We start from the raw sequence: 42,177 nt of genomic DNA on the forward strand, positions 1-42,177 counted from the left end.
TTTGGGGACACAAGGCAAAGCCTTGCCAGGCTTAAAGGCGTCTAACCGGAAAAGCGCATAGAAATCAAAGGCACCCCCGTTCGTGATTCCGCACCCGCCGTCCGGCGGTCGCCGAATCACATGGCTCGAAATGGGGGAAGCCGCCGGACGGTGAGAGCGCTGCTGTCGCGCAGCGGTTCGCCCGGCGTAACCGGCTTATCGCTCGCTGACCTTCGCGCGCGGCAGCCATTCCGCCACGGCGCCTTGCGTACCCTTCAGATGGGCGGGAGTCGCGTCCTGAACGTGCGCGTCGAAGCGGCGTGCCGCCTCGGTGTCGAGATGCCGGCCGTCGAACGTCGACTGGCGACGGGAAATCATGTTGATGCGAAGACGTTTTGCCGCCATGGTCGGTATTCCTTGAAAAAACAGCCCTCGCCAACTGGCGAAGTGCCATAGATTTACGTGAGAAAGATGTCGCTGCGATGACGCGGTGCGCAACGCAAATCCCTCGCCCTCACCTCTTTCCTCCAGCAATCCCCGTCAAGCATCCACCCACATCCTCAACAGGTTGTGATACGCGCCGGTAAGCCGCAGAACCGACTTCCCGTCCACGCCCTGCTGAGTCAATCGCTGGGTCGAAGCAGCCCCTACTGCGGCCGCGCTTGTCGGCCACCGACTGCGCCGTGATAATTTCCTTTTCGCGCATAATGCGCTCAAGGAAAATACAGCAGTTTCCCACAGCGACACCGGATTCACGTTGACCGTGGACAAAAATAATTGAGGGCCTCGCCGATGCCGGATTCCACTGGTTTTGACCGCAATGCATTCAGGGAATATCCACTGGATGGCGCACTGCTGCGCTTTCACCCCGCGACGGGAACACACATCCGGATCGAGCATCCGGCGACCCGCCACTTGCGGCGCCTCGCCCCTCGAGTCGCCATGTTCGGGATTACGAACAAGTGCAATCTGTCTTGCGATTTTTGCTCGCGCGACGTGCGACGCGATAGCGCCTGGTCCGTCCAGTCGGCCGCCGACGTCCTTCGCGGCCTGAGCGCAGCGGGAACGCTGGAAGTCGCCTTTGGTGGCGGAGAGCCGTTCGCGTTCCGCGGATTCGCCGAGTTGATCGACATCCTCCATGACACCACGCCGCTTGCACTGAACGTCACGACCAACGGAACGCTGATCCGGCGCAACACATTTGCGCCCTACGCCGGCCGTTTCGGCCAGGTCCGCGTCTCGCTCTACGACGAGGTGCGCTGGCGCGACGCGGGCACGGTCCTGTCGGAATTCGGACAAAGATGGGGGGCCAACCTGATCGTCGACGACACCGTGCTGCCGGGGCTTCCCGCGCGGCTGGCCGAACTGGCCGCGCTGGGTTGCGAGGATGTCTCGTTGTTGTCTTACATCGGCCCCGATCCGCGCAGGCACCTTTCGCCACGGGGACGGGCGCAGCTCGCGGCGATCGTTCAGGACTCGCCGCTTGCGTGCCGACTGTCCGTGTGCTTTGGCGACGCGGTTCCGGTCCCAAGATTGTTCGATGGAGCCGATGGAAGCGGCGACTGCGGCGCCGGTCTGGACTTCGTTTCCATCACACCTGACCAACGCATGCAGGGCTGTTCGTTCCATGATGGCGGCCTGCCCGCGACCAGTGCGGAGGAAATCCTGCACGGGTGGCGGAATGAGCGTGCGCGCCTCGAGCAGCCAAGCGCACGGCGCGGTTGCGCACGTCGCAACGCAAGCGCCAGTCGAACCCGGTCCACGCCATCGGTCAGCGTGTGGCAGGGATTCTCCGGCAACAATAGCGGCGAATGCGTGATGGTCGCAAAGTTCGAGACCATCGCGGATGCGGACGCCTACCTCGCGCAACTGCTGCCGTCATGGGCACCCGATGCCGAGTACTCATCCGAGTGGAAGCGCCTGTTCAACGAAGAAGCGGTGGCGGGCCCGCAATTGTCCGGCGGAGGATCGCCTCGCGAGCTGGCGGCGATCGGTCGCTCGGTGATCGCGACGGGATACGACGCAGAAGACCTGTTTCCGGAGTTGCGCGCCCTGGCCTGGAAGAAAGGCGCATACGTGGTGCCTGACGGCGTCCACGCTCATCACGTATTCCTGCTGGCGGCGGTGCGTGCGTCAAGCGCAGATGACGCACGCACCCTGGCCAGCCTGACGCCCCATCCGGCCGCCAGGACCTGGCTGCATGGCGATGTCATCCTCGTCACGCTCGAATTGCAGGGGGATAGCGTGCCGGGTGAGCTTGTCGAGACTCGGCAATGGCTCACCGCCTTTGCGGCCGGCCGGCGGCTCGCCGCCGAGCTTGTGTTTGAGGACATGGATGATGCGGCCATGCTGTCCGTGTTGAAGCGGCTCGGTACGGAGATCGGCAAAACGCCACGGCTTGCGTTGCATTTCGGATGGCGTGATGAATCCGGCGAGCGAGCGGCTCGATTCGCGCAAATGATCGAAGACGGCCAGACCAACATCGCAGGCAAATGTGTCTTGGTATCGGGCCTCGAGCGGCGAAAGCGGCTCGCTGTGCTCGCCTATCGGCAGGGTGCGCATGTCTGCGCCATCGACGGATCGGAAGTGCGTGTCAGCGCCTATCTTTCCGTGCCTGATGTCAGGCCTCAACCGGGCCGGCGCGCAATACCCGGCGAGATTGATATTGGCCGGGTTCGCGAAGCACTCCGCCAACGGTTCCCGGGCGGTATACGCATTGATGTCAAGGCGGGATATCGCCGAGGCATGGCGTTCGTGGACATCGTCACCGCGGACCCTGCATACGCTTTCGCGCAACTCGAGCAGCTTGCCGCGTTGTTCGATGCCACGCTCTCCCTCTGGGTTCACGAGGTCGATCCGCTGGCATTTGCGGTTCGACGCGTGATCGCGGACGTCCGTGCCTGATCGGCCGCGCAACATGGCGGGTCGCCGGACCGATGTCCTGCAGATTGAGCATGTCCATGCGATGTCCCTGGCTAAACACCTTAACGATACGGCGAGGTCAAGAAGAACATGCATCCTGAATTCGCGCGCGAGATTGCCGACGCGGCGAGCGTGACCTATCGAGCGCTTCTTGCCGCACATCCGGACGAACATTTTTATGCGTTCGCCCTCTACACCGACAGTGGCGCAATGACCGTCGTACCGGCCGCCAATTCCGAGGAAGGATTGAAGCGGGTTCGCGAACGGATGGAGATCGGCGACGACGAGAAGGCGCCGGAGTTCACCTGGGCAACCGGCGAATGGGCGTATGAATCTGCCGAGGCTGATTCGTTCAATCCGCTCTGCGAGCGATTGGCCGATACGGTGCTGGGTCCGGAGATTCCCGAAGCGAAGTTCGGCGAGTTTTTCAGGGATCTTCAGCGCGACATGATCGAGGCGCTCCGGCTGCTCGACCAGGAAGGATTGTTCGGAACGGGTGCGGCGCGCGAGAAGATCACGCTGTTCGTCACGATCAGCGATGACAACGGAGCCGAGGCACTGGAGAACGAATCCGCCAAGATCCTGAACCCGCCCGCCGTCTTCGATCGTTTCATCAACCGGTACGCGTAGCGGCGAAAAAGCCGCCACCGAGCATTCGAGGCGCGGCATGCGCCGATGCCAAGGGTCGTTCACTGATCGGCAGACTGCGCGAGTTCGTCGATTTCACAGACGACATCTCGTCGACCACGTGGCGATGGCGCCGGCCGATCCACGGCACGCTGTGGCAAGTGCCCTACCCGCTTCAGCGGGCGCGCATGCTGCACTCACGCCCGCGTGGTCGTGGCCTGCTCGGCCAGCGCGGCCCGCTCGATCCAGCGGATGGCCGGCGCATCGTGCTCGCCCGGCACGGGCCTGCCGATCAGGAAGCCCTGCACTTCACGGCAGCCGGCATCCGTGATGCACGCCAGTTGCTCCTCCGTCTCGACGCCTTCCGCGACGGTCGTCACGCCGAGGCGCTTGCCGAGATCGGCCACCGCGCGCACGACGGCCGCGCAGTCCGGGCGCGTGACCGCATCGCGCACGAAGCTGCCGTCGATCTTGATCTTGTCGAACGGAAACGCGCGCAGATGCGCGAGCGACGAGAAGCCCGTGCCGAAGTCATCGAGGGCGACGCGCACGCCCATCGAACGCAGCGCACGCAGGTCCGCGATCGCCTTCCCCTCGTCGTGCAGCAGCGCGGTTTCCGTCACCTCGATTTCCAGCCGGTCGGGCGCGAGGCCCGCGCCGGCCAGCGCCGCCGCAAAGGCCGGCACGATCGTGCCGTGGCCGAGCTGCCCCGCCGACACGTTGACAGCAACGCGCGCGCCGTCCGGCCAGCGCGCCGCCTCCCGGCAGGCCTGGTCGAGCACGAATCGGCCGAGCCGGTCGATCAGGCCGCCGCGCTCGGCCACCGGAATGAAGCGGCCCGGCGAAATCCACCCGGCGTGCGGGTGATGCCAGCGCAGCAGCGCCTCGCGGGCGGTGATGCGGCGGGTCCGGGCATCGACGATCGGCTGGTAGAACACGTACAGCCCCTGGTTCTCGTCCAGCGCGAAACGCAGCTTCGATTCGAGCGCGACCCGCTCCTGCGCGCTCGTTTCCATGTCCGGCGAGAACATCCGGTACGTGCCCTTCCCGGCTTTCTTGGCCGCATAGAGCGCCATGTCCGCGCGTGACAGCAGCACGCCCGCATCGTTGCCGTGATGCGGCGCCAGCACGCAGCCGATCGACGCGCCGATGCGGAACTGCCGGTCGGGCGACGGCGCATAGGGGGCGGCGAGCGAGTCGACGAGCCGCGCGGCCGCGCCCATCGCGCCGTCCGCGTCAGTGTCGCGCAGCAGCACCGCGAATTCGTCGCCGCCGATGCGCCCGAGCAGCATCCCCGGCTCGGGGCACTGCCCGCGCAGGCGTTCCGCGACCTGGCGCAGCACCTCGTCGCCCGCCGAATGCCCGCGGGCGTCGTTGATCAACTTGAAGCCGTCGAGGTCGATGAAGAGCAGCCCGAGCACCTTGTCCGAGCGGCGCAGGCTGGCGTCGAATTCGGCCAGGAAGGTCGCACGGTTCGGCAGGCCGGTGAGCGAATCGTGATGCGCGAGCTGGTGGATGCGCGCCTCCGCTTCGGCCTGCTGCGTGACGATCGACCACGACAGCATCGGGCCGATGTAGCGCCCTTGGGCGTCGCGCACGGCCGAGACCTGGATGTCGAGCACTTCCGGCCCGAGCCCGATGCGGGCGCGATGCGGCAGGTTCGCCGGATCGGCAAGCAGGCGGCGCTGGTGCTGCGGGTGCGGGTGGAAGAAGTCGATCGGCGCGCCGAGCGCATCGTCCGCACTGATCGGCAGCAGGTGCTCGATCGAGCGCAGCAGGTTGCGCGACGTCGCGTTCAGGTAGTTGATGCGGAACGTCTCCGGGTCGGCCGTCATCACGGCCACTGGCATGTCGTCGATCATCCGCATCAGCCGCATCTGCGCCTGCTCGCGCATCCGCGATTCGGCCTGGGCATCGACGGTACGCAGGAAGCCCTGGTAGTTGACCGAGATCACGGCGATCAGCGCCGCCGACACGAAGGCCATGTTGACCGCGGTGGCGACGAGCGTCGGCTGGCGCGTCGAGAGGAAGAACGCGATGAACGCGACGTTGACGATCACGGCCACGCTCAGCGCGGCCGTGCGCAGATACATCAGGCTGAAGATGCAGCCGATCACCGTGATCGCCATGTAGAACGCGACCTGGGCCTTTTGCCACGCGTCGCCGTACGGGAACAGCAGCAGCGCCCAGGCGGTGAACGTCACCGCGATCGGGATCACCAGCCAGTTCGTCACCGTGAGCGCGCGCAGCACGGCGTCCGGCGTCGGTTCCAGCAGCCGGGCACGGCGCCAGTGCAGCAGCCGCGCGAGCGACGCGAGCGTCATCGCGGCCGGCATCGCGACCGACAGCCACCACGGCGTGCTGCCCAGGTGCGTGACGGCGAGGCTCCAGGTGCTCGAGATGAGGATCAGGTACATCACCGGAAGCTGGCCGGCGAATACCCGGAATTGCGCCGCGAGCAGGTCCGGGTTCCGGGCCGGCGTCGCGATGCTTGCCAGTCTTGCGATCCGCGCGTAGTGGATTTTCATGTGAGCCTGCATGCTGCAACCCGGGTTCGGGTTGTCCTGTCCGGCGGCGCCGGTTACCCGCACGGGTCCGGCTCCATATCGGCCTTGACGGCCGATTCAGCCGCGGCAACCGGCGCACCGGCGCGGTTGCCGCCAGTCAGCGCGAGCTGCCCACTGCCGACGATCTCATTGAGTGGCGCGGGCCTGCCGAGCAGGAAGCCCTGCGCTTCGTCGCAGCCTTCGTTCGCCAGCAACGCGAGCTGGTCGCGCGTTTCGATGCCTTCGGCCAGGATCGGAATGCCGAGGCTCTTGCCGAGCGCGAGCACGGCGCGGATGATCGCGCGATCCTGCGGTTTCGCCTCCGCGTCCGCGACGAACGACTGGTCGAGCTTGATGCGGTCGAACGGGAACGAGCGCAACGTGTCGAGCGACGAATAGCCGGTACCGAAATCGTCGAGCGCGATGCTCACGCCCAGCGCCTTGATCTGCCGCAGCGTGTCCAGCGCGCGCTCGCGGCCGGCGAAGATCGTCGATTCGGTCAGCTCCAGCTGCAGGCGCGACGCCGGCAGGCCGGTTTCTTCGAGCACGTTGGCCACGAGCGCCGTCAGGTCCGCGTGCATGAACTGAACGGCCGATACGTTCACCGCGACGGCATAGGGCGGCTCCCACGTGGCCGCTCGCGTGCATGCCTCGCGTAGCACCCATTCGCCGATGTCCAGGATCACGCCGTTCTCCTCGGCGAGCGGAATGAACTCGGCGGGCGGAATCGTGCCGAGCGTCGCGTGCTGCCAGCGCAGCAGCGCTTCGTAGCCGCGAATCTCGCCGGTCGTGAGCGAAGTCTGCACCTGATAGTGGATGCTCAGCTGGTTGTCGGCCACCGCGCGGCGCAGGTCGGCCGCGAGGCTGCGGCGCGCGCGGACGATCAGGTCCATCGCCGGCTCGTAGAAACAGACCGTTTGCGCGATGCTGCCCTTGGCGCGGTACATCGCGAGGTCCGCGTTGTTGATGAGGATGGCCTTGGTGGCGGCGTCGTCCGGGAAGATCGCGACGCCGAAGCTCGCGCCCGGCACGACCTCGTAGTCGTCCAGCCTGACCGGCTTGTAGAGCGCCGGTTCGAGCCGCTCGAGCAGATCCATCAGGCGCGTGCCGTCGTCCATCCGGCAAAGCGCCGCGAATTCGTCGCCGCCGATGCGCGCGACGAATTCGCCGTCGCGCAGCAGGTTCGTCATGCGCCGCGCGAGGATGCGCAGCACCTCGTCGCCGGCGTGGTGGCCGCGCAGATCGTTGATTTCCTTGAAGCGGTTCAGGTCGATGCCGATCAGCGCGAGCTTCGTGCCGTGTTCCTGCGCGAGCCCGATTTCGAGATCCAGCCGTTCGTTGAAGCTGGCCCGATTCGGCAGGCCGGTCAGCATGTCGCTCAGCGCCAGCCGGCGCAGGTGTTCGAGCGATTCGGCCCGCACGTTGCTGTCGATCACGTAGCTCACGAGCCCCGTGCAGACGATCACGAGCGACATGCCCGCGACCGCCAGCGCCAGCGGGCGCAGCGCGCTCATGTCGGTCCAGGTGCCGTCGAGCGTCAGCGGCGTGATGCGTAGCGCGGTCATCCCGGTGAAATGCAGCGCGAGGATCGCGAGCGACAGCACGCCTGCCATCTGGTTGACTGCGTGCGGCGAAGGCCGCATCGCGAGGTGCAGCGCGAGCGCCGCGAGGGTCATCGCCAGGAGCACCGACGCGATCAGGTAGCCGACGTCCCACGACACGATGCCCTCCACTCGCCACGCGAGCATGCCGGTGTAGTGCATCAGCACGATCGCCATGCCGACGATCGCGCCGCCGAGCGCGGGCGCAGCCTTGACGGTGCGACAGGTTGTCAGCGCGAAGCCGATCGTGCTGCCGCCGACCGCGATGAACAGCGACACGAGCGTAAGCGGCAGATTGAAGTGCACGGGCGCGCCGGCGTCGAAACCGAGCATCGCGATGAAGTGCGTGCACCAGATCGCCACGCCGGCCGAAATGGCCGTCAGCACCTGCCAGCCGAGCCGCTGCGTGCCGGACGTGTTCACCGTGCGCTGGAACAGGCGCGCGGTGACCCACGAGCCGGATCCGCACAACAGTGCGGCAAGCAATACCAGCCAGTGATTGTGCCGATAAACGATGCACCCCAAAACTGTCGCCAAAACCTTCCTTCCCCTATCCGTCGCATGGGCTGATGCTGTTCCCGGTCGAAGCCGCGAGGCGATGCCGCTTCGATCGGGCGCGCCTTCCAGATATCGGCATCTGATGAATAAACTGAACGCCGCGCGGCTGCGCGCAAACGATTTCCTGGAAGATATTTTTTTGTGGAAAAAGTGCCGGAACGCGGCGGGATGGGGCATCGACGGATCGGCTGAGGGCTTGCCGATCACCCTGGTGGTGTAGGTGATGGATCACATGCGGTGGAGTTCCGCCTGGGTTCACCGTCAGCTTTTTGGGGGGCATCGCGGATGACCGGGGAGCGCGGTGCGGATCTTGAAGAAGATGTGTTGCTCGTCGCGGCGCCAGCGCCCTGCTGCGTCTCTTCCGAACTTCTACGCCGAGTGACGGCAAATCAATGAAACATGCGACGTCTGAATCCCGGGATGAGATTGATGACGGCGGCGAATTTGGCATGCCCGTGCTTCGGCGCATCATCGGCCGATTTCGGATAAGCGCGATCGGTGATGGGCGCGCATCGGCGCGCAGATGGCTGCCGGCGCAACCGTGTCGGCATGCGGCGCCGATGAACGGGATAAGTGGCGGACGTAATGAAAGCAGCGTTCCAAAGGTCGACCGCCTGCAATCGCAGGCGGTCGATCAACATCTGCCCGTCATTCGCCTGAGCGTCGCGTGGCCTCGATCGGCACTCCTTGCTCCGACACGAAATACCACCACGCGATCGTCGGGCATTCAACGCCCTCACACCGACGCGATCAATTCACCCCGACCGCACTCCACGCGCGAGCGACCGTTGCGCTTTCGGCCGAGTTCGCGCCGTACAGGTCGTTCGCCGCCTGGATCGATGCACGACGTGCGTTCGGGTAGCTGGAGTTGGCATTCAGATACACGGTCAGCGTCCGGTACCAGATCTTGCCGGCCTTTTCGCGGCCCAGGCCGCTGAAGGTCGTGTCGCCGTTGCAGACCAGCTGCGCCTTCGTCAGACCGGTATCGGTCGACGGCACCGTCGGGCCTTCCGCCAGCAGGTAGAACAGGCGGTTGCCGACGCCCGACGTGAAATGCGGATCGTGGCGCGGATTCGACCACGAGAATCCGCCGGACGGGTAACAGCTGAACGACCGGCCATCGAGATCCTGCTTGTACATCTTGCGCAGGCCGCCGCTCACCACGCGCGCACCGATCACGTAGTTGCCGGGATCGTTCGGATTGTTGGCGTAGTACTTCACGAGCGTGCCGAAGATGTCCGACGTCGACTCGTTCAGGCCACCGGCGTCGCCCGAATAGTTCAGGTTGGCCGTGGCCTCGGTCACGCCGTGGCTCATCTCGTGCCCGGCGACGTCGACCGACACGACAGGTTTCGGCAGACTGGTGCCGGGTTGGCCGTCACCGTACACCATCACGTGCGAGGAGAGCCATGCCGCGTTCGCGCCGGTCGTGCCGCTGCCGGTATTGAATACAACGTGTGCATAGCTCTTCACGCCGCGGCCGTCGTTGAAGATGCCGTTGCGGTTGTGCGCCGTCTTGTAGTAGTCCCAAGTGAGCGCGAGCCCATAATCGATGTCGGCGGCGACCGTCTGCCGGTCGGTGGTCGTGTTGTTGCCCCACACGTTCGTGCTGCTCGTGAAGATCGGCAGGTCGGTCGCCTGCTCGACATCGTCCGAGGTCAGGCCGCGGCCGTCGTAGACCGAACCGGCGCCGCGACTCGGATCGAGCATCCGGTACGCGTTCATGCCCGTCTGGTCCGTGGTAAGCGTCAGGTCGCCGTAGTACAGCGAGCGGCCGGTGCCGGTCGCGGCGGCGGTCTTGATCAGGTCCTGTGCGTCGAGCACGGCGCCGGTGCGCGCGTCGACGTAGTACAGCACCGCATCGCCGTGCGCATCGGTTGCCTTGCCGTATACACGCACGGCGTAGGCCAACATCGGGTTGACGTCGCGTGCGAACACGACGAGCTCCGCGTCATCGACGCGGCGCACGTCCGAGTTGAACCGAGCGGCCGCGATGCGCTTGACCTTGGCCGCGCCAATGTCGGGTGCGTTGCGTACCACGGAGCGGCTTCCGACCTTGCCGATCGTGCCGGAGAGATTGATCGGCGCGAGCTGGGTCACGCTCGCCTGCTTCAACTGCCCCTTGCTCGAATGGACGACAACGTCGCCGCCGATTACCGGCAGCCCCGCGTAAAAGCGGTCGAAACGCACATGCTCGGTGCCGTCGGGATCGACGATCACGTCGCGTACCTGGAACTGATCGCCGTCCGTCGGCGCGCCGGCCTGTGGCCCCGCGAACTTCAACGTGCGGGCTGCGCCACCGACTGCGAGACTGAAGGCGGACGGGTTCTGCTGGATCAGTTGCAGTGCCTTGTCGACCGTGGCCGACTGGTCGCCGGCTTGGGCAAAAGCACTGAGACTCGCGACGGTAATCGCGGTGATGGACAGCAGACGAGACAGTTTCTTCATGTAATCCCCCGGGTTATAAGTGGGTGATGTTCGAGGAATGCATCAAGGTCAGACTTTCAAGACATGTCACGAACAGCAGAGGGATCCTAGAAGGTCATTTTTATAATTACAAGATATTTTCTGTTGGATTAATTTTTACCTTCACCGAAGTTAATCGAGTCATGTTTTGGTGATGAATTTGAAATGATCTCGTCGGCCGAGGTGGCGGAATCGGCGACGTTGCATTGGCTGGATTTGCGGGGCGAGCCCCGTGTTACCTAGGGGAGGCAGCGTGTGACGCGAGTCGAGCAGGACGGACGATGTAAAACCGGAGTAAAGCGGCAGATGCTAATTGCTTTATTAAATATTGATTTTGATTGTTGCCATTCCGGGCGCGTCGGTGCGATTTTTCACGGCGATACGATTCTCGCTTTTGATGACGATGCCTTTTAATTCGTAGCGAAAGCCATACGAATGACGCACGAGACGATGCTTTCTACGAATCTCCCGCTTGAGCGGCGCGGCGCAACCCATCGCATGTACGCGTCACCCCTTCTCCTGCATCGGAAGGCCCGCGCTGCGACACCGGCTGCGCACGCTTCTGACCAACTGTCGCGCGAGTCATACGTGAAGCGGATGTACCCTGGCATGCAGCTAGTTCCGACGGAGACGCATGGGGTCGACGAACCCTCCGTCGACGGTTGGCCGCCTACCCGCCCCTCACCTTCAACCGCACCACCAGCCACGTCAGCGCCCCCAGCACGAACACGGCGAGCGTCCACGTGCCGCCATGGTGCTGCAGCACCGCGGCTGTCGCGGCGACGCCCGCCAGTCCTTGCTGCAGGAAGCCGCACAAGGCCATCGCGTGCGCGCCATGGTCGTGCGCATCGCTGACGGCGGTGGCCATGCTGTTCGGAAACAGCACGGCCTGGCCGAAAATCGCCAGGCAATACAGCGCGATGAAGATCCACAGGCCGGTAAAGTGGGTCAGCAGGCCGCCGTGCCAGGACGCCAGCATCAACGTGGTTGCCAGCGCAACCAGCGCGGCGCCGGCATGCATCAGCCGCACGCCGCCGAGCCGTCTCACGAGGCGATTGACCAGCATCGCGCCGCTGAAATAGGCGACGCCGAGCAACAGGCCGATACTGCCGAAGCTCGTTACGGCCAGCTTGAAATGCTCCTGGAACACGAACGGACTCACTTCCTGCAAGGTCACGGTCGTCGCGAACCCCAACCCGCCTGCGCAGGCGGGCCACAGGAAGCCCGGGCGCCGCAGCAGGACCCAGTACGTGCCGGCCATGCCCGACGTGACGGCGGTGCGGCTCCCCGCCTTCAACGGCAACATGGACGAGAGACCGATCGCCAGCGCGGCGATGATGGCGATCAGCACGAAACCCGTTTGCCAATGACTGTATCGGCCGATCAGCCCGCCGACGAACTGGCCGCCGCCCAGCGCCGTGATGAAGGCGATCGACAATACGGAGAGCCGTCGCGCCAGTTCGTCACCGCGCCAGTTGTCGCGGACGATGATTCTGGCGATGATCGCCGCGCCGCCGCCCCCGATGCCCTGGATGGCGCGCAACACGAGCAGTGCCGGTGCGACCGTGCAGCTGGCGAGCAACAGGCTGCTGGCGACGAACAACAGCAGCGAAATCAACAGCGGGCCACGCCTGCCCCAGCGTTCCGCAGCGGCGCCCCAGAATGGCACCGGCAGCGCCGCGCCGATCACATAGGCGGAGATGGAGAATTCGGCGCCGCCTTGCGTCATCTTCAATTCGCGCATGACGACAGGCAGCGACGGCAAGTACACCGTCGTCGCCATTTGCGCCATGAATACGATCAGGCACGCCAGCGCCATCAGGGGAACAGTCGACGCGGCAGGTTCGCACGGCGCGCCGGCGGCAAGAACGGGTTTGTCGCTCATGCGCGGTCACGATCCGATCGAGACGCGCACGCCGTCTTTACCCATTCCCGCACACATCGCGGGATCCTGTCGCACGCGCCGCCCGCTTGCATGCTCTCCCGCACCCCGAGTTCGGTCGCCATCGTTTCTCTCATTCGATCTTGTTGACGTTCGTTGCGGCCGTGTGCTGCCCGACCCTCGCGCGAGATTGTACAAAACGCGGGACGTGCCTGCACGAGCCCCCACGCGTGTCGTGGCCGTCGCAACGACGACCATCCGGGAGCGGTGTCGGAACGACGTCTCGTGCAACCGGTTTCGGGGAACTTAGAACCTGTCCGGAACGGCATGCGCCAATGCATCGAGGCCCCCGGGACGCGCATGACGACCCGAGTGCCACTTGCCCGAACCCGATCGAAGACACAGCATTGCTTCCGCGCATGAGGCACAATACCCGGCTTCCAAAATCAACCGCGGCCAAACCCATGCGCTTCATCGTCGTTGGAACCAGCGGAGCGGGGAAATCCACCTTTTCGAGCGCACTGGCGGCGGCGGCAGGCTGCCCGTACGTCGAGCTGGATCGACTCTACTGGGGCCCGGGCTGGACAGCCGTGCCGCCGGAACAGTTCGAGAACGCCGTGCGGGCGGCGACCGCCGGCGACCGATGGGTCGCCGACGGGAACTACAGCGCCGTGCGCGACGTGCTCTGGTCGAGAGCCACGCACGTGATCTGGCTCAACTTCGGGCGACGGACGGTATTCTCCCGGGTGCTGTGGCGCACGTTGAGCCGCGGGCTCATGCGCACCGAGCTTTCGCACGGCAACCGTGAGTCGCTGCGGATGGCATTCTCACGAGAGTCGGTGCTGCTGTGGTCATACACCACGTTCGCGAAGAATCGTGTCAAGTTCGCCGCCCTGCGCGACGACCCGAAATACGCGCACCTGCACTGGACGGAAATCACCGAGCCTTCGCGCACCCGCGCGGTCATCGCCATGCTGGCCCGCGCGGGCAGTTGATCTTGCCCTAACGGCGCATCACTTCACGGCCGCATTGCCGCCGTCGGCGAACAGGGCCGAGCCGGTCACGAAACTGGCCATCGGGCTCGCCAGAAACAGCGCCGCGGACGCAATCTCGTCGGGGCGGGCGATGCGCTTCATCGCGTGAAGCCCGGCCGCCCATTCCTTCTGCTCACGGTCTCCCCCCATCGCGGTATCCACCCCGCCCGGCAACAGTGCGTTTGCCCGAATGCCCCGTGCCGCATAGTCCGCGGTGATGCCCTTCACCAATCCCATCAAGCCGGCCTTGGACGCGCCATACGCGGCCATCCCGGGAAGCCCGACGCTGGTTCCGACGAAGCTGGACGTGAAGACGATCGAACCGCCTCCGCGTTCGAGCATCACGGGAATCTGGTCGCTTGCGCCCAGGAAGGCCGCCGTCAGATTGACGGACAGCGTCTGCTGCCAGTCGTCGAGCGAGAGCTCGGCGAGCGGCTTGAGCGGCCCGACCGTCCCCGCGTTGTTGATCGCGATGTCGAGGCCACCGAACTCGCGCAGGGCCGTCGCGACGAGCCTTCGATGCGTATCGGCGTGACCGACATCACCGGCGCATGCGCACGCCTTCCCGCCCTGACGACGGATCTCGTCGGCAACCTGATTCAGCGTGGCTTCGTTTCGCGCGCCCAATACGACTGACGCACCGTGCTCTGCGAACATCAACGCGATCGCGCGGCCAATGCCGGCGGAAGCGCCGGTGACGATGGCGACTTTCCCTTCGAGTAAGGTCATTTTTTTCACATCCCGTGAGTGAGGTTCGTCACGGCAATGTAGGTGACCGCACGCAGGCAGACACTCCGTTTCTTGCTTTTCAAGTCCTGGTCGACAGCAAATCGCACGGTGGATTGCGGGTGGCGCGGATCGGCCCTGTCGCGCACTGCAGCGATCTGCACTGGACGGAAATCGCCAGGCCATCGCGTACCCGCATCAGTCGTCGAACGTGCCGCGATATTCCGGCGCGGCATCCGCACGCGTGTTCAGTTCGAACATCACGCCGCCCGGTGCGCGGCAGAAGAAACGCGAACCGCGCCCGTTGTTGAAAACGTCCGTCACCATCTCGACGCCCTCTTCCCTGAAGCGCTCGAACAATGCGCGAACGGCATCGAGGCTCGGCAGCTCGAACCCGACGTGGAAATTCGTCGGCCATGCCGGCACGTCGTCGCTGACGTGGTCGATCACCACGTCGAAGCCCGCGCGCTTGAGGATCCAGGATTTTTCCCAGCTTCCCGCGATCGTGAAGCCGAGGTGCCGCTCGAAGAAGCGAGCCGTCGCCAGTGTGTCGGCCGAGGGGAAGCTCAGGTGATTGAGCTTCATGGTTTGCGTAATGGCAGTCATTGCGAGTCTCTGTCATGCGTCGATCGGCGGAGGCCCGATGCCGTTCCGCCCGACGAATTCAGAATACGAGCCGACGCTCACATTCGACAACTCGCATTGGACGCCCGTTTCGACCGCGCGCGAACCCGCGTGGCACCGCGGGCCGGGGCGCGGATGCGATCGCCGCCGATCGCGCTACTCGCATTCGGCCACGATTGGCCGCAACGACATCATTTCCGGCACCCGCCCACCTCCACCTTCGTGATGATGTCGGCATGGTTGGTCTTGATGGTGATCATGCACACATAATCGAGGACGGTTTCGTGGCCGTAATACCCCGTGGCTTCATAGTCGTCCTGGTACAGCGGGATCTCCGCCACGCCATTTCCTGCGGGATTCACCCCGGCAACATGACTGCCGACGTACCGGCTGCCGGTCTGGACGAACGTCAGGTTCGGGCTCACGTGAACCCGCGAAGTGTCCCAAAAGTAGTTCCCGGTATAGCTTGCCGACTCCGGCGACTGCCCTAGCGGCGGCTGATTGATGAACGGACGGCCGAACGCCTTGAACGCCACCGATATCGGCTGTCCGATCATGGCTTTAGCCGCCTTCTGAACCGGACCGGGATACAGGGTCGCGCACACCGGGCTGGAATCCAGGACGGAGCAGACATTCGCGCAACCGGCGAAGAACGGGATCGCCGCACACGCCCACACCATCGACATGCTGTTTCTCGAGATTGACATCGCCATTCGATCCTCCCCGTGCACAAGTGGAACCCTCGTTGGACGCGACCTGCCGCGCGCCGCCCTACGTCTTCGCCGCTTCGTACACCCTCGTCTTTGGATTGAACCTGTATTCGACGACGTCCGCGGCGCCATAAGTCTTCTTCCGACCGGCGTTGTCGACGCCCGTCCCCTTCATCGCCACACGAAGACGCGGCCAATCGCGACCGTCGGTCGACACGAAGGTCAGGGTCGACGAGCCGGCCACACACGGGATGTGATTGCCGGTGCCGTCGGCATCGCACGCTGCGCCGTTATCGTCGCCGCGGAACACGTTGCCGGCATAGGTCCAGTCGGTATCGTCAGGATTACTTGACGCACTGGTACGCTGATAGACGAACATGCTGAACGACTTGATCCGGGTCCCGGAAGCCAGATGCCAGGTCGGGACCGCCAGCACGATCTGCCCGTCCGGCGTTGTCGTGCTCACGGCGGGTTCCTTGTCGTCGATCGTGTCGGCCTGCTCATAGCCGCCAAACTCGCCGATGGAGCGCTCCGACTCGACCATGTTCCAGCCGGCCACGCCCGCGTCCGTGGTCCATTCGAAGGTGGCCTCGGTGATCGTCACCCGGGCATCGGGCGCCGGGGCGGCAGTTTTCTCCTGTTCGGCGTACTTGTTCGGCGTGTCGTAAGCGAAGCCGGTGAAGTAGTGGTTGCCGTTCAGGTCGAACGCGTAGCCATACCAGTACGACGCCTGGCTTCCGTTGGCGATCTCCATCGTGTCCTCACCGTGCGCGTCCTTCTGGTAAATGCCCTCGAGCACCTGGCCGGGCCTCGGCGGCACGGGTGCCGGGCGCTTCTCGCTGCCCTCGCCTTGCGCGGCCACGGCCTGCGTCGCCGACGCAGCGGCCGACTGCGCATTCGATGCCGTATCCGCATGCCCGGATTTATCCCCGCATGCCGCGACCACAAGCGAAACGACGGACAGCCACGCAAACTTCCCGATCATGTGCCTTTACCCCTGTATGCAGTCCCCTGATGCGTCGTGACGTGACCCGATGCGATCTCGCGGGATGCATCAACTGATATCGCTGTTCGATACCGATTGCCCGGCCGACCGATTCAAGCGCCGGGCCGTGTTGAACAAATGGAGCGGATTGTCTGGGCGTTCAGCGCCGCCGGGCGTCGTAACCGGCGGGAAAAGCGGAGGCCATGAAGGCGGGCGCTGCATAGGCAGGCAGCCGAATTTGACGCGGCAACGCGAAGCGCTGCTCGGGAAGCATCTTGTTGACGGGTTTCATCGTTTTCGTTTGTCGTTGTCGGCGCCAATACGGGATTGGAAGACGTGCTCGGACACGCTCAACGCGGGTTGCGTTGCACCAGTCGACGATTATCACCACTATCGGCAAATAAATCATCCATCGACGGCATTCGCGGACGTTGTTTCTCGCAGAGAAATGTCGACCGCATTTGACGATAACGCGCGAAATGCGCTGGCACTTGGCACCGGCAAACGCTTGCTTTCATACGACTGACACAATCTGCCGGGTCGCAAATCATGCTCACCGATTGGGCGCAGCCGGTTGCCCGGATCGATGTCGGCATCCTGCCGATGCCATTTTTCCAGTGTTTGCCGCGTGAGACGCGGGCGTGAGGCAAGCGATATCGCGTGCCGGACACGCCCGGCGCAGCCATGTCGATCGTCGAGACGCCTCAAGCGCCGATGGCCCGGGGTCGACAGACAGACCCCGGGCCCCGGATTTCCCCGCCGGTGCCGGGCATCACAACCGCTGCCCGGCACCATGGGTCGATCGATACTGCGCGAACGACGTCAGAACTGGTAACCGGCACCCACCACCGCGCCGAAGTCCGAACGCGTGTTGCCCGTCACCGACGCCTTGACGACCCAGCGGTTGCTTTCCGTCACGTACGAGTATCCGGCGGCGAAACCCTGCTGGCCGTGATAGTTCGACGTCGCCGCCGAGACCATCGAGCGGCCCGCGCCCGTCGGTTGCGGCAGGCCGGCGACGGCCATTGCCGATGCCACGCCACCGTACATGTCCTTCTTCAGGTCGTTGAACGAGTTGTACACCTGGCCGATGCGCTGGTCGGTGTAGCCCTTCGCCTGCGTCGTGGCGGTCGAGAGGTTGTCGTTCAGCTGCTGCACGTTCACCGCGTCGGTCGGCGCCGTGCCGGCCGCGACGTTCGTGACCTGACGCTCGCTGCCCTTCGCACCGACCGAGAACGAATTGTCGCGATCGGCGACGGAGCCCTGGCCGACCGCCACCGCGTTCTTGCCGGTTGCGGTTGCCGTCGACCCGATCGAACCCGCATCGGCACGCGTGATCCACGTGGTGTTCGCATCGGTCGCCGCCGCGCGGATCTGGTCGTTGGCCGCCGCGTTCTTCAGCGCGGTGTTGAACTGGCCCATGTTGACCGCGTCGTTGTCCTTCACGCCCGCCGCGACCCCGGTCAGCACGCGGTCGCCCGCCGTGCCGGAGAAGTTCACGCTGGTGCCGCCGGAGTCCTTCCCGACCGTGATCGCGCCATTCGGATCCTGTTGCTGCACGAGGCCGGCCTTGCCGTTCGCGATGTTGGTGACGTTCCCCTGCAGGTTCGTGATATCGGTCGTGTTCTTCGCGACCTGCTGGTTGGTCGCGTAGAGCTGCGAGCCGTTCACCGCGTCCGTGCTGGTTGCGCTGAGCGTGCCGGCCTGCACGTTGGTGATGCGCGTGCCACCGGCGCCGCCCAGGGTGATCGAGCTCTTCGAGCTGTCGTCGTACTGCACCGCGAGCGCACCGAGCTGGTTGAGATTCGACTGCACGCTCTTCAGCTGCTTCACGTTCACCGCGTCCGTATCGTCGGTGCCCGCGGCGACGTTCTTCAGCACGACCGCCGCATTCGTGTCGCCGCCGATGAGCGATACCGAATTCAACCGGTTGCCGTTCGCGTCGACATCGTACTTGACGACGTTCTTCACGGCCTCGCCCGCCTGATTGGACACCTGCGTGATCTGCTGTTCGAGCGACGATTTCACGCCCGACAACTGGCCGCCGTTCACCGCATCCGTGCTGCCCGCGGCGATGTTGCCGTCGGCCACGTTGGTCAGCTTCGTCGGGGCGCCACCGCGCGCCGCGTTGTATGCGCCTGCCTTCGGGTCGAACTGCAGCGCGTCCTGCTGCAGCCCGGCGATCGCGGCCGTGTTGCCGGCGATGTTCGTTTCGGCAGTGTCGATACGCGTCTCGTGATTCTCGAGCGTCGTCGTGTTGCTGCCGACTCGGGTGTCGAGGTTGGTCAGCGCGTCGCCGACATTGTTGAACGAGCCGCCACCGACTTTATAGGCCGGCGCGCTGATCGTGCCGTCCGGATTCGCGGTCGCACCGCCGCCCAGTGCAGCCGCCGTACCGTCGGTCGCGCGGCGCAGTTGCGCGCCGTTCACCGCGTCCGTGCTGCCGGCCGCGACGTTGCCTTCCGCGACGTTGGTCAGGCGCACCGGGCTCCCGCCGTTGCCGGCGCCGAGCGAAACCTGCTTCTTGCTCGCGTCGTCGTACTTCACGGCGAGCGCATCGAGCTGGCTCGTGCCGTCCTGGATCGCCGCATTCAACTGGTCGACGTTGACTGCGTCCGTGCCGTTCTTGCCGGCCGCGACATTGCCGATGCGTTGCGGACCGTTGCCACCGTGGCTCGCATCATAGGTGCCGAGGTTCGCGTTCCACTGAAGCGCGTCCTGCTGGAGCGCGGCGATGTTGCCCGTATTCGTCGTCACCTGGTTGCCGAGCGTCGTCACGTTGTTGCTGACGGTCGTGATCGACTGATTCAGCGTGTCGGTTGCCTTGCCGAGCTGGCCGACATTCACCGCGTCGCTCGCGGCAACGCCGTCCGCCACGTTGTGCACGCCGACTGGCGACTGTGCCCCCTTGCCGCCGAGCGTCACGCCACTGTGTGCGTCATCGTCGTACTGCACGGCATTCTTCGTCGCGTTGCCGATCTGGTTGGTGATCGACGTGCTCAGGTTGCCGAGTGTCGTATTGATGTTGCTCGTCACGCTCGTGCTGAGCGACGACAGGCCACCGTTCAACTGCCCGACGTTCACCGCGTCGGTGTTCGCGACACCCGCTGCGACGTTGTGCAGCGTCGTGCCGTTCGTGCCGGCGAACGTCACCGAGTCGAATCCGCTTTGGCCGTCGTACTTCACGTTACGGGCGTCGGCCGCCTGCAGGTTGGTGATGTTGGTGGTCGCCGTGCTCAGCGATGCGTTGATGCCGGTGACGTTGCTCTGCAGGTTCGTGATGTTCGACGCTGCCGTCGAGATCGACGATTGCAGCGGCGCAATGGTTCCCGTCAGTTGACCGACGTTGACCGCATCGGTATTGGCGACGCCGGCCGCGACGTTGCCGATGCGTTGCGGGCCGTTGCCGCCGTGGCTCGCATCATAGGTGCCGAGGTTCGCGTTCCACAGCAGCGCATCCTGCTGAAGCGCGGCGATGTTGCCCGTATTCGTCGTCACCTGGTTGCCGAGCGTCGTCACGCTGTTGCCGACATTCGTAATCGACTGATTCAGCGTGTCGGTTGCCTTGCCGAGCTGGCCGACGTTCACCGCGTCGCTCGCGGCAATGCCATCCGCCACGTTGTGCACGCCGACCGGCGACTGTGCCCCCTTGCCGCCGAGCGTCACGCCACTGTGTGCGTCATCGTCGTACTGCACGGCATTCTTCGTCGCGTTGCCGATCTGGTTGGTGATCGACGTGCTCAGGTTGCCGAGTGTCGTATTGATGTTGTTCGTCACGCTCGTGCTGAGCGACGACAGGCCACCGTTCAACTGCCCGACGTTCACGGCGTCGGTGTTCGCGACACCCGCTGCGACGTTGTGCAGCGTCGTGCCGTTCGTGCCGGCGAACGTCACCGAGTCGAATCCGCTCTGGCCGTCGTACTTCACGTTACGGGCGTCGGCCGCCTGAAGGTTGCTGATGTTGGTGGTTGCCGTGCTCAGCGATGTGTTGATGCCGGTGACGCTGGTCTGCAGGTTCGTGATGTTCGACGCTGCCGTCGAGATCGACGTCTGCAACGGGGCGACGGTGCCCTTCAACTGACCCACGTTGACCGCATCGGTGTCGGCGACGCCAGTCGCGACGCCGCCGATCTTGGTGCCGTTGCTGCCGTCGAGCGCGATCGCCGCGTGCGAATCGTCGGTGTATTTCACGACGTTCTTCGTCGCCGTCACGATGCTGGTGCTGAGGCTGTTGCCCACGTTGGTCACGCGCTGGTCGACGTTCGAGATCGTGGTCGACAGCGAATTGCCGACCGACGTCACGCGCGCGTCGACGGTGGCAATGCTCGTGCTGAGCGTGCCGTTCACGTTCTTCAGCTGCTGGACGTTGACGGCATCCGTATCGGCCGCGCCCGCCGCGACGTTCTTGAGCTGGCGCTCCTTGCCGACCGCGCCGAACGATACCGCGCCGCCGACCGGCGCGGCCGTGCCGCCGAACACCGGCGTGCCACCGTTGTTCGCGCCGGTGCTGCCCGAGCCGATCGCCACCTGATTGTTGTCGTTCGTCTGCGCGCCCGCACCGATTGCCACGGATTGCGTGCCGCCGGCGCGCGTTTGGGTGGCCGCGTCATACGTCGCGCCGGCCGACACGCCGTCGCTCGTCGTCGGGTTGGCGCCGCCGATCGCCACCGAACGATCGCCGCTCGCCAGCGCCGAGTGGCCGAGCGCGATCGAGCTCGTGCCGTGCGCATCGGCGACGTTGCCGAGCGCCATCGAGAAATCGCCGACCGCGGCCGACTGGCGACCGATGGCAAGCGCCGTATTCCCTTGCGCGACGGCGACCGTGCCGATCGCCGTGGCCGAGTTCGCCAGCGCCTGCGCACCGACGCCGACCGCAATCGCGCCGCCGTTGCTGGTACCCCCCTTGCTGGCCGCATTCGACTGGTCGCCGATCGCGATACCGCTGGCACTCGCCTTGGCATTCGTCCCCATCGTGACGTTATTGGTGCTCACCGCCACGTAGGTCCCGCTCCTGGTCGACACGCACTGCGGGTTGGTCCCGTCGATGCACTGACCGCTCAGCGCATTGTCCGGGTTGCCGCGGTCGACGAAATTGTCCGCCTGTGCGGCGCCCGCGATCAGGACACCTGCCCCCGTGAACATGGCGGCGGCCAGCGCCGAAATCTGCTTCCTCTTCATGGTCTTCTGCTCCGTTTTTAGCGTTTGGTTTGAATACGGACTACTTAATTTTGTTGAAGGCTTAAGCTGCGATTGCGATTACGACTTCAGTGCGGAACCCGATTCCCGCGCCGGCCTGAGCGTGTCGAAGACGACACGCATCGTCCGCCCGTGGCGACGGGACGTTCGAAAGCCCGGGCACTCCGTTCGTGTGACGGCCCGTTCCGTTAATCCGGTTAATGCATTAGGAATGCATATTGGTTTGCATGGGCGAATTCGCCCAGCGACTGAATCCGGAGATTCAACCCGCCGTTATGGACACCCCTGATTTGATGTCGCGCCGACCGCGACCAACCCCGCTTCTTTTATTTCATCCGCGGCAACCGGATTTCGCCTGCACGCAACGAACCTGCGTTCGGATACACATCAATTGATGCCCCGGATCCAAATCGCACAACGTCCGTCACAACCCGCCGCGCCTTGCGTTACCTTGTGCAACCCTGCATTCAAAGTTCGGACGAATTATGAGACACGATCTAAAATTATTGAAGGCGACATTCTTTATAGATTGTAAAATTCAATATATTCAAGGCGTTACATTAGCATTTCAAGTCTCGCAAACGATTTCCTGCCGCCGAATTTAATCGAAATGTTTTGCTGAGCGGACAAATACTTTGCTGAAGCGTATTAAAGATAAATTCCGGAAAAGTTTTTATGAAAAATCCGCCGGACTACGTGATTGCGCATGGGGCGAGAATGGGAGTGGCGGAAATGGACAGAGATCCCCTCCCATTCCACGCAGCAAGCGCACGCCTCGACGCGCATTGAAAATCCCGAAAGACGGAATGAGCTGAATTGAGTCGATGGTTCTGGTCAGAATTGAAATAACCCCCTACAATGCGGCCCGCATCGATACCGGCAGCCACACTTTTTTCAGGGCACGACGACGGTAACGCTCCGTGTCTTTACCGGAACAGCGATCAAAACAAACCATGCCGGGTATTCCACCGACGGGTTGTGGGTCGCGTAGTTGGACGAAATCCGAATACCGATGCACTTGAGCGTCGCCATAGAGCGGCTTCCGACGATTATTTCGAACCGGGCAGGCCACCCGCAGGAACGCAGCCAGCAGCCATTCCAGAACAGGTGCACGATGCATCCATCGATCTCCGCATTGGGCGACGTCCATATCCTGATCGTCGACGATCAGCCCGACCAGCTTCGCTTGCTGATCGACATCCTGCGCGACACGGGGTGCCGGATCAGCATTGCATCCGACGGGGCGCAAGCGTGCCAGCGTGCGCAGGCGCTCATGCCGGACCTGATCCTGATGGATGTCCGCATGCCGCGCATGGACGGCTTCACCGCGTGCCGGCTGCTTGCCGCCGATCCGCAGACGTGCGCGATTCCGGTCATCTTCCTGACCGTGGCCGGTGCCTTGCACGAACGCCTCGAGGGGTTCGAAATCGGCTGCGTCGACTATGTCGTGAAGCCGTTCGAGCCGGCCGAAGTGCTCGCGCGGATTCGCGTGCAGCTCGCGCGGGCGAAGCGCGCCCGGCCCGTCGACACGGACAGCCCGTTCGTGGCCGGCAAGGAAGACGACATCATCGTGCGCGCGGCGATCCGCCACCTCGCGCGAACGCTGAACGATCCGCCGACGGTGGAGCAACTGGCCCGCGCGGTCGGCACCCATGAAAAACGGCTGTCGCGCGCGTTTCGCGACAATCTCGGCCAGACGGTGTTCGAGTATCTGCGGCACGAGCGGCTGCGGATCGCGCAGGATCTGCTGGATTCGACGTCGCTCAGCATTGCCAGCATCGCGCAGGAAATCGGTTTTTCCACGCCGGCGAATTTCGCGACCGCATTCCGCGAACGTTTCGGCCTCACGCCGACCGAGTGGCGGCGCCAGCGCCACGCCGGCGAACATGCCGTGCGGCGGGAACCGCAACGCGACGCTTGAGACGCGTTCCGCGCATTCGCGATTACCAGTTGTATTTCGCGCTGGCCAGCACGGTTCGCTCGTTGCCGAACACGCAGACGGCGTACGACTGGCAGCCGCTGACATAGCGCCGGTCGAACAGGTTCGCGACGTTCAGCGCGAACCGCCAGTGCGGCATCTCGTAGTGCAGCGCCAGATCGACCAGCGTCACGCTCGGCACGGTCAGCGAATTGTCGGGCGCGCCGGCCGACGTGCTCTGGTAGCGCACGCCGCCGCCGATCCCGACGCCCGACAGCGCGCCCGTGCGCCAGGTCCAGTCGGCCCACATCGACGCCATCTGCCGTGGCAGCGGCACGGCCACCGGCCAGTGGTTCAGCGACGCGTCGTTCGCCTGCACGTTCTTGACGTCCTGATAGACATACGACGCGACGACCGACAGCTCGCGCGTGACCTTGCCGACCGCGCTCAGCTCGATCCCGCGTGAGCGCACCTTGCCGGTCTGCACGGACGTCGTGCCGGTCGGGTCGAGACTCACCGGTGTCGGCGTCACGACGTTGGTCTGGTCGATCTGGTAGATGGCCGCACTCAGCATCAGGTTCCGGCCGGGCGGCTGCCAGCGCAGCCCGGCTTCCGTCTGCGTGCCGCGCGTAGGTTCAGGCAGGCCGCCGCCAAACATCCGCACGCCGATGACGGGATCGAACGACGTCGAATAGCTGACGTACGGCGACAGTCCGGCGTCCCCCTGATAGGTCAGGCCGACGCGCCCGGAGAACGCACTGACGTCCTGCCGCGCCTGCGTGCCGGCCGTCCGGTCGTCGAACCGCGCATTGACGAAGTCCTCCCGGCCGCCGAGCGTCAGCGTCCAGCGCTTCCAGCGGATCTGGTCCTGCGCGTACACGCCGAACGCGTTCATCGCCGTGTACTGGTCGACGTGGCCGAGCGACGTCGGGCCGGAGAAGATCGCGGCCGTGACGGGCCGGTAGACGGGTTGGTACAGGTTGAGCGACGGCGCCAGCGCGAGCCACGCGCTGTGAGTCGTGGTCTGCCGGTCGTATTGCACGCCGAGCAAGAGCGTATGGTCGAGCGGCCCCGTGCCGAAGCGCGCCTGCGCGTGATGGTCGATATCGAGCCGGCTGTAGTTGAGCTGGAACAGCCCCGCGAAACGCATCATGTTGGTGGTGCTGCGGGGCACGAGGCCGTTGCCGAACACCGTCGCGTCGTCGAGCGACAGGTGCGACCAGCGCACGTCCTGATGCAGCGACCAGATTGCATTCACGCGGTGCGCCAGCGTGTAGCCGAGCGACCACTGCTTCTTCCGGTAGTCGTTGAAGGCGGGGTCGCCCATGTAGATGTCCTGCGACAGGCGGCCGTTCGGGTTCGGCAACACCGTGCCCGACGCGGGCAGGAAGTTCGACGAGATATCGCCGCTGTCCTGCATGAACGTCGCCGAAAGCGTCAGCGACGTGTCGGCGTTCGGCCGCCACCGGAACGACGGCGCCAGCGCGACCCGCCGGTCGCCGTTCGGGCCGGTCACCGCGTTACCGTCGCGCGCCACGCCGACGAAGCGATACGCATATCGGCCGTCCGGGTCGAGCGCATCGCCGGCATCGACCATGAATTGCTTGCGCGCGTCATTGCCGATCTGCACGCCGGCTTCGCGGACCCGTTCGCCGTCGGCTAGCTTCGTGTGTGCGTCGACGATCGCGCCGGGCTCGCCCGCGCCGTACAGCACCGACGTCGGCCCGCGCAGCACGGCGATCGAGTCGATCGTGTACGGGTCGACGCGCCAGTTCGCGATCACGGCGGTATTCGGCGCGGCCACGCCGTCGACGTACAACGTCGGCGTGAAACCGCGCAATGCCGCATACCAGTCGGTGCGGCTGTCGGCGCCGAACGTCGCGAATCCCGGCACGTAGCGCAGCGCCTGGTTCAGATCGGTCGCGCCGGTCATCTCGATCTGCTGCGCGGTGACAAGATTGATCGTTTGCGGGATCTCCGCCACCGGCGTGTCGGTCTTCGTGCCGGCCGTGGTGCGCAGCCCGACGAGCCCGCTCGACGCGCCGTCGGCCTTCCCTGTCACGTCGATCTCCGGCAGCACGGCCGCAGCCGATGCCTGCGCGTGCACACCGCCCACTGCCGCCACGTACAACGCGCCCCCGGCTGCAATCGCCCTCGCGCGTCGCGCCGCCCCCGTCCCCGCTACCATCGTTCTGTGCTCCGTCGTGCTGCCGGCCGATTCGAGCCGATCGCGGCGCGACGCACCGCCTGCGCCCGCCCTGTGTTGTCGTGCTTGCGATACGGGTGGCGCGCGAGTCGGCATGCGCTGGCCCCGTGGTGCCGTTCGCGAGCGCAGCGATCATACCGGGCGAACGTCGCGCGGTCTTCAAAAAAGTGCGCGCACGGGTGAAGCCGCCATCCGGCACGTGGGAGGGGGTGTTGGTTCGGGATCGATCCCGATCGGGAAAACGACGGCGCGATCGGCCGCCTGGCGAACCTCGTCATCGAGGCCGTCGGGCATCCTGCAAGCTTCGCGGCAATCACGCCGGTCAGGCAGAACCTGTTTCCGTGGACATTCCGCGATGAACTGCGCCGGGTCGAATCGTCCTGCGTACGCTTTCACGACGATCATCGCACTGCGCCGCCCGTTCATCGAATGGCGGCTCGGCGGGGGTGTGACGGCAGTCTGGAGCGTGCCGCTGCCGTCGGCGATCCGCGGGCGGGTTGCCGCCTGCGACGCTAACCGCGCACGCGCCGCATCCTGAGCGTCGCCGAAGGCGATTCCCCGAACGCCCGCTTGTACTCGATCGCGAACCGCCCGAGGTGCGCAAAGCCCCATTTCAGCGCGATGTCCGTCACCGATGCGAGCCCCGGCGACTCGTCGGCCAGCAGTTCCTCGCGCACATGTTGCAGCCGCAACTGTCGCACGAAGCCCATTGGCGTGATCCCGTGGCGATGGCGAAAGCCGGCGAACAGCGTGCTCGGGCTGACGCCGGCGAGTTCGGCGAGCCGTTCGATCGTCAGCGGCTCGTCGAGATGCGCGCGGATGTAGTCCTCGACGCGTCGCACGTAGAACGGCGCGAGCGCCACCGGCAGGTGCCGCGTGCCGTTGCGCGCGCTGTTCGGGTGGCCATGCAGCAGCAGGTTGAGCAGCGTCGATTCGAGCTGCTCGAAGGCGAGTGGATGACGCAACGGATGCGCCTCCGTCGCGATCGCGCCGGCGAGGATCGGCAGCATCTGCGCCAGACACGTCCCCTGCGACGATGACAGGCTGAATTCCGGTTCGAATTCGACCGGCGCGCGCCGGTCGTCGCCGAAATGCCGCTGCGCGTGGCGCTCCATCACTTCGCGCTCGATGCGCAGGATGACTTGCGGGCACGCATCGCCCCAGCGCATCTTCAGCGACAGCGTCAGCGAGATCAACGACGCGGTGCCCGGCGACGACACGAAACGCGCCGCGCCGCACTCGATCTCCGCGTCACCGCGCAGCGGGATCTGCAACAGGAAGAAGTGTTCGAGCGGCCCGGGCTCGATGCTGACGCCACCGCCGTAGTCGAGCAGGTTCAACGACAGGTTGCCCCAGCGCGCATGATGCATGCAGCTGCGCAGCGCGCGCGATTCGCCGGTCGGCGTGAGCCGGTGCGGCTTGAATACGTCGGCGACGCGAGCGCGAACCTCGTCGACATCGTTGGACTGCAGCAGCAGGTTGTCGTGATTGAAACAGGCGGCGTCGGCGAGCCAGCCTGTTTCGGAAAATTGCGCCATCGATGTTCTCCCGTCATGCCCGATTGCACTCGCGCCGTGCATGCGTTCCCGGTATGGGGGCATCCGCCGCACGATCCGGATAGCGCCCGGAGTATCCGGACAGTCCGGCCGCCAAAGCACGCAAGTCCCGCGCAAACGACGCAAGAAGCGGACCGTTCGCGCATCGTAGAAAACTGTGCGGGACTTCCGCATCCGCACATACCCGCAGTTGGCCGTGCGCCTGCCCACGCGCGGCGGCCGGATCGTCAGGTTTCCGGAATTCGCGGATACCGGCCGAAGAAAGCGGATAGAAGTGCCCATTTCGTCCGCCAATACTGGGCTCGTCGAAGAGATGAACCATAAGGAGGGACACATGAAAGGACGTCACATCGAGATTCCGTCGCCGGATGGCGGCACGTTTCGCGCATACCTGAGCACGCCGGCCGGCGGCACGGGGCCGGGCATCGTGCTGTGTCACGAGATCTTCGGCGCGAACGCGACGATGCGTGAGGTGGCCGACTACTACGCGGAGGAAGGCTATACGGTGCTCGTGCCCGACCTGTTCTGGCGCCAGGCGCCCGGCATCGAACTCGGTTATGCGGCCGCCGACGTCGAGCGCGCAATGGCGCTTTACCGCGAATACGACGAGAACAAGGGCGTCGAGGACGTCGGTGCCGCGCTGGACGCACTCAAGCAGTTGCCGGCATGCACGGGCGAAGCCGGCGTGCTCGGCTACTGCCTCGGCGGCAAACTCGCGTATCTCGCCGCGTGCCGGCTGCCCGACGTGGCCGCGGCGGTCAGCTACTACGGCGTGGGCATCGAACACGCGCTGGACGAGGCGGCGCACCTGCGCGGCCGGCTCGTGCTGCAGATTGCGGGGCAGGACCGCTTCTGCCCGCCCGATGCGCAGCAGCGCATTGCCGCAGCGCTGTCCGGGCGCGACGGCGTCGACGTGTACGTGTATCCGGGTGTCGATCACGCGTTCGCGCGCGCCGGCGGCGATCATTTCGACCCGGCCGCCGCGGTGATGGCCCACCAGCGCGCGATCGCCGCATTCCGTGCCGTGCTCGGCCCGCATTACGACCTGTCCACGCTGTGGGAAGCGCATCTCAAGCACGAATTCGACACGCGCAACGTCGACGCGACGATGGCGACGATGGTCGCCGAGCCCTACGTCAACCATATTCCGACGCTGACGGGCGGCGTCGGCTACGACGAGCTCAAGCGCTTCTACACGCATCACTTCGTGCATGCGAATCCGCCCGACACGTCGATCACGCCGATCTCGCGCACGATCGGCGCGAGCCAGATCGTCGACGAGCTGCTGTTCTGCTTCACGCACACCACCGAGATCGACTGGATGCTGCCGGGTGTCGCACCGACCGGCAAGCGCGTCGAGATTCCGCTCGTCGCGATCGTCAAGTTTCGCGGCGACAAGCTCTATCACGAGCACATCTACTGGGACCAGGCGAGCGTGCTCGTGCAGATCGGGCTGCTCGATCCGGACGGCCTGCCGGTCGCGGGCGTCGAAACGGCCCGCAAGCTGCTCGACGTAACCGTGCCGTCGAACGGCCTGATGCGCCGCTGGCAGGACAGCGAGCCGTCGACGTATGCGCATTGACGCGTCCCTTCCCTCACACAACCATTTTCGGAGACACCCCATGACTGCCCTTGCTGGCAAAGTCGCGATCGTCACCGGCGGCGCCACGCTGATCGGCGCCGCGGTCGCGCAGGACCTGAGCCGCGCCGGTGCGTGCGTCGCGATCGTCGATCTCGATGCGGAGAACGGCGCGCGCGTCGCCGATTCGCTCGGCGAACGGGCGATGTTCGTCGCGCTCGACATCACCGACGATCGCGCGATCGAGCGTGCGATATCGGCCATCGTCGAACGGTTCGGTGCGATCGACGTGCTCGTCAACCTCGCGTGCAGCTACGTCGACAACGGCATCCAGGCGACCCGCAACGACTGGCTCGCCGCGATGGACGTCAACGTCGTGTCGGCGGCGATGCTCGCCAAGGCCGTGCATCCGCACATGATCCGGCGCGGCGGCGGCGCGATCGTGAACTTCAGCTCGATCTCGGCCCAGTGCGCGCAGACCGGCCGCTGGCTGTACCCGACGTCGAAGGCGGCGATCCGCCAGCTCACGCGCAGCATGGCGATGGATCTCGCGCCCGACCGCATTCGCGTCAACTCCGTGTCGCCGGGATGGACGTGGTCGCGCGTGATGGACGAGCTGACGCACGGCGATCGGGCGAAGACCGATCGCGTCGCCGCGCCGTTCCACCTGCTCGGCCGCGTCGGCGATCCGTCCGAGGTCGCGCAGGTCGTGACGTTCCTGTGCAGCGACGCGGCGAGCTTCGTGACGGGCGCCGACTACGCGGTGGACGGCGGCTATTCCGCGATGGGCCCCGAACAGGCGGTGCCGGCCATTCCGCGTCTCGCGGAATAGCCGTTCGTCGCCACCGCTTCCCGCACTATCACGCCAGCCGGCATCCGGCCAACCAAGGACATTCCCATGAGACGCATCGCTATCGTCGGCGCCGGCCAGTCCGGCCTGCAACTCGCCTTCGCCCTGCTCGACCAGGGCTACCACGTCACGCTCGCGACCAATCGCGACGCCGAGCAGATCCGCACCGGCAAGGTCATGTCGAGCCAGTGCATGTTCCACACGTCATTGCAGATCGAGCGCGACCTCGGCCTGAACACGTGGGAGGAAGCGTGCCCGTCCGTCGAAGGCATCGGCATCGCGGTGCCGCATCCGGACGGCCACGGCCGCAAGGCGATCGACTGGTCGTCGCGGCTGACCCGCTATGCGCAGTCGGTCGACCAGCGCGTGAAAATGGCCGACTGGCTCGATGGCGTGCGGCGCCGTGGCGCGGACGTGCGCATCGGCGACATCGGCGTGCCCGAACTCGAGGAGCTGACGCGCAGCCACGACCTCGTGCTGCTCGCGGCCGGCAAGGGCGAGATCGTCAACCTGCTCGGCCGCGACGACGCGCGCAGTGCGTTCGACCGCCCGCAACGCGCGCTGGCCCTCACCTATGTGAAAGGGATGACGCCGAGTCAGCCGTATTCGCGGGTGCGCTTCAACCTGCTGCCCGGCATCGGCGAGTATTTCGTGTTCCCCGCGCTGACCACGACGGGCCCGTGCGAAATCATGGTGTTCGAAGGCATTCCGGGCGGCCCGCTCGATTGCTGGGCCGACGTGAAGACGCCCGAGCAGCATCTGGACCGCAGCCTGTCGTTCCTGCAGCACTACGTGCCGTGGGAATTCGAGCGCTGCCGCGACGTCGAGCTCACCGATCCGAACGGCACGCTGGCCGGACGCTTCGCGCCGACGGTGCGCAAGCCGTTCTTCCGGCTGCCGTCGGGCCGCACGGTGTTCGGGATGGCCGATGCGGTGGTCGTCAACGATCCGATCACCGGCCAGGGATCGAACAATGCCGCGAAATGCGCGAAGGCCTATTTCGACGCGATCGTCGCACGCGACGCCGCATCGTTCGGCGAAGACTGGATGCAGCAGACGTTCGAAGGCTACTGGGCCTATGCGCAGCATGTCGTGCGCTGGACCAACTCGCTGCTCACGCCACCGCCGCCGCACATCCTCGAACTGCTCGGCGCGGCCGGTCAGTTGCCCTCGCTCGCCGCGGCGATCGTCGACGGCTTCGACGATCCGCGCCGGTTGTCGCCGTGGTGGTTCGAGCCATCGGCCTGCGCGGCGATGATCCGCGAGCACAGCCTGCGTGCGGAGTAACCGCCATGGAAACGACCGCCACCGATCGCCCGCCCCTCGACCCGATGCAATTGCGCGCCGCGTTCGGGCAATTCCCGACCGGCGTGACCGTGATCACCACGTGCGCGGCCGACGGACGCAAGGTGGGCCTCACCGCCAATTCGTTCTCGTCGCTGTCGCTCGATCCGCCGCTCGTGCTGTGGAGCCTGCGCAAGCTCGCGCCGAGCCGCCCGGATTTCGTCGCGGCCACCCATTTCGCGATCAACATCCTCGCGCACGACCAGATCGACCTATCGCGCCGTTTCGCGACGCCCAGCGCCGACAAGTTCGACGGCGTGCTGCACGTCGATTCGCAGGCGGGCGACGTGCCCTGCCTCGACGGCGCGAGTGCGCGCTTCGTGTGCCGCAACGTCGGCCACTACGAAGGCGGCGATCACCTGCTCTTCATCGGCCAGATCGAACAGTTCGACGCGTTCGGCCATGCACCGCTCGTGTTCCATGCCGGTCAGTATCGCGCGATCGCCGATCATCCCGATCTTGTTCGCACCATTTGATTAGTTATACAAATAAATATCCAGGAGGTGGTGAACATGACATTCGGCTCTCGCCTGCTCGTCGTCGCAGGCCTCACGATTGCCGGCATCGCCGCAAGCGCGCCGGCCAGCGCGACCGACCTGCCGGCGGTCAACCTCGGCATGACCAGCTTCCTCGACGGCATGCCGCCGGCCGGCTCCGGCTGGTACGGCACGCAATACCTGCAGTACTACACGGCCGGCCGCGTCAACGACAATGCGGGCAACAAAGTCGGGCTGCCAAAGCAGGACATCGACCTGTTCGCGGGGCTGAGCCAGCTCGTCTATCAGTCGCCGCTGACGTTCGCGGGCATGCATCCCGGCCTCGACGTGATCCTGCCGTGGATCGCGTCGGCGCGAACCGACGACGGCATCGGCAACGTCGCGCTGAATGCGCGTGCCGGCTTCGGCGACCTGCTGATCGGCCCGTTCATCCAGTTCGACCCGGTGATGGGCGCACAGGGCCCGCGCTTCGCGCAGCGCGTGGAATTCCAGTTCATCGCGCCGACCGGCGCCTACGATCCGTCGCGCGCGATCAACCCCGGCAGCCATTTCTGGTCGTTCGACCCGTACTGGGCGGCGACGCTATGGCTCACGCCCAAGTGGACCGTGTCGTGGCGGCTGCATTATTTGTGGAACGCGACCAACCATCAGCCGGCCACGTCGCTCGGCCCGGACGTGACGTCGACGCAGGCCGGGCAGGCCATCCACGCGAACTTCGCGACCGAGTATGAAGTGCGCCCCGGCCTGCGGCTGGGGCTCAACGGCTACTGGCTGCGGCAGACCACCGACATGAAGGAAAACGGGCAGGACGTGCCCGGCACGCGCGAGGCCGTGTTCGCGATCGGCCCGGGGGCCATGGTTAGCTTCTCGCCTCACGATCATCTGATGTTCAACGCATACTTCGAGACCTATGCGCGGAACCGGCCGCAGGGCACGCGGATGGTGCTGCGGTACGTGCATCACTTTCAGTGACGGCCCCGATCGGGTGAACGCGCCCGATCGCTATCGTCAGACGAAAAATGCGGACTGCAGGCATGCGCGCGCCTGTCCTATAGTTTTGGAGAAGGCAACGCAGGCAATACGTCACGACCAAGGATGGTCCGCGCCATGGCGACTTCAACAACCTCCCGGTTTTTGTCGAACGTATCGCGGCGGCTGGTGCGCGGCATGGTTGCCGTCGCACCGGCCGTGGTCATCGGCCTCGCCGTTTCCGCGTGCGGCGGCGACAGTTCGCCGGCCTCGAGCACGCCCGCGTTCGCGAACGCGGCGCGCCCGCAGATCAACGCGCTGCTCGCGGACACGCTGACGCCCGGCGCGGTCGTCTATGTGCAATCGCCGCAGGGCAACTGGCTCGAATCGTTCGGCACGGCCGTGCGAGGCACGAATACGCCGATACCGACGAATGCGCACTTTCGCGTCGGCAGCGTGACGAAGACCTGGACCGGCACGGTGATCCTGCAACTCGTCCAGGAAGGCCGGCTGAGTCTCGGCGACACCGTCAGCAAGTTCGTCGCGAACGTGCCCAACGGCAACACGATCACGATCGAACAGTTGTTGACCATGCGCAGCGGCCTCTACAACTATTCGACGAATCTCGCGTTCAACCAGACGCTCGATGCGCAGCCGGACAAGGTGTGGACCACGTCCGAATTGCTGGGGATCGCCGAAGGCCAGCCGGTCTATTTCGCGCCCGGCGCGGATTTTCGCTACTCGAATACGAACACGGTGCTGCTCGGGCTCATCATCGAGCAACTGACCGGCATGAGCGCGGCCGATGCGATGAACGCGCGCCTGTTTGCGCCGCTCGGCCTGGCCAATACCTTGCTCCCGCCGCAGCAGGATACGTCGCTGCCGGCACCGGCACCGCAGGGCTATCAATGGGGCACCAATGCCGAAACGACCGACAGCGATGCACTGTCGCCCCAGCGCCAGGCCGACGCGAAAAGCGGTGCGCTGCAACCGACGAACGTGACCAGCGTCAATACGTCGTGGGCGTGGACAGCCGGCTCCGGTATTTCAACCGTGACGGAACTGGCGGCCTACGTGCAGCGGATGGTCGGCGGCGGCTACCTGAACGCCGACCTGCAGACGCAACGGCTCGCCAGTTGCACGCCGATCGATGCGACCGACCCGATGTCGGCGAGCTACTGCCTGGGCCTGGCCAAGTTCGGCACGTTCTACGGACATACCGGCGAGATACCCGGCTTCAACACCTTCATGGGCTACGACCCGGTCACGAAAACGACGATCGTCACGTGGTCGAACACGGCTGCCGCGCCCGATGGACGTGCCCCGGCCAACGAAATCGCGCGGATCATCATGGGTGAACTCAGCAAGGCGGCCGAGGTGCCGAGCGAAGGTCGGCCGTGATGCGGTGAAGACGAATTTCGCGACCGTGCATGAGGTGCGCCGATGAACGGGCACCGCGGTAATCACGAGCGCCACCACGACGATCAACAGGCCACCGCCTTTCATGCTGCGCAAGCGGGCGCGCTCGTCGGGCTCCAGCGGTTCGGTCGTCAAAGTCGGCATGGTTCTCCTGTCGCGTCTCGACCGGAAATGGCGCGTGCAGCGCCGCGATTGCCGACCATGCTATCGCGCGGCGCCGCTCGTGTCATCGCCGCGATTGCGTCCGGGATGCCGCTGCCGCGACCGCCGCGTCATCGCGCACAACGTGATGCCGGCAAACTTCGCCGGCATTCAGGTTAGCAGTAGGGGGCAGCCGGTAAGGCGGTGGACTACGGCTTGTTCCATGGCCGACCATGGGTCCAGGATGCATTGACGCCGCTATGGTCAACCTGTCTCGCGGCGCCGCCTGGGGAGGGAGCCTCCATGAAGCCTGTTGCCGTGCCGGCCGGCGGGGGTGGCCGTCCGGCACGCAAAACCTTTATCGACGATTCCGTCGATCCCGGCGTGACGCCGGCTCATCGCTCAATGCGACATCCCGACGAACGTCGGCAGCAGCACGCGATACACGTGAATCATTGCCGGCCCGAGCAGCACCAGCATCAGCGCGGGGAAGATGCAGAAGATCAGCGGGAACAGCAGCTTCAGCGCGATCTTCGCGGCCCGCTCCTCCGCGCGCATCCGGCGCCGCGTGCGCAGCATGTCCGACAGCACGCGCAGCGATTCGCTGATGCTCGTGCCGAAGCGATCGGCCTGGATCAGCATCGTGCAGAACGATTCGATATCCTCCACACCGGTGCGCAGCGCGAGATTGCGCAGCGCCGTCTCCTTCGTGAAGCCGGAGCGCATCTCGAGCAGCAGCAGGTCGAGTTCGCTCGAGACCACCTCGCTGCTGAACCGCAGCTCCTCGCTCACCTTCATCAGCGCCGCGTCGAGCCCCAGGCCCGCTTCGACGCACACCGTCAGCAGGTCGAGCGCGTCCGGGAAATCCTCGAAGATCTTCTGCTGGCGCACCTTGACCCGCTGCGACAGCACGATGTTCGGGATGTAGTAGCCGATCCCGGCGAGCACGACGAGGATGACCGACAGGATCTCGCGCTCGTTCCCGAGCCGGGTCGTGACCAGCACCAGCAGCGACGCGCACGGCAACAAGAGCGCGAGCAACGTCTTCGCGGTGAAATACAGCGCGGCCGCGCTCTGGTTGCGCCAGCCGGCATTCATCAGCCGGATGCGCAGCGGCGAACTCTCCCAGCCCTCCTTCGGCACCGACAGCTTCGAGATCGGGGTCGACAGTTCCACCAGCTTCGCGACCCAGCGCGACGTCATATCGTCGCCGTCGCCGTCGCCGTCGCCGGAGCCCGCGCCGACGACGGCGCCACCGGCCTGCTGAATCCGGCGCTGGATGTTGCGCGGCGCGAACAGCAGCATCGCGGCGAGTGCGCCGCCGGCCACGAAGAGGAACAAGCCACCCAGCATGACGGCGTGGACTACGCTCAGGTTTTGCATGACAGCCTCGCAACGGTTCGTTATTCGGCTCGCGCGTCAGACGCGAATCCGGACAATGCGGCGGATCCACAACAGGCCAAAGAGCATCGACACCAGCATCACGCCGACCATCCTGATCCCGGCCGGATCCTCCCAGAGCACCGACAGGAACTCGCGGTTCAGCAGCGCGATCGCGCCCGCAGTACCGAACGGCAGCAGCCCGAGAATCCACGCCGACAGCCGCCCTTCCGCCGACAGCACGCGCACCTTGTCGAACAGCTTGAAGCGCTCGCGGATCAGCCCGGAGATGCTGTCGAGCAGCTCGGCCAGGTTGCCGCCGGTCTCGCGCTGGATCAGCACCGCGATCACGAAATAGCGCAGGTCCTGCACCGGCACGCGCGTCGCGAGGTTCGTCAGTGCGTCGTGCAACGACACGCCGTAGTTGACCTCGTCGAACGTGATCCGGAACTCGCCGCCCATCGGATCGGGAAACTCTTCGCTCACCATCCCGAGCGTGCTCGTGAACGAATGACCGGAACGCAGTGCACGCGCGATCATGTCGCAAATGTCCGGCAACTGCCGTTCGAGCTTGCGCATGCGCCGCCGGCGGCTGCGCATCACGTACATCGTCGGCCAGCATCCGGCAAACAGCGCGATAGGCAGCACAGCCAGTTGCGGCAACGTGGCGAAGCTCAGCGCCAGCCAGGCGAGCGCCGGGAACACCGCGCTGAGCACGACCAGCTTCGACAGCGTCCAGTCGAGGCCCGATTGCTGGATCAGGAGATCGAGCGTCTGCACGCGCGGCATGCGCAGCAGCAACCGGTCGAACGGCTTCGACTCGTCGAGCATCCGCTTCTTCAGGATCGACAGCCGCTCCTGCTGCACGTTGCCGCCGGCCGACATCGCGCGGATGCGCGACTCGATCCGGCGCACGGCTGTGCCATGCCGCGCGTTCCACCATTGATAGGCGCCTTCGATCGTCAACACGACAGCGACGAAGGTGAAAATCACAAAGGCGTAAAAGATCGTGTTCATGAGGCCTCCCCGGCAGCCAACGGCGCCCTGTCGTCAGTTCGTCTCGTAACGCTGCGACGGGTCGTAGAGCGAATCCGGCAAGTTGATGCCGAACGCCTGCAACCGCTCGACGAACTTCGGCCGCACGCCGGTCGCGCAGAAGTGGCCGCGTACCGAGCCGTCGCGGTCCACGCCCGTGCGCTTGAACGTGAAGATCTCCTGCATGTTGATGATGTCGCCCTCCATCCCGGTCAGTTCCTGGATGCTGACGATCTTGCGCTTGCCGTCGGTCAGCCGCGCGGCCTGCACGACCACCGAGATCGCCGACGCGATCTGCTGGCGCATCGTCTTCGGCGGCAGCGTCAGGCCGGAGACGCTGATCATGTTCTCAAGCCGTGTCAGCGCGTCGCGCGGCGTGTTCGCGTGGATCGTCGCCAGCGAGCCTTCGTGGCCGGTGTTCATCGCGTTGAGCATGTCGAGCGCTTCCGCGCCGCGCACTTCGCCGAGGATGATCCGGTCCGGGCGCATCCGCAGCGCGTTGCGCACCAGCGTGCGCTGCGTGATCTCGCCCTTGCCCTCGATGTTCGGCGGGCGCGTTTCGAGCCGCAGCACGTGCGGCTGCTGCAGTTGCAGCTCCGCGGCGTCCTCGATCGTCACGATCCGCTCGTTGCGCGGAATGTAGCCGGACAGGATGTTGAGCAGCGTCGTCTTGCCGCTGCCGGTGCCGCCCGACACCAGCACGTTCACCTTCGCGCGCGACAGCGCGTCGAGCAGCTCGGCCATCGGCGGCGTCAGGCTGTGGTAGCGCACGAGGTCGTCCATCTTCAGCGGATTCACCGCGAAACGCCGGATCGACATCAGCGGCCCGTCGATCGCGGACGGCGGGATGATCGCGTTCACGCGCGAACCATCCGGCAGCCGCGCGTCGACCATCGGGCTCGATTCGTCGATGCGGCGCCCGACGCGCGACACGATCTTCTCGATCACCTTCATCAGGTGCGCGTCGTCGTAGAACGTCACGTCGGTCAGTTCGAGCTGGCCGCTGCGCTCGACATAGACCTGCCGGTACGTGTTCACGAGAATGTCGGAAATGCCGGGGTCGCGCAGCAGCGCTTCGAGCGGGCCGAAGCCGAACATCTCGTCATACACGTCGATCGCAAGCTGCCGGCGCTCGATGTCGTTCGCCGGCATCCGTTCGTCGTCGAGGATGCGCGAGATCAGCGCGGCGATTTCCTGCCGGACCTGATCCTGCTGCAGCCGCGACAGACGCTCAAGCTCGACGCGCTCGAGCACGGCCAGGTGAATTTCACGGCGCAGCTTCTGGTACGCGTCGCGTACCGACGAATGAGCCGGGCCCGCCGGTTCGCTGCCCGCCGCCAGCGGCGGGGTCCGGTGCAACGACATCTGTTCGCGCAATGACATGATAGATTCCCCCGAAAGAGTTACATGGACTTGAGCTTCGGCGTGGCCTTGCGGCCGAAGAACCTGGACATCAGCGGTTCGCTGCGCGTGGCGCCGTGTCCCGCGCGCACCTCCCCTTCGACCAGCTGTTTCGCGTAACCCTGCAGCGCACGCGTGACCGCCGTGCCGCGTGCGAGCCGCGATACCGGATGGCCCTGGTTGATCGCTTCGAGCACGGTGTCGGCGTCGTCGGGAATCGTGCAGGCGGCCTTCAGGCCGAGCACTTCCTCGAGCGCGGTGCGGGTCCGGTCGCTCGCGCGCGTCGCGCGGTTCAGGATGAGCCGCATCTGGTCGGTCGAGTAGCCGAGCGACACGAGAATCTCCAGCAGCCGGCGGCCGGCGCGCACGTGCGGCATCGTCGGCTGCATCACGAGCTGGATCTGGTCGCTGCGATCCAGCGCGACCATCGACAGCGGATTGATGCCGACGCCGATGTCGAAGATCACGAAGTCGTAGCGCGGCGCGGCGACACCCAGGATCCATTCGAGCGCGTCCTCGCGCATCTCGGCGGCCTTGACCGGATCGCCGGCGCCCGCGAGCACGTGGAAGTTTTCCGTCACGTGCGCGACGCTTGCGTCGAGAAACGCGCTGTCGAGCCGCTCGATCTGCGTGCACAGCTGCGGCAGCGTCGACGGCGGGGTTTCGTCGCTGACGAGAAAGGCCGCATCGGCGAACTGCTGGTTCAGGTCGATCAGCAGCACGCGGCGCTTGAAGCCTTCCGCGATCTCGAATGCGACGTTGCTGGCCGCAAAGCTCGTGCCGGCCCCGCCCTTGCACGACATGAACGACACGATCCGCGTATCGTCGGTGTCGCGCCGCGTGCTTTGCGCGGCCGCGCGTTCGAGCGCGTGGCCGAGCGCCTGCGGGTCGAGCGGCCACTGCAGCACGTCGCGGGCGCCCGCGCGCATCGCGTCGAGCAGCACGTGCGGCGACGCGTCCGCGGTCAGGAGGATGCAGGTCAGCCCGGCGTGAGCCCGGCAGATCCGCTCGATCGCCGACAGCTCGGATGCGTCGAGCGACGTGCCGTCCACCAGCAGGATGTCGAACGCGTCGAGCCCGTCGGTGCGATGTTCGATCTGCGACGGGCGGCCGGTCGCGCGCGTCGCGCGATAGCGTCCGCAGTCGGCCACGAGGCGCGCGATCTGCGTGAGTCGCGCGGTGTCGTCGGAAGCTACGAGGATGTTGATCATGTCGTGTGCCTCGCCTGTTCGATCAGTTGCAGTTGGCGCCGCCGGTCGCGGAAGTCAGGCTTTCGCGCGGCAGTGTCGTCGTGAACGGCGGCATCGTCACCGTGACGTTCACGAACGGGATCATCGTCTTGACCGTGACGTTCGTGACGCTCACCGTCACGAACGAACACGAGGTCACGTCGCAGTTGGCCGGCGAGTAGTTCACCGACACGTTCGCGCTCGACAGCAGCGGCAACATCGCCGTCACGCGCTTCGCGACCCCGGCGGCATTGACGTCGCAGACCACCGCCGTGCGCGCGCCGAGGCGCACGGCTTCGCTTGCGGTGTTCCAGTAGAACAGCACGCGGCCGAATTCGAAGATGCCGATCAGCAGCATGATCAGGACCGATGCGATCAGCCCGAACTCGACGAGTGCCGCGCCGCGCTGGCCGCGCCGGCGCGATAGCGGGAAATGGCGCGCGTTCATGACACTTGCCTCATCACGGTGACGATGTTGCCGAACGTGATCGACGTGATCCCCGGATACACGGGGATCGGCTGGTACCTGTAGCCCTTGATCTTCACTTCGACGACGTTGATCGCGCCCGACGCCGAGCCGCTCGCCGCGTTGTTGTTCGCGTCGTAAGTCGGCAGGTTCGCGAACTGCGACGGGTCGGACGGGTCGCTGCAGCCGGTCGTGTGCTGCGCGTCGCAGATCGTCACCATCGACGTCGTGAGCCCCGGCACCAGCTCGGTGCCGGACGCACCGCACGTCGTGCTGCCGTAGACGACGAGGCACTGCGCCGCCGACACCGGATACGCACTGTCGGTCGGCAACCAGACCGACAGGTAGCGCGCCGCATCCCGCGTCGCCTTGGTCAGCGTCTCGTACTGGTAGATCGCGCGGCCGAACTCGGCCACGCCGGTCGCGAGCAGGATCATCGGCATCAGCACGATCGCGAACTCGACGGCGACGACGCCACGGGTGCGCGAACGGCGAAACGGACGGGTTTTCATGATCGTCTCTCCGCTATTGAACGAGCATCGGAACCTGGGTCCCGGACGCGCTGCCGCTGCCCGGCATCCCGTGCGTCGCGCACGGGTTGTTGCCGGACACCGACGAGCCGAGATATTCGAGGTGCGCGACGACACCGCCGCTGCCGGGGCTGAACGGCAGCGGATCGAGCATCAGCACGCAATCCCATTGCGTGACGTGCACCTTGCCGCTGTTGCCGTTCAGCGTCGAGCAGTCGCCTTCCGGGGCAAGCGCGACGCGGCGGTCGCCACCGTTGGTCTGGTAATTGGCCTGCGACCACGTGCCGTTGGTCGCGACCCCGCTGCCCGACGGCGGCGCGCCGTCGCCCTGGTAGACCTTGAAGGTCGTGCGGTCGGTCACGAACTGCGTGTAGGCGTCGCCCTTGATGCCGGCCGTTCCGGGCGGCCCGTAGTTCGGGCCGACATACGCGTAACCGGTGAAGTCGGGCTGGCCGCTCGACCCGTTCGCGCCGTTCGTATAGATACCGAAGCGCGTATTCCAGGCACGCAGCGACGCCGATTTCAGGCCCGTGGTGCTCAAGTCCGGCGGGCTCGTGATGTTGCAGGTATTGCCCGACAGCTCGCCGGCCAGGGTGGTTTCGTTCGTCGAGCCGTCGAGCGCCGCCCAGCCGAAGTTGCCGGGCCCGTAGGTCGACGACGACCCGGACGGCGACGTGATCCAGTCGCCGACGTTGTAGGACGGCGCGCCGGTTGTGCGGCACACGAACACCGGGATCGCGCAGGTCGTCTGGCCACCGCCCACCGTCGCGATCGCGCTGGCCGATACGGTCGCCGCGTTCGCCAGCTTCGCGCCCGGCAGTACGTTCAGCACCTCGATGAACCAGTGCGCGATGTTGCTCAGCGACGCGGTGCACTGCACGTACTTGATGTTGGCCGGCGTCGTGACCGAGTTCTTCGTCAGGAACGCATTGGTCAGCGAATCGCTGAACGTGACGTTCGCGTTCGTCGACAACTGCACCGACTTGTTCTGGAAGAACACGAAATTCAGGTGGCCGGCGGCGATGCCGTCGGCCTCGGCCACCGACAGGCTGATGGCCCCGGTCAGGTCACGCGCAGCGGACAGCGCGCACGCATCGGCGCTGTTCTGCAGTTCGCTGCGCGTGACGTACAGCTTGCCAAGATCCAGCGCGAGACCGACGAACCCGATCATCACCGCCAGTGCGAGACCGACGATGATCGCGACGGCACCGCGCTGGCGATGCAGGCTGCGACGCATGACTTTCGGATAGCGAGCTGCGCTGTTCATGGCGTTCTCCCTGAGCGTGCTGTCGTTACTGGTTGGCCTTGCCGATGCCGATCACGAACGCATTGGTGGGCGGATCGATCTGCTTGAACGACTTGTCGTAGTTGTCGAGCGCCGACGCGGCCGCGTTGCCGTCGACCGCCGTCGTCGCGGCCGCGTGTTCGGCGGCATGCGGATCGATGATCTGGGCTTGTGTCACGGCGCGGACCGATTCGCCGAAGCGGGTGTCCCACACCGGGGTCGACGACATGCAACCGGCAAGCGCGAAGGCCAGCGGTACAGCGAGCGCCGCGCGGCGCACGAATACGAGGTAGGCGGATTTCATGAGTGTCCCCTTGGATGGCATCAACGATCGGTGGACTCGGGTTCCGAGCGGGCGATCTGCGCGTGGGCAGCCGCCGGGATCCGGTGCTTCGGTCGCGCCGGCGTCGCCGGCTGGGCCGGCGCGTTGGAGCCGGCCGCGGCAAGGCGCGCGGCGGCGGCTTCGATGTGCGCGATGCGGGCCGCGTTGGCCGCGTCGGATTGCGGCACGGTGGC

36 protein-coding genes are annotated in these 42,177 nt (G+C 65.6%); 11 read left to right on the top strand and 25 right to left on the bottom strand.

Features of this window, described 5'->3' with window-relative positions:
- Positions 1-195: 195 nt before the first annotated feature.
- Both BDO18943_RS36450 and BDO18943_RS43010 read right to left on the bottom strand, forming a co-directional pair.
- On the bottom strand, positions 196-384 hold the full coding sequence (locus BDO18943_RS36450; RefSeq protein ID WP_043183775.1) for a hypothetical protein: 189 nt from the start codon (positions 382-384) through the stop codon (positions 196-198).
- 135 nt (positions 385-519) lie between these two features.
- Positions 520-879, bottom strand: coding sequence for a hypothetical protein (locus tag BDO18943_RS43010; RefSeq protein WP_175025994.1), 360 nt, complete (start codon positions 877-879; stop codon positions 520-522).
- Here BDO18943_RS43010 and BDO18943_RS36460 point away from each other — a divergent pair.
- The gene (locus tag BDO18943_RS36460; protein ID WP_175025995.1) at positions 772-2,883 is read left to right on the top strand and encodes a radical SAM protein; all 2,112 of its coding nucleotides are present in this window, start codon (positions 772-774) and stop codon (positions 2,881-2,883) included. The genes BDO18943_RS43010 and BDO18943_RS36460 overlap by 108 nt on opposite strands.
- A gap of 108 nt (positions 2,884-2,991) precedes the next feature.
- Entirely contained in the window at positions 2,992-3,531 is a 540-nt protein-coding gene (locus BDO18943_RS36465) for a DUF4303 domain-containing protein (RefSeq protein ID WP_175025996.1), read from the top strand.
- Positions 3,532-3,725: 194 nt separating this feature from the next.
- On the opposite strand, the gene BDO18943_RS36470 is transcribed toward BDO18943_RS36465, so the two are convergent.
- The 5 genes from BDO18943_RS36470 to BDO18943_RS36490 all read right to left on the bottom strand — a co-directional run bounded on the left by BDO18943_RS36470 (position 3,726) and on the right by BDO18943_RS36490 (position 12,584).
- Positions 3,726-6,056 carry a putative bifunctional diguanylate cyclase/phosphodiesterase gene (locus BDO18943_RS36470; protein ID WP_235996282.1) on the bottom strand — a complete coding sequence of 777 codons (2,331 nt, stop codon included), beginning with the start codon at positions 6,054-6,056 and terminating at the stop codon, positions 3,726-3,728.
- Between the two features lie 53 nt (positions 6,057-6,109).
- Positions 6,110-8,410, bottom strand: a complete 2,301-nt coding sequence (locus BDO18943_RS36475; RefSeq protein WP_235996283.1) for a putative bifunctional diguanylate cyclase/phosphodiesterase — start codon at positions 8,408-8,410, stop codon at positions 6,110-6,112.
- A gap of 212 nt (positions 8,411-8,622) precedes the next feature.
- On the bottom strand, positions 8,623-8,874 hold the full coding sequence (locus BDO18943_RS36480) for a hypothetical protein (protein WP_175025997.1): 252 nt from the start codon (positions 8,872-8,874) through the stop codon (positions 8,623-8,625).
- A gap of 109 nt (positions 8,875-8,983) precedes the next feature.
- A complete protein-coding gene (locus BDO18943_RS36485) occupies positions 8,984-10,681 on the bottom strand; it encodes a M4 family metallopeptidase (RefSeq protein WP_175025998.1) in 1,698 nt (565 codons plus the stop codon).
- 688 nt (positions 10,682-11,369) lie between these two features.
- The gene (locus BDO18943_RS36490; protein ID WP_235996284.1) at positions 11,370-12,584 is read right to left on the bottom strand and encodes an MFS transporter; all 1,215 of its coding nucleotides are present in this window, start codon (positions 12,582-12,584) and stop codon (positions 11,370-11,372) included.
- 461 nt (positions 12,585-13,045) lie between these two features.
- Between BDO18943_RS36490 and BDO18943_RS36495 the strand changes: the two genes are divergently transcribed.
- Positions 13,046-13,576, top strand: coding sequence for a P-loop NTPase family protein (locus BDO18943_RS36495; RefSeq protein WP_175025999.1), 531 nt, complete (start codon positions 13,046-13,048; stop codon positions 13,574-13,576).
- An 18-nt stretch (positions 13,577-13,594) separates the two neighbouring features.
- On the opposite strand, the gene BDO18943_RS36500 is transcribed toward BDO18943_RS36495, so the two are convergent.
- The 4 genes from BDO18943_RS36500 to BDO18943_RS36515 form a co-directional block, all read right to left on the bottom strand.
- Positions 13,595-14,344 (bottom strand): SDR family oxidoreductase, encoded by a 750-nt coding sequence (locus BDO18943_RS36500; protein WP_175026000.1) that lies wholly within the window; start codon positions 14,342-14,344, stop codon positions 13,595-13,597.
- 195 nt (positions 14,345-14,539) lie between these two features.
- Positions 14,540-14,947 (bottom strand): VOC family protein, encoded by a 408-nt coding sequence (locus BDO18943_RS36505; RefSeq protein WP_175026001.1) that lies wholly within the window; start codon positions 14,945-14,947, stop codon positions 14,540-14,542.
- A gap of 209 nt (positions 14,948-15,156) precedes the next feature.
- Positions 15,157-15,651: a hypothetical protein gene (locus tag BDO18943_RS36510; protein ID WP_175026002.1), complete on the bottom strand. Its 495-nt coding sequence runs from the start codon at positions 15,649-15,651 to the stop codon at positions 15,157-15,159.
- An 85-nt stretch (positions 15,652-15,736) separates the two neighbouring features.
- On the bottom strand, positions 15,737-16,537 hold the full coding sequence (locus BDO18943_RS36515) for a hypothetical protein (RefSeq protein WP_175026003.1): 801 nt from the start codon (positions 16,535-16,537) through the stop codon (positions 15,737-15,739).
- 187 nt (positions 16,538-16,724) lie between these two features.
- On the opposite strand from BDO18943_RS36515, the gene BDO18943_RS36520 reads away from it, so the two are divergent.
- Positions 16,725-17,186, top strand: coding sequence for a hypothetical protein (locus tag BDO18943_RS36520; protein ID WP_175026004.1), 462 nt, complete (start codon positions 16,725-16,727; stop codon positions 17,184-17,186).
- Between the two features lie 296 nt (positions 17,187-17,482).
- Here the strand turns inward: BDO18943_RS36520 and BDO18943_RS36525 are convergent, their stop codons facing one another.
- A complete protein-coding gene (locus BDO18943_RS36525; protein ID WP_456151303.1) occupies positions 17,483-21,802 on the bottom strand; it encodes a YadA-like family protein in 4,320 nt (1,439 codons plus the stop codon).
- 907 nt (positions 21,803-22,709) lie between these two features.
- A complete protein-coding gene (locus BDO18943_RS36530; protein WP_175026006.1) occupies positions 22,710-22,976 on the bottom strand; it encodes a hypothetical protein in 267 nt (88 codons plus the stop codon).
- On the opposite strand from BDO18943_RS36530, the gene BDO18943_RS36535 reads away from it, so the two are divergent.
- A complete protein-coding gene (locus BDO18943_RS36535) occupies positions 22,971-23,777 on the top strand; it encodes a response regulator transcription factor (protein WP_175026007.1) in 807 nt (268 codons plus the stop codon). The two genes, BDO18943_RS36530 and BDO18943_RS36535, sit on opposite strands and share 6 nt — an antisense overlap.
- Positions 23,778-23,799: 22 nt before the next feature.
- Here BDO18943_RS36535 and BDO18943_RS36540 read toward each other — a convergent pair whose 3' ends face one another.
- The 3 genes from BDO18943_RS36540 to BDO18943_RS36550 form a co-directional block, all read right to left on the bottom strand.
- Positions 23,800-25,962 carry a TonB-dependent siderophore receptor gene (locus BDO18943_RS36540; RefSeq protein ID WP_175026008.1) on the bottom strand — a complete coding sequence of 721 codons (2,163 nt, stop codon included), beginning with the start codon at positions 25,960-25,962 and terminating at the stop codon, positions 23,800-23,802.
- A gap of 177 nt (positions 25,963-26,139) precedes the next feature.
- Positions 26,140-26,385, bottom strand: coding sequence for a hypothetical protein (locus BDO18943_RS36545; protein WP_175026009.1), 246 nt, complete (start codon positions 26,383-26,385; stop codon positions 26,140-26,142).
- Between the two features lie 107 nt (positions 26,386-26,492).
- Positions 26,493-27,518, bottom strand: a complete 1,026-nt coding sequence (locus BDO18943_RS36550; RefSeq protein WP_175026010.1) for an AraC family transcriptional regulator — start codon at positions 27,516-27,518, stop codon at positions 26,493-26,495.
- A 352-nt stretch (positions 27,519-27,870) separates the two neighbouring features.
- Between BDO18943_RS36550 and BDO18943_RS36555 the strand changes: the two genes are divergently transcribed.
- The 6 genes from BDO18943_RS36555 (at position 27,871) to BDO18943_RS36580 (ending at position 34,176) form a co-directional block, all read left to right on the top strand.
- A complete protein-coding gene (locus tag BDO18943_RS36555) occupies positions 27,871-29,118 on the top strand; it encodes a dienelactone hydrolase family protein (RefSeq protein ID WP_175026011.1) in 1,248 nt (415 codons plus the stop codon).
- A 40-nt stretch (positions 29,119-29,158) separates the two neighbouring features.
- Positions 29,159-29,947 (top strand): SDR family oxidoreductase, encoded by a 789-nt coding sequence (locus tag BDO18943_RS36560; RefSeq protein ID WP_175026012.1) that lies wholly within the window; start codon positions 29,159-29,161, stop codon positions 29,945-29,947.
- Positions 29,948-30,013: 66 nt separating this feature from the next.
- Positions 30,014-31,252 carry a styrene monooxygenase/indole monooxygenase family protein gene (locus BDO18943_RS36565; protein ID WP_175026013.1) on the top strand — a complete coding sequence of 413 codons (1,239 nt, stop codon included), beginning with the start codon at positions 30,014-30,016 and terminating at the stop codon, positions 31,250-31,252.
- A 5-nt stretch (positions 31,253-31,257) separates the two neighbouring features.
- Positions 31,258-31,785, top strand: coding sequence for a flavin reductase family protein (locus BDO18943_RS36570; RefSeq protein WP_175026014.1), 528 nt, complete (start codon positions 31,258-31,260; stop codon positions 31,783-31,785).
- A gap of 36 nt (positions 31,786-31,821) precedes the next feature.
- On the top strand, positions 31,822-32,778 hold the full coding sequence (locus BDO18943_RS36575; RefSeq protein ID WP_175026015.1) for a SphA family protein: 957 nt from the start codon (positions 31,822-31,824) through the stop codon (positions 32,776-32,778).
- Between the two features lie 195 nt (positions 32,779-32,973).
- Positions 32,974-34,176 carry a serine hydrolase domain-containing protein gene (locus tag BDO18943_RS36580; RefSeq protein ID WP_235996285.1) on the top strand — a complete coding sequence of 401 codons (1,203 nt, stop codon included), beginning with the start codon at positions 32,974-32,976 and terminating at the stop codon, positions 34,174-34,176.
- A gap of 561 nt (positions 34,177-34,737) precedes the next feature.
- Here the strand turns inward: BDO18943_RS36580 and BDO18943_RS36585 are convergent.
- The 9 genes from BDO18943_RS36585 to BDO18943_RS36625 form a co-directional block, all read right to left on the bottom strand.
- Complete coding sequence (locus BDO18943_RS36585) at positions 34,738-35,718, bottom strand: type II secretion system F family protein (protein ID WP_175026017.1); 981 nt, start codon at positions 35,716-35,718, stop codon at positions 34,738-34,740.
- A 36-nt stretch (positions 35,719-35,754) separates the two neighbouring features.
- Positions 35,755-36,732, bottom strand: coding sequence for a type II secretion system F family protein (locus BDO18943_RS36590; protein WP_175026018.1), 978 nt, complete (start codon positions 36,730-36,732; stop codon positions 35,755-35,757).
- A 33-nt stretch (positions 36,733-36,765) separates the two neighbouring features.
- Positions 36,766-38,133 carry a CpaF family protein gene (locus BDO18943_RS36595; protein ID WP_122949891.1) on the bottom strand — a complete coding sequence of 456 codons (1,368 nt, stop codon included), beginning with the start codon at positions 38,131-38,133 and terminating at the stop codon, positions 36,766-36,768.
- Positions 38,134-38,153: 20 nt separating this feature from the next.
- A complete protein-coding gene (locus BDO18943_RS36600; RefSeq protein ID WP_175026019.1) occupies positions 38,154-39,362 on the bottom strand; it encodes an AAA family ATPase in 1,209 nt (402 codons plus the stop codon).
- A 22-nt stretch (positions 39,363-39,384) separates the two neighbouring features.
- Complete coding sequence (locus tag BDO18943_RS36605; protein ID WP_175026020.1) at positions 39,385-39,828, bottom strand: TadE/TadG family type IV pilus assembly protein; 444 nt, start codon at positions 39,826-39,828, stop codon at positions 39,385-39,387.
- Positions 39,825-40,358 (bottom strand): TadE/TadG family type IV pilus assembly protein, encoded by a 534-nt coding sequence (locus tag BDO18943_RS36610; protein WP_175026021.1) that lies wholly within the window; start codon positions 40,356-40,358, stop codon positions 39,825-39,827. Before BDO18943_RS36610 ends, BDO18943_RS36605 begins: the two co-directional genes overlap by 4 nt.
- A gap of 13 nt (positions 40,359-40,371) precedes the next feature.
- Complete coding sequence (locus BDO18943_RS36615; protein WP_175026022.1) at positions 40,372-41,643, bottom strand: pilus assembly protein TadG-related protein; 1,272 nt, start codon at positions 41,641-41,643, stop codon at positions 40,372-40,374.
- A gap of 25 nt (positions 41,644-41,668) precedes the next feature.
- On the bottom strand, positions 41,669-41,965 hold the full coding sequence (locus tag BDO18943_RS36620; protein ID WP_175026023.1) for a hypothetical protein: 297 nt from the start codon (positions 41,963-41,965) through the stop codon (positions 41,669-41,671).
- A gap of 20 nt (positions 41,966-41,985) precedes the next feature.
- A partial coding sequence (locus BDO18943_RS36625; protein ID WP_407649981.1) for a hypothetical protein occupies positions 41,986-42,177 on the bottom strand: 192 nt, incomplete at its 5' end.

Source organism: Burkholderia aenigmatica (assembly GCF_902499175.1).
Classification (GTDB): Bacteria; Pseudomonadota; Gammaproteobacteria; order Burkholderiales; family Burkholderiaceae; genus Burkholderia; species Burkholderia aenigmatica.

Coding starts and splice junctions, on each gene's coding strand:
- BDO18943_RS36450 (WP_043183775.1), bottom strand. CDS start 384: ATGGCGGCAAAACGTCTTCGCATCAACATGATTTCCCGTCGCCAGTCG.
- BDO18943_RS36460 (WP_175025995.1), top strand. CDS start 772: ATGCCGGATTCCACTGGTTTTGACCGCAATGCATTCAGGGAATATCCA.
- BDO18943_RS43010 (WP_175025994.1), bottom strand. CDS start 879: ATGCTCGATCCGGATGTGTGTTCCCGTCGCGGGGTGAAAGCGCAGCAG.
- BDO18943_RS36465 (WP_175025996.1), top strand. CDS start 2,992: ATGCATCCTGAATTCGCGCGCGAGATTGCCGACGCGGCGAGCGTGACC.
- BDO18943_RS36470 (WP_235996282.1), bottom strand. CDS start 6,056: ATGAAAATCCACTACGCGCGGATCGCAAGACTGGCAAGCATCGCGACG.
- BDO18943_RS36475 (WP_235996283.1), bottom strand. CDS start 8,410: ATGCCCCATCCCGCCGCGTTCCGGCACTTTTTCCACAAAAAAATATCT.
- BDO18943_RS36480 (WP_175025997.1), bottom strand. CDS start 8,874: ATGTTGATCGACCGCCTGCGATTGCAGGCGGTCGACCTTTGGAACGCT.
- BDO18943_RS36485 (WP_175025998.1), bottom strand. CDS start 10,681: ATGAAGAAACTGTCTCGTCTGCTGTCCATCACCGCGATTACCGTCGCG.
- BDO18943_RS36490 (WP_235996284.1), bottom strand. CDS start 12,584: ATGAGCGACAAACCCGTTCTTGCCGCCGGCGCGCCGTGCGAACCTGCC.
- BDO18943_RS36495 (WP_175025999.1), top strand. CDS start 13,046: ATGCGCTTCATCGTCGTTGGAACCAGCGGAGCGGGGAAATCCACCTTT.
- BDO18943_RS36500 (WP_175026000.1), bottom strand. CDS start 14,344: ATGACCTTACTCGAAGGGAAAGTCGCCATCGTCACCGGCGCTTCCGCC.
- BDO18943_RS36505 (WP_175026001.1), bottom strand. CDS start 14,947: ATGACTGCCATTACGCAAACCATGAAGCTCAATCACCTGAGCTTCCCC.
- BDO18943_RS36510 (WP_175026002.1), bottom strand. CDS start 15,651: ATGTCGATGGTGTGGGCGTGTGCGGCGATCCCGTTCTTCGCCGGTTGC.
- BDO18943_RS36520 (WP_175026004.1), top strand. CDS start 16,725: ATGCATCAACTGATATCGCTGTTCGATACCGATTGCCCGGCCGACCGA.
- BDO18943_RS36525 (WP_456151303.1), bottom strand. CDS start 21,802: ATGTTCACGGGGGCAGGTGTCCTGATCGCGGGCGCCGCACAGGCGGAC.
- BDO18943_RS36535 (WP_175026007.1), top strand. CDS start 22,971: ATGCATCCATCGATCTCCGCATTGGGCGACGTCCATATCCTGATCGTC.
- BDO18943_RS36530 (WP_175026006.1), bottom strand. CDS start 22,976: ATGCATCGTGCACCTGTTCTGGAATGGCTGCTGGCTGCGTTCCTGCGG.
- BDO18943_RS36540 (WP_175026008.1), bottom strand. CDS start 25,962: ATGGTAGCGGGGACGGGGGCGGCGCGACGCGCGAGGGCGATTGCAGCC.
- BDO18943_RS36545 (WP_175026009.1), bottom strand. CDS start 26,385: ATGATCGTCGTGAAAGCGTACGCAGGACGATTCGACCCGGCGCAGTTC.
- BDO18943_RS36550 (WP_175026010.1), bottom strand. CDS start 27,518: ATGGCGCAATTTTCCGAAACAGGCTGGCTCGCCGACGCCGCCTGTTTC.
- BDO18943_RS36555 (WP_175026011.1), top strand. CDS start 27,871: ATGAAAGGACGTCACATCGAGATTCCGTCGCCGGATGGCGGCACGTTT.
- BDO18943_RS36560 (WP_175026012.1), top strand. CDS start 29,159: ATGACTGCCCTTGCTGGCAAAGTCGCGATCGTCACCGGCGGCGCCACG.
- BDO18943_RS36565 (WP_175026013.1), top strand. CDS start 30,014: ATGAGACGCATCGCTATCGTCGGCGCCGGCCAGTCCGGCCTGCAACTC.
- BDO18943_RS36570 (WP_175026014.1), top strand. CDS start 31,258: ATGGAAACGACCGCCACCGATCGCCCGCCCCTCGACCCGATGCAATTG.
- BDO18943_RS36575 (WP_175026015.1), top strand. CDS start 31,822: ATGACATTCGGCTCTCGCCTGCTCGTCGTCGCAGGCCTCACGATTGCC.
- BDO18943_RS36580 (WP_235996285.1), top strand. CDS start 32,974: ATGGTTGCCGTCGCACCGGCCGTGGTCATCGGCCTCGCCGTTTCCGCG.
- BDO18943_RS36585 (WP_175026017.1), bottom strand. CDS start 35,718: ATGCAAAACCTGAGCGTAGTCCACGCCGTCATGCTGGGTGGCTTGTTC.
- BDO18943_RS36590 (WP_175026018.1), bottom strand. CDS start 36,732: ATGAACACGATCTTTTACGCCTTTGTGATTTTCACCTTCGTCGCTGTC.
- BDO18943_RS36595 (WP_122949891.1), bottom strand. CDS start 38,133: ATGTCATTGCGCGAACAGATGTCGTTGCACCGGACCCCGCCGCTGGCG.
- BDO18943_RS36600 (WP_175026019.1), bottom strand. CDS start 39,362: ATGATCAACATCCTCGTAGCTTCCGACGACACCGCGCGACTCACGCAG.
- BDO18943_RS36605 (WP_175026020.1), bottom strand. CDS start 39,828: ATGAACGCGCGCCATTTCCCGCTATCGCGCCGGCGCGGCCAGCGCGGC.
- BDO18943_RS36610 (WP_175026021.1), bottom strand. CDS start 40,358: ATGAAAACCCGTCCGTTTCGCCGTTCGCGCACCCGTGGCGTCGTCGCC.
- BDO18943_RS36615 (WP_175026022.1), bottom strand. CDS start 41,643: ATGAACAGCGCAGCTCGCTATCCGAAAGTCATGCGTCGCAGCCTGCAT.
- BDO18943_RS36620 (WP_175026023.1), bottom strand. CDS start 41,965: ATGAAATCCGCCTACCTCGTATTCGTGCGCCGCGCGGCGCTCGCTGTA.